Annotated in this window: 43 protein-coding genes (1 of these 43 running past the window's edge); 31 read left to right on the top strand and 12 right to left on the bottom strand. The window is 72.8% G+C overall.

Going from position 1 to position 47,503, the window contains the following annotated elements; translation table 11 throughout:
- Nucleotides 1-218 precede the first annotated feature (218 nt).
- The 3 genes from PD653B2_RS17995 (at nucleotide 219) to PD653B2_RS17990 (ending at nucleotide 4,062) form a co-directional block, all read left to right on the top strand.
- The gene (locus tag PD653B2_RS17995) at nucleotides 219-1,850 is read left to right on the top strand and encodes an MDR family MFS transporter (protein ID WP_085873772.1); all 1,632 of its coding nucleotides are present in this window, start codon (nucleotides 219-221) and stop codon (nucleotides 1,848-1,850) included.
- 28 nt (nucleotides 1,851-1,878) lie between these two features.
- Nucleotides 1,879-2,037 carry a hypothetical protein gene (locus PD653B2_RS25125; protein WP_165763530.1) on the top strand — a complete coding sequence of 53 codons (159 nt, stop codon included), beginning with the start codon at nucleotides 1,879-1,881 and terminating at the stop codon, nucleotides 2,035-2,037.
- A 78-nt stretch (nucleotides 2,038-2,115) separates the two neighbouring features.
- Nucleotides 2,116-4,062, top strand: coding sequence for a TIGR03960 family B12-binding radical SAM protein (locus PD653B2_RS17990; protein ID WP_085873771.1), 1,947 nt, complete (start codon nucleotides 2,116-2,118; stop codon nucleotides 4,060-4,062).
- Between the two features lie 22 nt (nucleotides 4,063-4,084).
- Here PD653B2_RS17990 and PD653B2_RS17985 read toward each other — a convergent pair whose 3' ends face one another.
- Both PD653B2_RS17985 and PD653B2_RS17980 read right to left on the bottom strand, forming a co-directional pair.
- Entirely contained in the window at nucleotides 4,085-6,508 is a 2,424-nt protein-coding gene (locus PD653B2_RS17985; RefSeq protein ID WP_085873770.1) for an SCO7613 C-terminal domain-containing membrane protein, read from the bottom strand.
- Nucleotides 6,509-6,626: 118 nt separating this feature from the next.
- Nucleotides 6,627-7,853 (bottom strand): MFS transporter, encoded by a 1,227-nt coding sequence (locus PD653B2_RS17980; protein ID WP_242665336.1) that lies wholly within the window; start codon nucleotides 7,851-7,853, stop codon nucleotides 6,627-6,629.
- A gap of 69 nt (nucleotides 7,854-7,922) precedes the next feature.
- On the opposite strand from PD653B2_RS17980, the gene PD653B2_RS17975 reads away from it, so the two are divergent.
- From PD653B2_RS17975 to yidC, 11 genes are all read left to right on the top strand, one after another.
- Complete coding sequence (locus PD653B2_RS17975) at nucleotides 7,923-9,113, top strand: winged helix DNA-binding domain-containing protein (RefSeq protein WP_089504015.1); 1,191 nt, start codon at nucleotides 7,923-7,925, stop codon at nucleotides 9,111-9,113.
- Between the two features lie 9 nt (nucleotides 9,114-9,122).
- Nucleotides 9,123-9,851 (top strand): TIGR03936 family radical SAM-associated protein, encoded by a 729-nt coding sequence (locus PD653B2_RS17970; RefSeq protein ID WP_085873767.1) that lies wholly within the window; start codon nucleotides 9,123-9,125, stop codon nucleotides 9,849-9,851.
- A gap of 341 nt (nucleotides 9,852-10,192) precedes the next feature.
- Entirely contained in the window at nucleotides 10,193-13,237 is a 3,045-nt protein-coding gene (locus PD653B2_RS17965) for an Rne/Rng family ribonuclease (protein WP_085873766.1), read from the top strand.
- A 177-nt stretch (nucleotides 13,238-13,414) separates the two neighbouring features.
- Nucleotides 13,415-13,723, top strand: a complete 309-nt coding sequence (gene rplU, locus PD653B2_RS17960; RefSeq protein WP_085873778.1) for a 50S ribosomal protein L21 — start codon at nucleotides 13,415-13,417, stop codon at nucleotides 13,721-13,723.
- Nucleotides 13,724-13,766: 43 nt separating this feature from the next.
- On the top strand, nucleotides 13,767-14,021 hold the full coding sequence (gene rpmA / locus PD653B2_RS17955) for a 50S ribosomal protein L27 (protein ID WP_085873765.1): 255 nt from the start codon (nucleotides 13,767-13,769) through the stop codon (nucleotides 14,019-14,021).
- Nucleotides 14,022-14,103: 82 nt separating this feature from the next.
- Entirely contained in the window at nucleotides 14,104-15,639 is a 1,536-nt protein-coding gene (gene obgE / locus PD653B2_RS17950; protein ID WP_085873764.1) for a GTPase ObgE, read from the top strand.
- The gene (proB, locus tag PD653B2_RS17945) at nucleotides 15,636-16,751 is read left to right on the top strand and encodes a glutamate 5-kinase (RefSeq protein ID WP_085873763.1); all 1,116 of its coding nucleotides are present in this window, start codon (nucleotides 15,636-15,638) and stop codon (nucleotides 16,749-16,751) included. Before obgE ends, proB begins: the two co-directional genes overlap by 4 nt.
- An 87-nt stretch (nucleotides 16,752-16,838) precedes the next feature.
- A complete protein-coding gene (locus PD653B2_RS17940) occupies nucleotides 16,839-17,810 on the top strand; it encodes an endonuclease/exonuclease/phosphatase family protein (RefSeq protein ID WP_085873762.1) in 972 nt (323 codons plus the stop codon).
- A gap of 52 nt (nucleotides 17,811-17,862) precedes the next feature.
- Complete coding sequence (locus PD653B2_RS17935; RefSeq protein ID WP_085873761.1) at nucleotides 17,863-18,327, top strand: SRPBCC family protein; 465 nt, start codon at nucleotides 17,863-17,865, stop codon at nucleotides 18,325-18,327.
- A 47-nt stretch (nucleotides 18,328-18,374) separates the two neighbouring features.
- Nucleotides 18,375-18,677 (top strand): hypothetical protein, encoded by a 303-nt coding sequence (locus tag PD653B2_RS17930; protein ID WP_085873760.1) that lies wholly within the window; start codon nucleotides 18,375-18,377, stop codon nucleotides 18,675-18,677.
- A gap of 58 nt (nucleotides 18,678-18,735) precedes the next feature.
- A complete protein-coding gene (gene yidC / locus PD653B2_RS17925) occupies nucleotides 18,736-19,530 on the top strand; it encodes a membrane protein insertase YidC (protein ID WP_085873759.1) in 795 nt (264 codons plus the stop codon).
- Between the two features lie 369 nt (nucleotides 19,531-19,899).
- Here yidC and PD653B2_RS17920 read toward each other — a convergent pair whose 3' ends face one another.
- Nucleotides 19,900-21,207 carry an HNH endonuclease gene (locus PD653B2_RS17920; protein WP_089504011.1) on the bottom strand — a complete coding sequence of 436 codons (1,308 nt, stop codon included), beginning with the start codon at nucleotides 21,205-21,207 and terminating at the stop codon, nucleotides 19,900-19,902.
- Nucleotides 21,208-21,659: 452 nt separating this feature from the next.
- Between PD653B2_RS17920 and PD653B2_RS17915 the strand changes: the two genes are divergently transcribed.
- The 4 genes from PD653B2_RS17915 to PD653B2_RS17900 are packed head-to-tail and all read left to right on the top strand — an operon-like array spanning nucleotide 21,660 to nucleotide 25,517.
- On the top strand, nucleotides 21,660-22,847 hold the full coding sequence (locus PD653B2_RS17915; RefSeq protein ID WP_085873758.1) for a cysteine desulfurase family protein: 1,188 nt from the start codon (nucleotides 21,660-21,662) through the stop codon (nucleotides 22,845-22,847).
- Nucleotides 22,844-23,941 carry a tRNA 2-thiouridine(34) synthase MnmA gene (gene mnmA / locus PD653B2_RS17910; RefSeq protein WP_085873757.1) on the top strand — a complete coding sequence of 366 codons (1,098 nt, stop codon included), beginning with the start codon at nucleotides 22,844-22,846 and terminating at the stop codon, nucleotides 23,939-23,941. Before PD653B2_RS17915 ends, mnmA begins: the two co-directional genes overlap by 4 nt.
- A complete protein-coding gene (locus PD653B2_RS17905; RefSeq protein ID WP_085873756.1) occupies nucleotides 23,938-24,942 on the top strand; it encodes a methionine synthase in 1,005 nt (334 codons plus the stop codon). Before mnmA ends, PD653B2_RS17905 begins: the two co-directional genes overlap by 4 nt.
- 38 nt (nucleotides 24,943-24,980) lie before the next feature.
- Nucleotides 24,981-25,517, top strand: coding sequence for a type 1 glutamine amidotransferase domain-containing protein (locus PD653B2_RS17900; RefSeq protein WP_085873755.1), 537 nt, complete (start codon nucleotides 24,981-24,983; stop codon nucleotides 25,515-25,517).
- A 69-nt stretch (nucleotides 25,518-25,586) separates the two neighbouring features.
- Here PD653B2_RS17900 and PD653B2_RS17895 read toward each other — a convergent pair whose 3' ends face one another.
- Nucleotides 25,587-27,197 carry an MFS transporter gene (locus PD653B2_RS17895; RefSeq protein WP_085873754.1) on the bottom strand — a complete coding sequence of 537 codons (1,611 nt, stop codon included), beginning with the start codon at nucleotides 27,195-27,197 and terminating at the stop codon, nucleotides 25,587-25,589.
- Nucleotides 27,197-27,823: a TetR/AcrR family transcriptional regulator gene (locus PD653B2_RS17890; RefSeq protein ID WP_085873753.1), complete on the bottom strand. Its 627-nt coding sequence runs from the start codon at nucleotides 27,821-27,823 to the stop codon at nucleotides 27,197-27,199. Before PD653B2_RS17890 ends, PD653B2_RS17895 begins: the two co-directional genes overlap by 1 nt.
- Nucleotides 27,824-28,021: 198 nt before the next feature.
- On the opposite strand from PD653B2_RS17890, the gene ligA reads away from it, so the two are divergent.
- Both ligA and PD653B2_RS17880 read left to right on the top strand, forming a co-directional pair.
- Nucleotides 28,022-30,154: an NAD-dependent DNA ligase LigA gene (ligA, locus tag PD653B2_RS17885; protein ID WP_085873752.1), complete on the top strand. Its 2,133-nt coding sequence runs from the start codon at nucleotides 28,022-28,024 to the stop codon at nucleotides 30,152-30,154.
- Between the two features lie 110 nt (nucleotides 30,155-30,264).
- Nucleotides 30,265-30,564 (top strand): hypothetical protein, encoded by a 300-nt coding sequence (locus PD653B2_RS17880; RefSeq protein ID WP_085873751.1) that lies wholly within the window; start codon nucleotides 30,265-30,267, stop codon nucleotides 30,562-30,564.
- Nucleotides 30,565-30,667: 103 nt separating this feature from the next.
- Here the strand turns inward: PD653B2_RS17880 and PD653B2_RS17875 are convergent, their stop codons facing one another.
- Nucleotides 30,668-31,783 carry a hypothetical protein gene (locus PD653B2_RS17875; RefSeq protein WP_085873750.1) on the bottom strand — a complete coding sequence of 372 codons (1,116 nt, stop codon included), beginning with the start codon at nucleotides 31,781-31,783 and terminating at the stop codon, nucleotides 30,668-30,670.
- Nucleotides 31,776-32,294, bottom strand: a complete 519-nt coding sequence (locus PD653B2_RS17870) for a SigE family RNA polymerase sigma factor (protein ID WP_085873749.1) — start codon at nucleotides 32,292-32,294, stop codon at nucleotides 31,776-31,778. The genes PD653B2_RS17875 and PD653B2_RS17870 overlap by 8 nt, the downstream gene beginning before the upstream one ends.
- 80 nt (nucleotides 32,295-32,374) lie before the next feature.
- On the opposite strand from PD653B2_RS17870, the gene gatC reads away from it, so the two are divergent.
- The 8 genes from gatC (at nucleotide 32,375) to PD653B2_RS17830 (ending at nucleotide 42,017) form a co-directional block, all read left to right on the top strand.
- Nucleotides 32,375-32,674, top strand: coding sequence for an Asp-tRNA(Asn)/Glu-tRNA(Gln) amidotransferase subunit GatC (gene gatC, locus PD653B2_RS17865; RefSeq protein ID WP_085873748.1), 300 nt, complete (start codon nucleotides 32,375-32,377; stop codon nucleotides 32,672-32,674).
- A complete protein-coding gene (gene gatA, locus PD653B2_RS17860) occupies nucleotides 32,671-34,206 on the top strand; it encodes an Asp-tRNA(Asn)/Glu-tRNA(Gln) amidotransferase subunit GatA (RefSeq protein WP_085873747.1) in 1,536 nt (511 codons plus the stop codon). Before gatC ends, gatA begins: the two co-directional genes overlap by 4 nt.
- Nucleotides 34,203-35,696, top strand: coding sequence for an Asp-tRNA(Asn)/Glu-tRNA(Gln) amidotransferase subunit GatB (gene gatB, locus PD653B2_RS17855; RefSeq protein WP_085873746.1), 1,494 nt, complete (start codon nucleotides 34,203-34,205; stop codon nucleotides 35,694-35,696). Before gatA ends, gatB begins: the two co-directional genes overlap by 4 nt.
- A gap of 251 nt (nucleotides 35,697-35,947) precedes the next feature.
- A complete protein-coding gene (locus tag PD653B2_RS17850) occupies nucleotides 35,948-37,588 on the top strand; it encodes a prenyltransferase/squalene oxidase repeat-containing protein (RefSeq protein WP_085873745.1) in 1,641 nt (546 codons plus the stop codon).
- 1 nt (nucleotide 37,589) lies between these two features.
- Nucleotides 37,590-38,471: a hypothetical protein gene (locus PD653B2_RS17845; RefSeq protein ID WP_085873744.1), complete on the top strand. Its 882-nt coding sequence runs from the start codon at nucleotides 37,590-37,592 to the stop codon at nucleotides 38,469-38,471.
- Nucleotides 38,468-39,592: an energy-coupling factor transporter transmembrane component T gene (locus PD653B2_RS17840; protein ID WP_089504010.1), complete on the top strand. Its 1,125-nt coding sequence runs from the start codon at nucleotides 38,468-38,470 to the stop codon at nucleotides 39,590-39,592. The genes PD653B2_RS17845 and PD653B2_RS17840 overlap by 4 nt, the downstream gene beginning before the upstream one ends.
- Nucleotides 39,589-41,169: an ABC transporter ATP-binding protein gene (locus tag PD653B2_RS17835; protein WP_085873742.1), complete on the top strand. Its 1,581-nt coding sequence runs from the start codon at nucleotides 39,589-39,591 to the stop codon at nucleotides 41,167-41,169. The genes PD653B2_RS17840 and PD653B2_RS17835 overlap by 4 nt, the downstream gene beginning before the upstream one ends.
- The gene (locus PD653B2_RS17830; protein WP_085873741.1) at nucleotides 41,166-42,017 is read left to right on the top strand and encodes an ECF transporter S component; all 852 of its coding nucleotides are present in this window, start codon (nucleotides 41,166-41,168) and stop codon (nucleotides 42,015-42,017) included. The genes PD653B2_RS17835 and PD653B2_RS17830 overlap by 4 nt, the downstream gene beginning before the upstream one ends.
- On the opposite strand, the gene PD653B2_RS17825 is transcribed toward PD653B2_RS17830, so the two are convergent.
- The 5 genes from PD653B2_RS17825 to PD653B2_RS17805 all read right to left on the bottom strand — a co-directional run bounded on the left by PD653B2_RS17825 (nucleotide 41,941) and on the right by PD653B2_RS17805 (nucleotide 45,736).
- The gene (locus PD653B2_RS17825) at nucleotides 41,941-42,321 is read right to left on the bottom strand and encodes a hypothetical protein (protein WP_133058861.1); all 381 of its coding nucleotides are present in this window, start codon (nucleotides 42,319-42,321) and stop codon (nucleotides 41,941-41,943) included. The genes PD653B2_RS17830 and PD653B2_RS17825 overlap by 77 nt on opposite strands.
- A gap of 37 nt (nucleotides 42,322-42,358) precedes the next feature.
- Nucleotides 42,359-43,537 carry a PQQ-dependent sugar dehydrogenase gene (locus tag PD653B2_RS17820; RefSeq protein ID WP_085873739.1) on the bottom strand — a complete coding sequence of 393 codons (1,179 nt, stop codon included), beginning with the start codon at nucleotides 43,535-43,537 and terminating at the stop codon, nucleotides 42,359-42,361.
- 1 nt (nucleotide 43,538) lies between these two features.
- Complete coding sequence (locus PD653B2_RS17815) at nucleotides 43,539-44,453, bottom strand: alpha/beta fold hydrolase (RefSeq protein WP_085873738.1); 915 nt, start codon at nucleotides 44,451-44,453, stop codon at nucleotides 43,539-43,541.
- A 93-nt stretch (nucleotides 44,454-44,546) separates the two neighbouring features.
- Complete coding sequence (locus PD653B2_RS17810; RefSeq protein ID WP_133058860.1) at nucleotides 44,547-44,798, bottom strand: hypothetical protein; 252 nt, start codon at nucleotides 44,796-44,798, stop codon at nucleotides 44,547-44,549.
- A gap of 62 nt (nucleotides 44,799-44,860) precedes the next feature.
- Nucleotides 44,861-45,736 (bottom strand): EamA family transporter, encoded by an 876-nt coding sequence (locus PD653B2_RS17805; RefSeq protein ID WP_085873736.1) that lies wholly within the window; start codon nucleotides 45,734-45,736, stop codon nucleotides 44,861-44,863.
- A gap of 68 nt (nucleotides 45,737-45,804) precedes the next feature.
- On the opposite strand from PD653B2_RS17805, the gene PD653B2_RS17800 reads away from it, so the two are divergent.
- The 3 genes in view from PD653B2_RS17800 to ilvD are tightly spaced (at most 60 nt apart) and all read left to right on the top strand, a layout consistent with a single transcriptional unit that may run on beyond the window.
- Nucleotides 45,805-46,908, top strand: a complete 1,104-nt coding sequence (locus PD653B2_RS17800; protein ID WP_085873777.1) for a WD40/YVTN/BNR-like repeat-containing protein — start codon at nucleotides 45,805-45,807, stop codon at nucleotides 46,906-46,908.
- Nucleotides 46,905-47,372 carry an SRPBCC family protein gene (locus tag PD653B2_RS17795; protein WP_085873735.1) on the top strand — a complete coding sequence of 156 codons (468 nt, stop codon included), beginning with the start codon at nucleotides 46,905-46,907 and terminating at the stop codon, nucleotides 47,370-47,372. Before PD653B2_RS17800 ends, PD653B2_RS17795 begins: the two co-directional genes overlap by 4 nt.
- A 60-nt stretch (nucleotides 47,373-47,432) precedes the next feature.
- Nucleotides 47,433-47,503: the start of a dihydroxy-acid dehydratase gene (ilvD, locus tag PD653B2_RS17790; protein ID WP_085873734.1), read on the top strand. The gene runs 1,612 nt beyond the window's last position; only the first 71 of its 1,683 coding nucleotides appear in the window; it begins with the start codon at nucleotides 47,433-47,435; its stop codon lies beyond the right edge, outside the window.

Genomic DNA, 47,503 nt, shown 5'->3' with positions numbered 1-47,503 from the left:
TTCCTCAACCACCGGTGGGCCAGGGCGCCTTCCTCAACCACCGGTGGGCGGGGGTTTCGAGACAGGCGCCAGGGCGCCTTCCTCAACCATCGGTGGGCCGGTGGTTTCGAGACCGGACTTCGTCCTTCCTCAACCACCGGTGGGCCGCGGGTTCGGACAGGCGCTGCGTGCCGTCCTCCACCGCCGGACCCAACCGGAGAGGTCCTACGCTTTCCCCGATGACTGACGACACGGTGGCCACGCCGACGACGGGCCCGGACCACTCCGGTGCGTACTCACACCGGCAGGTCCTGACGATCCTCTCCGGGCTGATGCTCGGCATGTTCCTCGGTGCCCTCGACCAGACGATCGTGAGCACGTCGATCCGGACCATCGCCGACGACCTCAATGGGTTGTCGGTGCAGGCATGGGTCACCACGGCCTACCTCATCACCGCGACGATCACCACGCCGATCTACGGCAAGCTCGGCGACCTGTACGGGCGCAAGAAGCTCTTCATGTTCGCGATCACGGTGTTCGTCCTCGGCTCGGTGCTGTGCACGTTCGCGACGTCGATGTACCAGCTCGCGGCGTTCCGCGCCTTCCAGGGGCTCGGTGCCGGCGGCCTCTTCACGTTGGTGCTCGCGATCATCGGCGACATCGTGTCCCCGCGCGAGCGGGCCCGCTACACCGGCTACTTCATGGCCATGTTCGGCACCTCGAGCGTGCTCGGCCCGCTGATCGGCGGCTTCTTCGCCGGGCAGGCGACGATCCTCGGCATCGCCGGCTGGCGCTGGGTCTTCCTGGTCAACGTGCCGATCGGCATCGCTGCGCTGGTCGTGGTCATCCGCACCCTCCACATCCACCACGTACGACGTCAGGTGCGGATCGACTGGTGGGGTGCCGTAGCCCTGGTCGTCGCGCTGGTGCCGCTGCTGACCGTCGCCGAGCAGGGCCGCGAGTGGGGCTGGGACTCGCCGCGCTCGGTCACGGCGTACGTCGTCGGTGGTCTCGGCCTGGTCGCCTTCTACCTCGCCGAGCAGATGATGGGCGACGCGGCGCTGATCCCGCTGCGGCTCTTCCGGATCCGCGCGGCCGCGGTGACGATCTCGGCGAGCGTCATCGTCGGCATGGCGATGTTCGGCGGCATCATGCTGCTGCCGCTCTACATGCAGATCGTGCACGGCGCGTCCCCGACCGAGGCCGGCCTGCTGATGCTGCCGATGGTCGCCGGGATGATGGTCGGCTCGATCGGGTCCGGCCAGGTGATCTCGAGGACCGGCCACATCCGGATGTTCCCGATCGCCGGCTCCGCGCTGATCGTCGTCGGCCTCCTGCTGCTCTCCCTCTGCGGCGCCGACACCCGGATGACCTGGGTCAGCCTGTCGATGCTCGTGCTGGGCCTCGGGCTCGGCAACTGCATGCAGCCGCTGCTGCTGATCGTGCAGAGCGCGGTGCCGCCCACCGAGATCGGGGTCGCGACCAGCTCGGCCACGTTCTTCCGCCAGATCGGCGGCACGCTCGGGGTCGCGATCTTCCTGTCGGTGCTCTTCAGCACCGTCGGCGGCAACATCCAGGACGAGATCCAGGCCGAGGCGCAGACGCCGCAGTGGCAGCAGGCGGTCGCCGCCGGGGGAGGCCTGGACCCGTCCGTGGTCGCGAAGGTCCAGGACGACTCGTCGTTCATCGACACCCTCGACCCGGTGTTCGCGCACCCGTTCAAGGTCGGGTTCGCGGAGTCGATGGACCTCGTCTTCGTGCTCGCCGCCGGCGTCGGCGTGCTCGCGTTCCTGATCCTCCTGCTGCTCCCGCCGGTCGAGCTGCGCGCCACCTCGGCGAGTGTCGCGGCGCGCGCGGAGGCTGGCTCGTAGACCCAGCCGGATCTGTTTGGATGGACCGATGAGCGACCACACCATCGAGCCGGACATCGCCGAGGCCGTCCACGCCGTCGCCAACCGCTACGGCGTGGCGGGCCTGGAGGACCTCATCGACCTCGCGCAGCAGGAGCTGGTCGTGGCCCGCAAGGCACTCGAGGAGCTCGCTCCCGGACCCGACTGACGGTTCGCACCGAGAGGCGGGCACGACGTACGCTGGGGGCTTCCCCGATCGTCAACGCATTCTTTGCGAGGTTGTTCCATGTCCGCGCCCGCGAGCGTCTTCCCGCGTCTCGAGCCCCGGCTCCCGTCGGTGTCGAAGCCGATCCAGTACGTCGGCGGTGAGCTCAACTCCACCGTCAAGGACTGGGACTGCGCCCCCGACGGCGAGACCGTCCGCTGGGCGCTGATGTACCCCGACGCCTACGAGGTCGGCCTGCCCAACCAGGGCGTCCAGATCCTCTACGAGGTGCTCAACGAGCGCGACTGGATCGTCGCCGAGCGCACGTACGCCGTGTGGCCCGACATGGAGCAGGTGATGCGGGAGGACTCGATCCCGCAGTTCACCGTCGACGCCCACCGCCCGGTCCGCGCCTTCGACGTCTTCGGGCTCAGCTTCTCCACCGAGCTCGGCTACACCAACATGCTCAACGCCCTCGACCTCGCCGGCATCCCGCTGCACAGCAAGGACCGCACCGACGACGACCCGATCGTGCTCGCCGGCGGGCACGCGGCGTTCAACCCGGAGCCGGTCGCCGACTTCCTCGACGCGGCCGTGCTGGGCGACGGCGAGGAGGTCGTGCTCGCGATCTCCGAGGTGATCCGCGACTGGAAGTCCGAGGGCCGCCCGGGCGGGCGCGACGAGGTCCTCCGGCGGCTGGCCGTCAGCGGCAACATCTACGTGCCGCGCTTCTACGACGTCGTGTACGCCGCCGACGCGACCATCGAGGCCGTCGTCCCCAACCGCCCCGGCATCCCGTTCCGGGTCCGCAAGCACACGCTGATGGACCTCGACGCCTGGCCGTACCCCGCCAAGCCGCTGGTGCCGCTGGCCGAGACCGTGCACGAGCGGTTCTCCGTCGAGATCTTCCGCGGCTGCACGCGCGGCTGCCGCTTCTGCCAGGCCGGCATGATCACCCGCCCGGTGCGCGAGCGCTCCATCGAGACCATCGGCGACATGGTCGAGAACGGCATCCGCAAGTCGGGCTTCGAGGAGGTCGGCCTGCTGTCGCTCTCGAGCGCCGACCACACCGAGATCGGCGACCTCGCCAAGGGCCTCGCCGACCGCTACGAGGGCACGAACGTGTCCCTGAGCCTGCCGAGCACCCGCGTCGACGCGTTCAACATCTCGCTCGCCAACGAGTTCTCCCGCAACGGCCGGCGCTCCGGCCTGACCTTCGCGCCCGAGGGCGGCTCCGAGCGGATGCGCAAGGTGATCAACAAGATGGTCACCGAGGAGGACCTGATCCGCACGGTCGCGGCGGCGTACTCCCACGGTTGGCGCCAGGTGAAGCTCTACTTCATGGTCGGCCTCCCCACCGAGACCGACGAGGACGTCCTCCAGATCGCCGACCTGGCGCGCAAGGTGATCGCCAAGGGGCGCGAGGTCTCCGGGCGCAACGACATCCGCTGCACCGTCTCGATCGGCGGCTTCGTGCCCAAGCCGCACACGCCGTTCCAGTGGGCCTCGCAGCTCGACGTCGAGACGACCGACAGCCGGCTCAAGCAGCTGCGCGACACGGTCCGCGAGGACAAGAAGTTCGGCCGCGCGATCGGCTTCCGCTACCACGACGGCAAGCCCGGCATCATCGAGGGACTGCTCTCCCGCGGCGACCGTCGCGTCGGCGCGGTCATCGAGCAGGTGTGGCGCGACGGCGGCCGCTTCGACGGCTGGAGCGAGCACTTCTCCTACGACCGGTGGATCGAGGCGGCCGAGGCCGCCTTCGCCGACACCGACGTCGACCTCGACTGGTTCACGACGCGCGAGCGGGAGTACGACGAGGTCCTGCCCTGGGACCACCTCGACTCCGGTCTCGACAAGGACTGGCTCTGGGCCGACTGGGAGGACGCGATCAACCCCGACACCGACGTCGAGGTCGAGGACTGCCGCTGGACGCCCTGCTACGACTGCGGCGTGTGCCCGGAGATGAACACCGAGATCCAGATCGGCCCCACCGGTCGGCAGCTGCTCCCGCTCGCCGTCGTCTGACGACCCACCCGGTCAGGGACGCCTAGCGGAGGCGGCCGACGTACGCCGACGCTGCGCGTAGGTCGCGCAGCCGGCGCTCCCAGGTGATGCCGACGACGGTGAGCAGCGTGCCGGCGACGCCGATCAGCACCCACTGCGGGGTCTGGGCGGCGTACGGCGCCAGCTCGCGGAGCACCACCGCGGCGCCGACCGCGGCACCGACCAGGAGCGGGGCGTTCCAGCGCAGCGTCGTGCCGGCGAGGATCAGCAGCAGGCAGCCCGCCCCGAGCAGCGCGGCCCGCACCGTGAGCGGGTCGGCGAGCACCCACAGCAGGGACGGCACCGTCGCCAGCAGCAGACCCGGCAGGAGCGCCGCCACGCTCGACGCGTCCGGGTCGCGACGCAGTCGGTCGAGCCCGACGAGGAGCAGCGCGACCGCGCTCGGCATCGTGTAGGGCTCCGGGGCGGTGACCCCGATGTCCGCGAGCCGCACCCAGGTCGCGGCCGCGAGCAGCAGCCCGCCGGCCCACCCGAGCATCCGCCGGTCGGGGTGGACCAACGCGCTCGCGCACACCAGGACACCGGCGACGGTCAGGTGGACGGCGAGCGCGACCGACGGGTCGTCGGCCGCGCCGACCGCACCCACGGAGGCGACGAGGGCGGCGAGGGCGGCCGCCAGCTCGATCTCGATCCGCGGCAGCGCGATCGCCAGCAGCCCGACAACCAACAGCACGGGGACGCCGCGCTGGACCTGGTCGACGTCGGCCACCGACGCCATCGACCAGAGCAGTCCGGCGAGCGCCGGTGGGAGCACCACAGCGCCGGCGACCCGCAGCTCGTCGGTGCTGCCACGCAGGGCCAGGACGGCTGCCATCGCCGCCAGCCCCGCGGCCACCGCGGCCGTCAGCACGTCGCTCGGCAGCGCCACGGGCACGGCGAGCCCGGCGACGCCGAGGCCCACCAGAGCCTGGCCGTGGCCGAAGGTGTCGTCCTGCCGCCACGCGTCGGCGAGCAGACCGGCCCCGAGCAGCAGCAGGGCCGCGACGACGGTCCACGCCGGGACGGGGAACAGGGCGAGGGTGCCGGTCGCGGCCATCAGCAGCACCCCGACGGGCACCTGCGGCCGCACCCCGGCCGGCCGCGGGACCAGCGAGACGGCCGCCAGGAGCAGACCGGCGGTGCCGAGCGCCAGGAGCGCCGGCGAGGCGAGGGTGTCGAGGTCGTGCAGGCGTACCCCGGCGGCCTGGGTGAAGGGGGCCTGGTCGCCGATGGCGTTGACGGCGGCCTGGGCCGCCAGCCCTGCGCTGACGACGCCGACGGGCAGCGCGGCGAGCAGCATGGGGAGCCGCGGCACCGGGCGCCAGCTCCCCGGGGTCACCACGGAGACCAGCGTCCAGGCGACCAGGGCGACCAGGGCGACGGTGCCCAGCACGGTCGCGCTCTCGTCCACGGCCGGCAGGCCGGCGGTCACCGTCAGCATCGCGGCGGACGCCGCCGCGAGCACCCGGGTCGGGACCTGCTGGGTGCGCAGGAAGGGCACCGGGAGGAGCAGGAGCAGCGACGCGACCAGCAGGCCCACGCCGTCGCCGTCGCCCCAGAGACCGTGCAGGGTCGGGTTGCTCGTCGCGTCGCCCAGCGCGATGACCACGAGCGCCAGCCACCACCAACCCGTGCCGACTGCGGCGAGGACCGGCAGGAGGACGAGCGCGCGGCGCCGACCGGCCTCGACCAGCGCGGCGTGCCCGAGCACCACGATCACGACCGTCGTCGTCACCCGTCCGGTGGCGTCCGCCGCGCCGAAGCCGACCACGCTGAGCGCGAGCACGGCCAGCACCTGCGGTGCGCCGAGCCGGGTGGTCATCGCCAGGGCGAGCGCCGCGACGAGGACGGTCGCACCGACCGCGCAGGTGACGCCGGCGCTGTCGAGGTCGCCGAGCCAGCCGGCGTTGTCGGCCCCGAGCACGTCGAGCGCCAGCAGGCCGAGCCCGACCGTGGTCAGTGCCTCTGCCGCGACCGTCAGCTCGCGCCGGCCGAGCCAGACACCCAGGCCGCCGCTGACCAGGGTGAGCGCCACGAGGACCGCCGTACGCCCACCGACGCCGAGCCACGACCACGCGACGGCCAGGAAGATCACCGCGGCGACGAGCAGGCACAGTGCGCCGAGGCCGAGGAGGATCTTCGGCACCGACGGCGCGGACAGTCCGCGGGGGCCGACCTGCCGGGGGAGCGGTCGGGAGACGGGGTACGCCGGCATCGCGGCGACGGTCGGGGGTCCGGCCGACTCCGCCCGCAGCCGGACGAGGAGGTCGTCCGCGGTGCGCAGCGTCTGCAGGAGCTGGCTCGCCAGCGGCCCGCGCAGCACCAGGCCGCAGCTCGGGCAGGTCACCACCTGGAGAGGCAGCCGGGCGGAGCAGTCCGGGCAGACGAAGGGGTCCGAGAAGCGGGTGGTGTGGGAGGCCGACGTCATGCCGCTCACGATGGCGGCAGCCCGCGCCGGAGCGGATGAGCACGGGTACTCAGCTGGTCGTCACGCTCACCCGATCGGGGGGACGACACCGCGGCGGACCGCCCGGACGCCGGCAGCCTCACGTCCGCGTGGAACGCGGTGCAGGCTCAGGGGTAGCCGACTCGCCCATCTGGTCCTCGACGTAGCGCACCCGGGAGACGTAGGCCGCGAGCGGGTAGAGCGGCAGCGCGAACGCGAGGAGCAGGATCAGCGGCACCGTCCAGCCACCGGTCGCGGAGTGCAGCACGCCGACCGCGAAGGGGCCGGCCGCGGCGATCAGGTAGCCGGTCGACTGGGTGAACGCCGACAGCGCCGCGGTCCCCTCGGGTGTGCGGGCGCGCAGACCGATCAGCGTGAGGATCAGCGGGAAGGTGACGGTCGCGACGCCGACGACGAGCGCCCACACCGGGGCGAGGGCGTGCGGCGCGATCATCAGCCCGACGTAGCCGACCGGGTAGCAGGAGATGACCCCGAAGAGCACCCAGCGCGGGTCGGCGCTGCGGGCCAGCACGTTCGGCAGCCACAGGGACAGGGGGATCGCCGTCCCGGCGAGCAGGCCGGCCAGCACCCCGGCGACCGTCGCCGAGTAGCCGCTGTCGCGCCACAGCTGGGCGAACCAGCCGAAGACGGCGTACGCCTGGAGCGACTGGAGACCGAAGAAGAGCGCCATCACCACGCCCACCCGGGTCCGGGCCACGTCGCGGAAGGTGATCGACCGCGGCGTGCGCTCGAGGTGCCGGTCCTTGGTCGACAGCGGGACCCAGGGGATCGCGGCCAGGACCGCCAGCCCGGCCCACGCGCCCAGGCCGTAGCGCCAGCCGCCGAGCGCGTCGGAGATCGGGACCGTGAAGACGAGCGCCGCGGTCAGCCCGATCGAGAGCGCGGTCGTGTAGATCGCGGTGACCCGCCCGATCCGGTCGGGGAAGTGAAGCTTCACCAGCGACGGCAGCAGCACGTTGGCCATCGCCGTGCCGACCAGCGCCAGCAGCGAGAGCAGGAGGAAGAGCGCCTCGCTGTGGGTGAACGCCCGGCCGAGGAGCCCGACGAACGCCGCCAGGCTCGCCAGCGCGGTCACCCGGTGGATGCCGATCCGGCCGGCGGCGGCCGGTGCGAGGGCGCCGAAGACCGCGAACGCGATGACCGGCAGCGACGTGAGCAGGCCGACCGTCGCGGCCGACATGCCGAGGGACTCGCGGACCTCCGCGAGGACCGGCCCGATGCTGACCGCGGCCGGTCGGAGGTTGAACGAAAGCAGAACCAGCCCGACCAGGACGAGGACCGACGCACGACGGGCAGGTGTACTCACTCGTCCGATGCTCTCAGGACCTCCGGCGGCGGTCTCCGGCAGGCTCCGTCATCCGACAGAATGGACGACGTGCGGCAGATCACCGTCGTCGAGAGGCGTCACCGGTTGGGCCGGCGGCACGCCCTGGCGCCGGCCCACCGCGTCGCCGATGCGGTCGAGGCCACCCGGGCGATGACCGTGCTGCACGCCACCGAGGCCCCGTCGGTCTACCTCTCGGTGTTCGCCCGCGTCGACGCCGTGACGGTCGCCGACGTCGACCGGGCGCTCTACGACGAGCGCAGCCTGGTCAAGCAGCTCGCGATGCGGCGCACCCTGTTCGTCTTCCCGCGCGACCTGCTGCCGGCCGCCTGGGGGAGCGCCTCGGCCCGCGTGGCCGCCGCCCACCGGGTCCGGCTGGCCAAGGACGTCGAGCTCGGCGGGCTCAGCGACGACGGCGCCGCGTGGGTCGACGCCGCGGAGCGGGCCACCCTCGCCCACCTGGCCGGTGGGGTCGAACGATCCGCCCAGCAGCTCCGGGAGGAGGTGCCCGCGCTCGCCGGCCGGATCGAGACGTCGCCCGGCAAGTCCTACGGCGCCAACGTGCCGATCGCACCGCGGGTGCTCACCCAGCTCGGGGTGGAGGCCAAGATCGTCCGCGGCCGCAACGCCGGCCACTGGCGGACCTCGCGGCCGCAGTGGACCCTCATGTCGTCCTGGCTGGGCGAGGCGCCCGAGCCCACCAAGGAGCGCGAGGGGTACGCCGAGCTGGCCCGGCGCTGGCTGGCGACGTTCGGTCCCGGCACCGAGGGCGACCTGGCGTGGTGGCTCGGCTCGACCAAGACCGCCGTCCGGGCGGCGCTCGCCGACGTCGGGGCCGTGGAGGTCGGGCTCGGGGGAGGAGCGACCGGCTGGCTGCTGCCCGACGACCCGCTGGTCGAGGAGTCCGAGCCGGAGGTCGCGCCGTGGGCGGCGCTGCTGCCCGTCCTCGACCCGACGGTGATGGGTTGGAAGGAGCGCGACTTCTACCTCGGCCCGCACGGCCCGATGCTGTTCGACACCAACGGCAACGCCGGCACCACCGCCTGGTGGGACGGCCGGGCCGTCGGCTGCTGGGTGCAGGACCCGGACGGGGTCGTGGTGCTGCACGTGCTCGAGGACGTCGGATCCGAGGCGCGCGCGGCGCTGGCCGCCGAGGCCGCGCGGTTGACCGGCTGGCTCGACGGTCACCGGGTGAGCACGGTCTACCCGTCGATTGCGATGAAGTCCGCACTGTCCCCGTAACCTTGACCGGTGCGAGACCAGCCCGAGCAGCAAGCCCCACCCGTCCAGCGGCTGCGGATCCGCTACGCCAAGCGCGGTCGGCTCCGGTTCACGAGCCACCGTGACTTCAGCCGGGCGCTCGAGCGGGCGATCTTCCGGGCCCGGGTCCCCATGGCCTACTCGTCCGGCTTCAACCCGCACCCGCGGATCTCGTACGCCGGGGCCGCACCGACCGGGTCAGCGAGCGAGGCGGAGTACTTCGAGATCGGGCTGGCCGAGGTCGTCGACCCGGCCGCGGTCCACCAGGCCCTCGACGAGGCGCTCCCCGAGGGTCTCGACGTGGTCGAGGTCGTCGAGTCGCAGGGTGGGTCGCTGGCCGACCAGCTCGAGGCCAGCCACTGGGTCGTCGACATCACCGCCCAGCCCATCGAGGCCGCGGCCGCCGTGGCGACGTTCCTGGGCACCGACGCCGTGCCGGTGCAGCGGATGACCAAGAAGGGGCTGCGCGACTTCGACTGCCGCGCGGCTGTCATCGCACTGGCAGCCACCCCCCACGCGACGGTCCAGGGTGACGGCACCCGACTCGACCTGGTGCTGCGCCACGGCGTACCTGCCGTCCGTCCCGACGACGTGCTGGCCGGTCTCGGGGCCGTCGCGGGCCTCGACACGGGGACCGCGCCGCTGCTCACCCGCCTCGCCCAGGGGCCCCTCGACGTCGCGACCGGAGAGATCGGCGACCCGCTTCGTGTCTCGCGGTGACCGATCGGAGCCAGTGGTGTGCGATACTCGCCGTGGTTGGTCCGGACCCCAGTCCGGGACGACCCGACGACGTTCTCGCCGGTCCCATCCGGGCCCGGCACGCTGTTGGCACGTTCGTCGCCAGACCGCGACGCGGCCCGGCAGGTCGGTGACAGCGACCCGCTCATGAGTCCCACAGGACTCGGCCCTGCGACCGCGGTAGGTGACACGAACGCGCACGCAGTGACGCTCCGCGGAGGGTGTCGCCGCCACTGAAGGCTTTGCGCTGTCGATCCTGAGTTTGCGGGTGGACAGCGTCCAACCAGTCCGGCGCGAAGCGTCCGGGCCGAGGAGCACACACCATGTCCGACGACATCCAGGTCGGGTCAGATTCCGCCGCAGCAGCCTCGGAAGCGGCTCCCGCCGCCAAGAAGGCTGCCGCCAAGAAGGCGACGGCGAAGAAGACCACCACCAAGAAGACCGCCGCCAAGAAGGCGCCGGCCAAGAAGGCCGCCGCGCCGAGCGAGGGCGAGGCGCCTCCGGCCGCTCCCCAGGCGGAGGTCGACGCGGCTCCCGCGAAGAAGACCACCGCCAAGAAGGCGCCGGCCAAGAAGGCCGCCGCGAAGACGGCCACGGCGAAGAAGACCACCAGCAAGAAGGCCGCCGCGGCGTCGGCCGAGCCCGCCGCCGAGGCCCGGGAGAGCGACTCCGGCACCGGCACGCTCCCGCTGTTCCAGGCACCCGAGGCCACCAAGACCCCGGCCCGCCGGACGCGCAAGACGGCAGCGAGCGCCGACGCTGCTCCGAGCGCCGACGCTGCTCCGAGCGCCGAGGGCGGCGAGACGCCCGCCGAGCGCCCCGCGCGGGCCCCGCGGAAGTCCACCGCCAAGAAGACCGCGTCTGCGAAGTCCTCCGCGGACGACGACCGCCACCGCGACCAGGCCGCCGACACGTCGGAGGTCTCCGACGGCTCGGACGGCGCTGACGGCGCCGACGACTCCGCCGACGGCGGCGAGTCCGACGGCGAGGGCGGCGCCCGGCGCCGCCGCCGCCGCGGTGGTCGACGTCGTCGCAAGCCCGGCGAGGGTGGCGGCGACGGCCAGTCCGAGGACCGCACCGACAGCGACAGCAGCGACGAGTCCGCGGGCGACGACTCCGGCAAGAACGACGACACCTCCTCCGACGACGGCGGCGGCGAGGGCACCTCGCGGCGTCGCCGTCGGCGCCGTCGGACCGGTGACGACGGGGGCGAGGGCGACGACGACAACGCCACGACCACGACCACGACCCGGGTCCGCCGGCCCCGCAACGCCGAGGACGAGATCACCGCGATCTCCGGCTCCACCCGCCTCGAGGCGAAGAAGCAGCGCCGCCGCGAGGGTCGCGAGGCAGGTCGCCGCCGCGCCCCCATCGTCAGCGAGGCGGAGTTCCTGGCCCGCCGCGAGTCCGTCGACCGGGTGATGGTCGTCCGCCAGCGCGACGAGCTCACCCAGATCGGCGTCATCGAGGACAAGGTCCTGGTCGAGCACTACGTCGCCCGCGCCTCGCAGACGTCGCTGATCGGCAACGTCTACCTCGGCCGGGTCCAGAACGTGCTGCCCTCCATGGAGGCGGCGTTCATCGACATCGGCAAGGGCCGCAACGCGGTCCTCTACGCCGGCGAGGTCAACTGGTCGGCCCTGGGCCACCGCGACGGCCAGCCCCGCAAGATCGAGTCCGTGCTGTCCTCCGGCCAGTCGGTGCTCGTCCAGGTCAGCAAGGACCCGATCGGTCACAAGGGCGCCCGGCTCACCAGCCAGGTCAGCCTGGCCGGCCGGTTCCTCGTCTACGTGCCCGACGGCACCACGAGCGGCATCTCCCGCAAGCTGCCCGACACGGAGCGGACCCGCCTCAAGACCCTGCTCAAGGAGATCGTCCCGGACACCGCCGGCGTCATCGTCCGGACCGCGGCCGAAGGCGCGAGCGAGGACGAGCTGACCCGCGACGTGGAGCGGCTCAAGGCCCGCTGGGAGGACATCGAGTCCAAGGCCAAGGGCAGCGCGCCGCAGCTCCTGTACGGCGAGCCCGACCTGACCCTCAAGGTCGTCCGCGACCTCTTCACCGAGGACATCTCCAAGCTGGTGATCCAGGGCGACGACGCCTGGGACACCGTCCAGAACTACGTCTCCCACGTGGCACCGGATCTCGCGGAGCGCCTCGAGCGCTACGAGCCGCGCGACCACAACGGCAAGGACATCTTCGCGACGTACCGCGTCGAGGAGCAGATCGCCAAGGGCCTGGACCGCAAGGTCTGGCTGCCCTCCGGTGGGTCGCTGATCATCGACCGCACCGAGGCGATGACCGTCGTCGACGTCAACACCGGCAAGTTCACCGGCTCCGGCGGCAACCTCGAGGAGACCGTCACCAAGAACAACCTCGAGGCGGCCGAGGAGATGGTGCGCCAGCTGCGGCTGCGCGACATCGGCGGCATCATCGTCATCGACTTCATCGACATGGTCCTCGAGTCCAACCGTGACCTGGTGCTCCGCCGCCTCGTCGAGTGCCTGGGTCGCGACCGGACCCGCCACCAGGTGGCCGAGGTGACCTCCCTCGGCCTGGTCCAGATGACGCGCAAGCGGATCGGGACCGGCCTGGTCGAGGCCTTCAGCGAGAACTGTGCGACCTGCCAGGGTCGCGGCGTCGTGATCCACGACCACCCGGTCGAGGCGAAGGGCGGCGACGACGAGTCGCGGCGCGGCGGCGGACGTCGCGGTCGCGGCGGCAAGGGCCGCGGTCAGGACCAGGACGACCACGACAGCCACGACAGCCACGACTCGCGCGGTGGCAACGGCGGCAACGGCGGCCAGAAGCCCGCTGCGCCGACCCCCAAGGACGTCGCGGCCATGGCCCGGCAGGAGAAGGCCGACCGCCAGGCGGCCGAAGCCGCGGAACGGGAGCAGTCGCACGAGCCCGAGCCCGAGCTCGCTGCGGTCGTCGAGGTGGCCGAGGCGCCGGTGGAGACAGCGGTCGACGAGGCCCCCGCGGTGGTGGTCGAGGTGGCCGTGCCCGAGCTCCTCGAGCCGGCTGCGCCCGTCGAGCCCGCGGCCCCCAAGGTCGTGACCCGGACCCGTCGTCGCAGCGCCAGCCGCCCCGCGGGCCAGCCCGAGACAGTCGTCGCGCCGGTCGTCGAGGTGGCCGAGCCGGCAACTGCTCCGGAGCCGGCGCCCGCCCCGGAGCCGGCCTCCGCCCCGGAGCCCCCCAAGGTCGTCACCCGCACCCGCGGTCGCAGCGCGAGCCGCCCGGCAGGCCCGCCCGCGAGCGGTCCCGCCGAGAGCGCCGGCGGCGCCGGGACCGACGTCGACGGGCACGAGGACGACCACCCGGTCGAGCACGTGCCGATCAAGAAGAAGGGCGCCCGCAAGCGCTGAACCCGGGGGAGCGGCGCCGTTTTTGCCGTACGGGCAACGGATCCGTAGTATTGACCCTCGGTGCGCTCACGCGTGCCCTTCCTGTGCGGTGCCCCAGCTGGTGTCTCAGCGTGTGTGCCCCCAGACCCCAGACACACAGTCAAGACGCAACAGCCAGAGATCATGAAGGAGACCGCGGTGTACGCGATCGTGCGCGCAGGCGCCAAGCAGCAGAAGGTTGCCGTGGGCGACGTCATCGAGATCGACAAGGTCGCCACGGCGGCCGGCGAGTCGGTGAGCCTCCCCGTGGTCCTCGTGGTCGACGGCGACAAGATCACCTCCGACGCCAAGACGCTCGACAAGGCCTCGGTGACCGTCGAGATCCTCGGCGCCACCAAGGGCCCCAAGATCGTCATCCAGAAGTACAAGAACAAGACCGGCTACAAGAAGCGCCAGGGTCACCGTCAGAAGTACACCCAGGTCAAGGTCACCGACATCTCCCTCTGAGCCCTGGCTCGAGGAAACCCCGGCACTCACGAAGGATCACCACATGGCTCACAAGAAGGGCGCCGCGTCCACCAAGAACGGTCGCGACTCCAACTCCCAGCGCCTCGGCGTCAAGCGGTACGGCGGCCAGGTCGTCAACGCGGGCGAGATCATCGTGCGCCAGCGTGGCACCCACTTCCACCCGGGCAGCGGCGTCGGCCGCGGCGGCGACGACACCCTGTTCGCGCTGATCCCCGGTGCGGTCGAGTTCGGCACGCGCCGCGGTCGCCGCGTCGTGAACATCGTCCCGGGCGAGTGACCTGACGCTCACCCCCACCCGCTTCACCGTCGAAGGGCGTCCCTGATCTCGGGGCGTCCTTCGATCTTTTCTAGGAGAGACCATGGCTGTACCCACCTTCGTCGACCGGGTGGCGCTGCACATCAGCGCCGGCCGCGGCGGGCACGGTGTGGCCTCGGTCCACCGCGAGAAGTTCAAGCCGCTCGGCGGCCCCGACGGCGGCAACGGCGGCCCCGGCGGCTCGGTGATCCTGCGGGTCGACCCCGACGTCACCACGCTGATCGACTACCACCACAGCCCGAAGCGCAGCGCCGAGTCCGGCGGCCACGGTGCCGGGGACCACAGGAACGGCGGCCACGGCGCCGACCTCGTCCTCCCGGTGCCTGACGGCACGCTCGTCACCGACCCGCAGGGCAACGTCCTCGCCGACATGGTCGGCGCCGGCACCGAGCTCGTGGTGGCCCAGGGCGGCCGCGGCGGCCTCGGCAACGCCGCGCTGGCGTCGTCCAAGCGCAAGGCCCCCGGTTTCGCGCTGCTCGGAGAGCCCGGCGACGAGCTCGAGATCGTGCTCGAGCTCAAGGTGGTCGCCGACGTCGGCCTCGTGGGCTTCCCCAGCGCCGGCAAGTCCAGCGTGATCGCCGCCATCTCCCGGGCCCGCCCCAAGATCGCCGACTACCCGTTCACGACCCTGGTGCCGAACCTCGGCGTGGTGACCGCCGGCGACACGACGTTCACCGTCGCCGACGTGCCCGGCCTGATCGAGGGTGCCAGTGACGGTCGCGGCCTCGGCCACGACTTCCTGCGCCACATCGAGCGCTGCGCGGCCCTCGTCCACGTCATCGACGCCGCGAGCATCGAGCCCGGGCGCAACCCGGTCGACGACCTCGACGTGATCGAGAACGAGCTGGCCCGGTACGGCGGGCTCGAGGACCGGCCGCGCCTGGTCGCCCTCAACAAGATCGACGTGCCCGACGGGCGCGACATCTCGGGCTTCGTCGTCGAGGAGCTGCGCGAGCGAGGCCTGGACGTCTTCGAGGTCTCCGCGGCCTCGGGCGAGGGCATGCGCGAGCTCACCTTCGCGATGGCCGCGATCGTCGAGGGGGCGCGCGCGGCGAAGCCCGCCGCCGAGGCCACCCGGATCGTGCTGCGCCCGCCGTCGGTCGACGGCTCCGACGAGTTCACGATCACCCACACCGCCGACGGCTGGCGGGTGCGCGGCGTCAAGCCGGAGCGCTGGATCCGCCAGACCGACTTCAGCAACGACGAGGCCGTCGGCTTCCTCGCCGACCGGCTCAACCGGCTCGGCGTCGAGACCAAGCTGGTCCAGCTCGGTGCCGAGGAGGGCGATGCCGTGCTCATCGGGCACCCCGACAACGCCGTCGTCTTCGACTTCAAGCCGGGGATCGACGCCGGCGCGGAGATCCTCAGCCGCCGTGGCGAGGACCAACGCTTCGACGAGCAGCGTCCGGCCCGCGAGCGCCGTCGGGCGATCGACGAGGCGCTGCCGGAGCGCGGCGAGAACGAGACTCGGGCCGACGTGGCCCGCCGGATCGACAAGCCCGAGACGTACGGCCCCTCGTCGTACGAGATCGGCGGCGCCGAGGATCCGGACTGGTCAGAGGACGATCCCGGGGAATGACCGTCCGCACCGAGGTGACCGAGGCGAAGCGCGTCGTCGTCAAGGTCGGCTCCTCCTCCCTGACGTCCGCCGCGGGCGGGATCGACCCGGCGCGCGTGCGCGACCTGGTCGACGTGCTCGCGCAGCTGCGTGAGCGCGGGGTCGAGGTCGTGCTGGTCTCCTCGGGCGCGATCGCGGCCGGTCTGGCCCCCCTGGGCCTCAAGCGGCGCCCGAAGAACCTGCCCGCGCAGCAGGCGGCCGCGTCGGTGGGGCAGGGGCTGCTGGTGCACCGCTACACCGAGGAGCTCGCACGGCACGGCGTGATCGCCGGTCAGGTGCTGCTGACCGTCGACGACGTCACCCGGCGCTCGCACTACCGCAACGCCTACCAGACCTTCGCGAAGCTGCTCGAGCTCGGCGTGCTGCCGATCGTCAACGAGAACGACACCGTCGCGACCAGCGAGATCCGGTTCGGCGACAACGACCGGTTGGCCGCGCTGGTAGCCCACATCGTGCACGCCGACCTGCTCGTGCTGCTCTCCGACGTCGACGGCCTGTACGACGCCAACCCGGCCGACCCCGGCAGCTCGCTGCTGCCCGACGTCGTCTCGGTCGACGACCTGACCGACGTCCGCATCGGCAAGGTCGGCGCGGCCGGCCTCGGCACCGGCGGCATGCAGACCAAGGTGGACGCGGCCCGGATCGCCACCGGCGCGGGTATCCCCGTCGTGCTGACCTCCGCGCCCCAGGCGGCCGCGGCGCTGTCCGGCGAACGGGTGGGGACCCTCTTCCACTCCACCGGGCGACGACGGCCGACGCGGCTGCTGTGGCTGGCCCACGCGACCGAGCCCAAGGGCACCCTCGTCCTCGACCCGGGCGCCGTCCGCGCGGTCGTCGAGCGTCGGGCGTCGCTGCTGGCCGCCGGCATCGTCGGCGTGACCGGCACGTTCGTCGCCGGTGACCCGGTCGACCTCGCCGGCCCCGACGGCACGCCCGTGGCCCGGGGACTGGTCAACTTCGACGCGGAGGAGATCCCGAACCTCTTCGGCCGGTCCTCCCAGGACCTCAAGCGCGAGCTCGGCGCGGCCTACGAGCGCGAGGTCGTGCACCGCGACGACCTCGTCCTCCTCTGAGCCGTCCGAGACGTCACCGGGAGGACGCCGCGGTGCGCGCGAGCGCCTGCGTGCCCCCGTCGCTCCGCTGAGCGGTAGTTTCGGGCCGTGCGTGGGCGGGCGGTCATCTTCTGGCTCGCTGTCCCCGTGCTGCTGGTGCCGGCCGCCGCGCTGACCGTCGACCGGGTGGTCGAGCCGGACCGTGGCTTCTGGATCCAGCTCGAGGCGTTCACGCCGCTGGGGATCGGGTTGTACGGCGCGGCGCTGCTCGTCGCGACCGTCCGGCTGCTGGTGCAGCGCCGGAGGCGGTCGACGACCACCGTCGTGGCCGGGCTCGCCGCGGTCGGGTTGGCGGTGCACTGCTGGTGGTTCTCTCCGCAGCTGATCGGCTCGAACCCGCCCCCGGCCGCCGACGCTCCGACGCTGACGGTGATGAGCGCGAACCTGTCCGAGGGTGGCGCCGACGGGGTCGAGGTCGTGCAGCGCGCCAGCGACGAGGAGGTGGACCTGCTCGTGCTCGAGGAGGTCACCGCCGCGGTGCTCGCGGACATGGACCGGGCCGGGCTGGGCGACCTCTTCCCCTATCGGGCCGGCGAGCCGAACGACGCGGCCGACGGGACCATGGTCTTCGCGCGAGAGGAGCTCGGAGGGGCGGAGCGGATCCCGACGCTCCACGACGGCTGGGTGGTGACGATGGGGGAGCTCACCGTGATGGCCGTGCACCCCTACGCACCGACCGTCCCGGGCGCCTGGCGCGACGACCTCGCCACCGTCGTCGCGACCGCTGAGCGGGTGCACCCCGACCTGGTCGTCGGTGACTTCAACGCGACCGTCGACCACCCCCCGATCCGGGCACTGGCGGACCTCGGCTACCGCGACGTGGGCGAGCTCGCCAACCAGGGCTGGCAGCCGAGCTGGCCGTCGAGCACCGCGCGGACCGTGCTCGGCGTACCGGTGCCGAGCCTGGTCCAGATCGACCACGTCCTGGTCGGACCGCGGCTGGCGGCGATCTCGATGCGCACCGCGCTCATCCCCGACAGCGACCACCGGGCCGTGCTGGCCGAGGTGGCTCCCAGGTAGCCCCCGCCGGCACGGATCTGTTTGAGGTCCCGCCTCACGGGCACGGGTGGGTATGAGCACCGACACCAGCATCACCGTCCAGCGCACCATCGACGCCTCGTCCCAGGACCTCTTCGACGTCCTGTCCAACCCGCAGCGGCACCCCGAGCTCGACGGCTCGGGCTTCGTGGTGAGCGACGAGAAGACCGACCGGATCACCGGCACCGGGCAGGTGTTCCGGATGAACATGACCGGTGACCACATGGGTGGCGACTACCAGACCGACAACACCGTCACCGGCTACGACAAGAACCACCTGCTCGCCTGGCAGACCGCGCCGGCCGACACCGACCCGCCCGGATGGGAGTGGGTCTGGCAGCTCGAGGCCCAGGGCTCCGACAGCACCGCCGTCACGCTGACCTACGACTGGAGCAAGGTCACCGACCAGGACCTGCTCGCGAAGATCCACTTCCCGCTCGTCTCCGAGTCCGCCCTCCAGGACTCGCTCGGCAACCTCGCGTCGGCCGTCTCGGGCTGAGTTCGACCCCTCCCGCCCCTGGCCGCCCGGGCGTAGGATCCGGGGCCATGGGCCGGGCGCGGTACGACGCGACATCGCGAGGTGCGGCCGCGCTCGCAGGCCTCGCGGCCGCGGCCCTCGCCGTGCTGACGCCCACGCTCGGCACCGCCGGCCCGGCGACGCTGAGCCTGGCCGTCGTCACCCTTCTCGTCGCCGCCCTGGTCGGCCTCGGCGACCGCGGCGCCGTGCTCGCCGCCTGTTTCGTCGGCTCCGCGCCTCGCATCGACGACGCTGAGCCGCGCACCGTCTCGGGACGGCCGACAGACCCCACGCACCACCCGCTCCGCCCCCGGGCTCCTGGATCGGCCTGACGCTCGCCTCGTGCGAGCCTCCGGCCCGTTTCTCCCTTCTCTCCTCCAGGAGCTCTCCATGTCTGTGCTCGCCCCCCTGTCGCATGCCCTCGCCGTGGTGGTCGCCACGGCCCACTCCGGCCTCACCTCGCTGGGCGCCGACCCGGCCTCCGGCACCACGTGGCTGCTCTGCATCGCAGCCGTCGTCGCCGTGGTCCGGATCGCGCTGCTCCCGCTCGCGGTGCACGGCGTCCGGACCGCCCACGCCGCGGCGCGGGCCCGCCCCCAGCTCCAGGCGCTCGCCCAGCGGCACCGCGACCGCAGGGACCCCGACGCCATGCGGGCGTTCCTCGACGAACGACGGCGGATCGCCGCCGAGCACGGCATGTCGCGACTGGGCGTCCTCCCGCTGCTGGTGCAGGTGCCGATCTGGCTGGCGCTCTACCACCTGCTCGCCGGCGTCGCCGGCGGTGCTCCTGTCGGCGCGATGGACGCCGGGCTGGTCGCATCGCTCGGCGCGGCCACCCTGCTCGGCGTCCCGCTGGCCGGGCGCGGCTACCTCGGCGCCGGGTGGACGCACCTCGCCGTGGTGGCCGGGCTGGCGTGCACGGCGGCCGTGCTGGCCTACGTCACGCAGCGCTACCTGGTCGCCCCGAACACCGTCCTCGCCGACCTGCCCGACGCCGTCGTCAGGGTGCACCAGCTCATGCCGGTGATCTCCGCGCTCGGTGTCGCCGTGGCGGGCGGGTTCGTCCCGGTCGCTCTCCTCGTCTACTGGGTCTGCAACGCGGTCTGGACGCTCGGCCAGTCCGCGGTCGTGTGGCGCTGGTTCCCCACGCCGGGGTCGCCGGCGGCCGCTCGGCGCGGGGCCTGAGCCCGGCGGCGCTTCACGGTCGGCGCGCAGTTCGGCCTCGTTCGGCGATGAGGATCTCCGTGTCGCCTGGCCAGTCCCAGAACCGACCGGATGGCGATCGATGCTCGAGAAGCGCCCGGAGCTCTGCCGTGAAGTTGTCGAGTCTGGCCCCGAACAGGTGCGGCGCGGCGAAGGACATCGAGAGGTAGCCGGCCACCACGCCGTCGACATCGCGGACAACGTCCGGACGACCGGTGCGTGAACCACACGCGGTCGTCCGAAGCGGGTGCGAGCGAGCGTGTCCTCGAACCGGCGGGGTCGGTTCGGGTGGCCGCGCGAGCACAGCCGGCCAGAGTTGTCTCACTCGTTCACCACACCTTGCCGCCGACGTCAGGCGGCGATGAGCACGCGGGTGAAGTAGTACTCGCCGCGGCTGTGCTGGCGTAGTCGACGTGGCGTTGGTTGTGGTGGGGCGGTGGATCGGATGGTGTGTCCGGTGGGGGTGATGGTTTCGATGGTGTGGGGGGTGCCGGGTGGGCCGGTGATGGGTCGGGTGCGCCAGTCGGGTGCTTCTTTGGCGTAGTTGCATTGTTCGCAGAGCCCTTGGCCGTTGGCGTGGTTGGTGGGGCCTCCGGCGGCGCGGCGGACGGCGTGGTCGTGGTGGCGGATGGGGGCGTCGCAGTAGGGGGTGCGGCAGTCTCGGTCGCGCAGGTCGATGAAGTCGCGCAGGCCTTGGGGGAAGGTCCGGGCGGTGGAGTCGAGGGCGACGAGGGTGCCGGTGGCGGGGGCGGCGTAGAGCCGGCGGAGTGCGGCCAGGGAGTCGTCGGCGGCTTGTCGGGTGAGGTCGCGGGTGTGGTCGGGCGGGAGGGGTCCGTAGCCGTGGAGCCAGGCGGGTTCGTGGCCGCCGTTGAGGAGGGTCTGGTCGGAGACGACGAGGTTGATGGTGATGGGGACGGCGTCGGCGCGGGTCTGGCCGGTGAGGCGTTCGACGAGGGTGTCGGCCATGATCTGTCCGCGGGTGCGGGGGTCGCCGGCGGCGACCCGGGTGTCGGCGATGGCGGTGAGGGTGGCCCAGAGGGCGACGCCCTGGGTGGCGGGGAGCAGGGCGGTGAGCTGGGCCATGGTGTCGGGGGCGGGGCGTAGGGAGACGCGGCGGTCGGCTTCGGCCTTGGCGCGCCGGTTGACCACGGCGTGGGGGTCGAGGGCGTAGGCGAGCCGCTGGGTCTCGGCGACCAGGCGTCGGTCGCCCCAGGTGTCGTAGCGGTGGGTGCCGTCGGGCAGTGGGGCGCAGAGCTGTTCGTCGACGATGGCCCGGTCGGCGGCCGACAGGCAGGCGGTCTCGCGGGCGATGAGGGTGGCCCGCCACTCGGAGAGCCCGGTGGTCATGGCGGCCCGGGTGTGCGGCAGCTCGACCAGGGCGTGGGCGAGGCCGAGGAACCGGGTGCCGCGGGCGGGTGACTCGCGCCGGGCCAGGGCGATCTGGGCGGCGACCCCGCGGCCGTGCTCGCGGGCGGGCAGGCGGAGGCCGCGGTGGTGGGCGCGCACGGAGCGGTCGAGGTCGACGGCGAGCTGGGCCTGGACCGCGGTGGCGTGGGCCTTGAGGTCCTCGAGGAGGCGGATGGTCTCGAGGCGTTCGGCGTCCGACAGGCCCGGATCGGCCAGGGCGGCGATCTGGGGGTGGAGGTCGGGTGCGGCCATGCCGCAGTCTATCGAACACGCGTTCGAATAGCAAGAGTGTGGTGAGATTCTTTGCGAAGATTCTCGGCGGCCGGTGAGCCGGCAGGCGACCGTCAGCACCGCGCACCTTGTGAGCCTTGCCGGTCGCAGCCCGACGCGACCCGCCAGCCCCGCAACAGGGCGGGTGGTCGGGTTGCGGGGGTTTCGAGACAGGCGCTGCGCGCCTTCCTCAACCACCGGGGGAGCTGCCGACCGCAAGCACGGCGTACCTGTCCTCGTTGTCAGCCTTGCCGGTCGCAACCCGAAGCGGCCCGCCAGCCCCGCAACAGGGAGGGCGGTCGGGTTGCGGGGGTTTCGTGACAGGCGCTGCGCGCTTTCTCAACCGCCGGGGGTGCGCGCCTTCCTCGACCGCCGGGGCGGAAGCCGCCTCGGTTGGGACACGTATCGCGCCGCGCCGTACGCTGGGGGACGCGATGACCAGCCCGACCGTCTACCTCGACCACGCTGCGACCACCCCGATGGTCCCGGCGGCCGTCGAGTCGATGACGGCTCACCTGCTGGATGTCGGCAACCCGAGCTCGCTGCACGCCTCCGGCCGGCACGCGCGCCGCATCGTGGAGGAGTCGCGGGAGACCATCGCGCAGGCGCTGAACTGCCGTCCCGGCGAGGTGGTCTTCACCTCCGGCGGCACCGAGGCCGACAACCTCGCGCTCAAGGGCATCTACTGGTCGCGCCGGTCCGGGGATCCCCGCCGCACCCGCATCCTCTCGACCTCGATCGAGCACCACGCCGTGCTCGACCCGCTCCACTGGCTCGCCGACGAGGAGGGTGCGGAGGTCGAGCTCCTGCCGGTCGACGCCCGGGCCCGGCTCGACGTCGACGCGCTCCGTGCGGCCGTCGAGCGTGACCCGGGGTCGGTGGCGCTGATCTCGGTGATGTGGGCCAACAACGAGGTCGGGACCATCGAGCCCATCGACGAGGTGGTCGCGATCGCGGCGGCGCACGGCATCCCGGTCCACACCGACGCTGTGCAGGCCGTCGGCGCGGTGCCGGTCGACTTCGCGAAGTCCGGCGTCGACGCGCTCACCCTGACCGGCCACAAGGTCGGCGGGCCGTACGGCGTGGGCGCGCTGATCGTCCGCCGCGAGGTGGAGGTGACCGCCCTCGTGCACGGCGGCGGCCAGGAGCGCGACATCCGCAGCGGCACCATCGACACCCCGGCGATCGCCGGGTTCGCGGCCGCCGTCGAGCTCGCGGTCAAGCACCAGCCCGAGCACGCGACGCGGGTCAGCGCGCTGCGCGACGACCTCGTCCGGCGCGTCATCGAGCAGGTGCCCGACGCGCACCTCCACGGCGCTCAGCCGGGCTCCGGGGCTGACCACCGGCTGCCCGGCAACGCCCACCTGGGCTTCCCGGGCTGCGAGGGCGACTCGCTGCTGATGCTCCTCGACGCCCGCGGCATCGAGTGCTCGACGGGATCAGCCTGTTCGGCCGGAGTGCCCCAGCCCTCGCACGTGCTGCTCGCGATGGGCTGCACCGACGAGTCGGCCCGCCACTCGCTGCGGTTCTCGCTGGGCCACACGTCCACCCAGGCCGACGTCGACGCCCTCGTCGAGGCGATCGGTCCCTGCGTCGAACGAGCCCGAGCAGCGAGAGCATGAAGATCCTCGCTGCCATGTCCGGCGGCGTCGACTCCGCCGTCGCCGCGGCCCGCGCGGCCGAGGCCGGCCACGACGTCACCGGCATCCACCTCGCGCTCTCGCGCAACCCGCAGTCGTACCGCTCCGGCGCCCGCGGCTGCTGCACGATCGAGGACAGCAACGACGCCCGCCGTGCGGCCGACGTCATCGGCATCCCGTTCTACGTCTGGGACCTGAGTGACCGCTTCCACGAGGACGTGGTCGAGGACTTCATGGACGAGTACGCCGCGGGCCGCACGCCCAACCCGTGCCTGCGCTGCAACGAGAAGATCAAGTTCGCCGCCGTGCTCGACCGGGCGCTGGCGCTCGGCTTCGACGCGGTCGCGACCGGCCACTACGCCCAGCTGCGCACCGGTCCCGACGGGCTGATCGAGATGCACCGTGCGGTCGACCACGGCAAGGACCAGTCCTACGTGCTCGGGGTGCTCGACCAGCAGCAGCTCGCCCACTCGGTGTTCCCGCTCGGCGACTCGACCAAGGACGACGTACGCCGTGAGGCGGCGGCCCGCGGCCTGCTGGTCGCCGACAAGCCCGACAGCCACGACATCTGCTTCGTCGCCGACGGCGACAACGCGGGCTGGCTGCGCGAGAAGCTCGGCGACCGCGCACCCAACCACGGGGGCGACATCGTCGACGAGACCACCGGTGCGGTGCTCGGGCAGCACGAGGGCACGGTCGGCTTCACGATCGGGCAGCGCAAGGGCCTGCGCATCGGCACGCCCGCGCCGGACGGCAAGCCGCGCTTCGTGCTCGACATCGAGCCGGTGTCCGGCACCGTCACCGTCGGCCCGCGCGAGCGGCTCGCGGTCGAGCGGCTCCGCGGCATCCGCCCGCGCTGGTGCGGGACCGTCCCCGAGCGGCTCGAGGGCACCGTCCAGCTGCGCGCCCACGGCACCGAGCACCGCGCGGTCGCGACGGTGGTCGACGACGGCGTCGAGATCGAGCTGCTCGACCCGGCGTACGGCATCGCGCCCGGCCAGGCCGCGGTGCTCTACGACGGCAGCCGCGTGGTCGGCTCGGCGACGATCGCGGTCGCCGAGCGGGTGCCCGCATGACCCTCGCCTCCGCTGTCGGGTCGATGCCCGGCGACGACCAGGCGGCGTACGACGACGCCGTGCGCGTGGTCCTCGACCAGCTGGGCGAGGGCGGTGGCCTGCCGCACCTGCCCGAGGTCCCCGGCCGAGGGGCGACGGCGACCATGACCGGCCGTGCGCTCGCCGTGATGGCCGAGCTCGGCGCCGACCTCCAGCCGGCCGGCTGGCGGCTCACCGACGCGCCCGGGGTCGACCACCGGCGCGCGCGCAGCCTGCTGAGCCAGGACCTCGACACCCTCGAGGAGCTGACCGACGGTTACACGGGCGTGTTCAAGGTGCAGGTCGCCGGTCCGTGGACGCTGGCCGCGACGGTCGAGAAGCCGCGCGGCGACAAGGTCCTCAGCGACTACGGCGCCCGGCGCGAGCTCGCCCAGGCGCTCGCCGAGGGGGTCCGCACCCACGTGCGCGACCTGCGTCGGCGGCTGCCCGGCGTCGACCGGCTGGTCGTGCAGGTCGACGAGCCGGTGCTCCCGGCCGTCCTCGGTGGCCGGGTGCCGACGGCATCCGGCTTCGGGCGGCACCGCACCGTGCACCCGCCCGAGGCCTCCGAGACGCTCGGCTGGGTGCTCGCCGCGATTGCCGACGAGGGCGCCGAGCCGTGGGTGCACACGTGCGCCGCCGACGCGCCGCTCGCCCTGCTGCGCACGTCGGGCGCCCGCGGGCTGTCGGTCGACCTGGCCATGACCTCCGCGGCCGACCACGACGTGCTCGCCGAGGCACTGGAGGCCGGGGAGACGGTCGCCCTGGGCGTCGTACCCTCGCTCGACCCGGCGACCGAGCCCACCGACACCGGCGTCACCGAGAGCGTGCTGCGCTGGCTCGACATGGTGGGCCTCGACCTCGCCGAGGTCGGCGACCGGCTGGTCCTCACGCCGTCCTGCGGGCTGGCCGGCGCATCGCCCGCGTGGGTACGGCGCGCCCTCACGCTGGTGCGCACCGGCGCCGCCAACCTCTCCGGCTGACCGCGCATCCCGGCGGCGGTCGCGGGTACAGGACGGGCATGAGTGACCTGACCGGCAAGACCGTGGCCATCATCGCGACCGACTTCTTCGAGGAGGCCGAGCTCGTGAAGCCTCGCGACGCCCTGCGTGAGGCGGGCGCCGAGGTGAAGATCTACTCGACCGGCACCGACCCGATCCAGGCCGTCGAGGGCGACACGACGCCGACCCAGAAGGTCGACGTCGACGGGACCCTGGACGACCTCGACGTCGGCTCGGTCGACGCGGTGGTGGTGCCGGGCGGCACCGTCAACGCGGACCGGATCCGGGTCGAGGAGCGCGCCCAGGACATCGTGCGACAGGCGATGGCCGACGATCTGCCGCTGGCCGTGATCTGTCACGGACCGTGGCTGCTGGTGTCGGCCGGCGTCGCGAAGGGCCGGCGGCTGACCAGCTACGCCAGCCTCGCGGACGACGTGCGCAACGCCGGCGGCACCTGGGTCGACGAGGAGGTCGTCATCGACGGCAACCTCATCACCAGCCGCGACCCCGACGACCTCCCGGCGTTCATCACGGCGCTGGAGGATGCGCTGTCCTGATCCGGACCACAGCGCAGCGAAGGCCACCCCCGCCAGTGCGGGGGTGGCCTTCGTCGTTGTCGTGTCGGATCAGCCCACGTGGACCGGGGCGGCCTCGGGGCCGTCGGTGGCGAGCTCCTGGTGCTTCACGTTGAGGAAGAGCCAGGTGGCCAGCGAGCCGAGCGTGATCAGCCCGGCGCCGACCAGGAAGGCCGCCGTCGCGCCGTTGGTGAACGAGCCCAGGTAGGCCAGCTGGCCGACCTGCTCCGGCGGCAGACCCTGCTGGGCGAACGCGCCGGCCAGCTCGGACTTCTTGTCGGAAGCCGCACTCAGGGCGACCGTGCTCAGGATCGCCAGGCCGAGCGCGCCGCCGACCTGCTGCATCGTGTTGAGCACGCCGGAGCCGATGCCGGAGTCCTCGGCGCGGAGGTGGTGCACCGCGGTCAGGGTCAGCGGCACGAACACCGCGCCCATGCCGACCGACATCAAGACGATGAACGGGAATATCGCCGACCAGTAGTTCACGCTGTCGCCCAGGGCGCCGCTCTTGATCGCCGCGGCGACGGCGTTGGGCGAGTCGGGCACCGAGATCCGCGAGAAGCCCACCAGGGCGACCGCAGCCATCAGCGTGCCGATGCCGGCGATGAACCGGGCGTCGATCCGGTTGACGAGGTTGGAGGACACGCCCGCGCCGATCACGATGCCGACCGAGAACGGCAGGAACGCGAAGCCGGCGTGCAACGGGCTGTAGCCCATCACCAGCTGGATGAAGAGGCTCAGGAAGTAGAACATCGCGAACATCGCCGCCGGCACGACCATCATCACCAGGAAGCTGGTCGCCCGGGTGCGGTTGGCGAAGACCCGGACGGGCAGCAGCGGGTGCTTCACGCGGGACTCGATGAAGGCGAACGCCGCGAGCAGGACGACACCGGCCGCGAGGGACGCGATCGTCCACGGGTCGTCCCAGCCGTGGGCGGCCTCGCCGGCGCGGCTGAAGCCGTAGACCAGGCCGAGCAGCCCGAAGGTGCCGGTGATCGCTCCGGGAATGTCGAGCTCGCCGGGGTGCGACTCCGACTCGTTGAGGAAGCGCGGAGCCATCAAGGCGGCGAACAGGCCGATCGGCACGTTGATGAGGAACGTCATCCGCCAGCCGTCGAGGTCGACGAGACCGAGGAAGCTGTTCGTGCCGGTCAGCCAGCCGCCGAGGATGAGGCCCACGGCCGCGCCCGCGCCGGACATCGCGGCGTACACCGCGAACGCCCGGTTGCGGGCTGGCCCGGCCGGGAACGTCGTCGTGATGAGCGCCAGGGCAGCCGGCGACGCGAGGGCAGCGCCGAGCCCCTGGAGGCCCCGGGAGGCGAGCAGCATCGCCTCGTTCTGGGCGAGACCGCCGAACAGCGAGGCGATCGCGAACACCGACAGGCCGATCATGAAGACCTTGCGGCGGCCGTAGAGGTCACCGAGGCGGCCGCCGAGCAGCAGCAGGCCACCGAAGGCGAGCGCGTACCCGGTGACGATCCACGTCAGGTTGGCGCTGCTGATGTTCAGGTCGTCGCCGATGTAGGGCAACGCGATGTTGGCGATGGAGGCATCGAGCACCACCATCAGCTGGGCGATCGAGATGAGCACGAGCGCCCACCCCAGGTGCAGCTTCTTGCCGGAGGCCGTGTGGATGGCGTCGGCGCTGGTGACGTCGGTCATCAGTCTTCCTTCGGGGTCGTCTGGATGGTGGCCGGGCCGCGGGTGGCGGCCGGCAGGATGATCTGGTCGATCACACGGGTGACCAGCTCGGCGTCTGGCTGCTCGCCCATGATGAAGACCCGGTGGAGGACGATGCCGGCGAGCGCCGGCTCGAAGAGGGCGACGTCGATGTCGTCGCGCACCTCGCCTCGGTCGACGGCGCGTTGCCAGATCTGCCGGGAGAGCTCGATCTTGGGGCCCATCACCTCACGGCGGAACGCGTCCGCGAAGTCGGCGTCCCGCGAGATCGCGGTGAGCACGCTGGCGAAGGTCGAGACGGTGGTGGGGTCGACGAGGCCGCCCATGCCGCAGAAGACGCCCATCAGGTCGCCCCGCAGCGAGCCGGTGTCGGGGAGCTCGGGGGTGTCCTTGCTGGCGTGCAGCGCCTCGATGACGAGGCTGACCTTGTTGTTCCAGCGCCGGTAGAGGGTGGCCTTCGACGCCTTCGCCTGGGTGGCGACGGCGTCCATGGTCAGGCGGTCGTAGCCCACCTCGCCCAGGACGACGAGGGTGGCGTCGAGGATCTCCTGCTCGCGGTCGCCCTCGACGCGGGGGCGCTGGGTGGCGCTCTCGGCAGCGGGAGTCATGGCGATCGTCCTCGGGTTCTCGGGGGAGTGGCTGTTAACACTGATGAAACGAAACGGTTTCGTTTCATCACTGCGCAACGACCGATCGGGACGAGGCATTCCGGGTCGGGCGAGATTTCTCAGATTTCTTCCGGACGCTTCCCCGGGCACCCGGAAGGCCCCGGTCGTGCTGTCGGTACCGGGCGGCAGAATGCCTCCATGAGCAGTGAGCCCTCGGCACCCACCCCGGCGCCCCCGGCGGCGCGGGACGAGCACCGCCAGCTGTCCGAGGAGATCGAGGACGCTCGCTGGCGCTACTTCGTGCTGGACAGCCCGACCCTCGACGACGCCGACTACGACCGCCGGATGCGGCGGCTCCAGGACCTGGAGGAGGAGTTCCCCGACCTCCGCACGCCGGACTCGCCGACCCAGAAGGTCGGGGGAGCGGTGTCGACCGAGTTCACGGAGGTCGCCCACCTCCAGCGCATGGAGAGCCTCGACAACGCCTTCTCCTTCGAGGAGCTGGAGGCGTGGTACGCCCGGCTCGGCCGCGACGGCATCGAGTCGCCCGACCTGCTGTGCGAGCTCAAGGTCGACGGCCTCGCGATCAACCTGCTCTACGAGGGCGGCCGACTGGTCCGGGCCCTCACCCGCGGTGACGGCTCGACCGGTGAGGACGTCACGCCCAACGTCAAGACGATCGCCGCGGTCCCACACCGCCTCACCGGCACCGACGAGTTCCCGGTGCCGGAGCTGCTCGAGGTCCGCGGCGAGGTCTTCCTGCCCAAGGACGCCTTCGAGCGGCTCAACGAGTCGATGACCGAGGCCGGCAAGCAGGTCTTCGCCAACCCGCGCAACGCCGCGGCCGGTTCGCTGCGCCAGAAGGACCCGCGGGTCACTGCCAGCCGCGCGCTCGGCATGGTCTGCCACGGCATCGGCGCCCGCCGGGGGTTCGAGCCGAAGGCCCAGTCCCACGCCTACGAGGCCCTCGCCGCCTGGGGCCTGTCGATCTCCGAGCAGGTCAGGGTGCTGCCCACGCTCGCGGACGTCGAGGGCTACGTCGAGAACGCCGGCGAGCACCGCCACACGATCGTCCCCTACGAGATCGACGGGGTGGTGGTCAAGGTCGACGACGTCGCGCTGCAGCGGAGGCTCGGTTCCACCAGCCGCGCGCCGCGGTGGGCGATCGCCTTCAAGTACCCGCCCGAGGAGGTCAACGCCAAGCTCCTCGACATCCGGGTCAACGTCGGCCGCACCGGCCGCGCCACGCCGTACGGCGTGATGGAGCCGACCCTGGTCGCCGGCTCCACGGTCGAGAACGCCACGCTCCACAACGCCCACGAGGTCAAGCGCAAGGACGTGCGGCCCGGCGACACGGTGATCCTGCGCAAGGCCGGCGACGTGATCCCGGAGATCCTCGGGCCGGTGCTGGCGCTGCGGCCGAAGGGCCTGCGGCCGTGGAAGATGCCGACGAAGTGCCCCGCGTGCGCCACGCCCCTGACTCAGCAGAAGGAGGGCGACAAGGACCTGCGCTGCCCCAACCACCAGTTCTGCCCGGCCCAGGTGCGCGAGCGGGTCTTCCACGTCGCCGGGCGCGGGGCGTTCGACATCGAGGGACTGGGCTACGAGGCCGCGGCCGCGCTGCTCGACGCGAAGGCCATCGACAACGAGGGCGACCTGTTCGACCTCGACGAGGCCAAGCTGCTCACCGCGTCCCTCTTCACCCGCGCCCCCAAGAAGGGCGCCCTTCGAGACGGCGCCGGCGCGCCTCCTCAGGAACCGGGAGCCAAGGAGCTCTCCGCGAACGGCGAGCGGCTGCTCGCCAACCTCGACAAGGCCAAAGCCGTCCCGCTGTGGCGGGTGCTGGTGGCGCTGTCGATCCGCCACGTCGGCCCGACCGCCGCTCAGGCGCTGGCCCAGGAGTTCGGCTCGATGGACGCGATCCGCGCGGCCTCCGAGGAGAGCCTCGCCGCAGCCGAGGGCGTGGGCCCGACGATCGCCGAGGCGGTCATCGAGTGGTTCAAGGAGCCCTGGCGCGTCGAGATCGTCGACAAGTGGGCCGCCGCCGGCGTGGCGATGGCCGACGAGCGCGACGAGTCGATCGACCGCACGCTCGAGGGGCTGACCGTCGTGGTCACCGGCTCGCTGGTCGACTTCAGCCGCGACTCGGCCAAGGAGGCGATCTTGTCCCGCGGCGGCAAGGCCGCCGGCTCGGTGTCGAAGAAGACCGACTACGTCGTGGTCGGCGACAACGCCGGGTCGAAGGCCGACAAGGCCGAGCAGCTCGGCGTACCCGTCCTCGACGAGGCCGGCTTCAAGGCCTTGCTGGAGGGCGGCCCGTCGGGCCTCTGACGCCGACCCGGGACATTGGTCCACGCAGACGGGACGTCCGCCTCTCGTGGTCGCCGCCGCGGCGGCGCATCGTCGATGGATCAGGGAGGCCTCGCCGACTGGAGGACGTCATGGTCGTGTTCGCGTTGATGGTCATCGGAGGGATCGTGCTGGCGACCGTGGCCGTCGTCGCCCTCCTCCGCGGGTGGGGGCGGGGGGTGAGCCGCACGGAGGCCGAGCTCCACGATCCCGCCGTCCGGACGCTGGCCTACGCCGTACCGCCCGGCCGCGACCCGGCCGAGCTGCTGGCTGCGCTGGCCGTCGCGGGCTACCGCGCGATCGAGGAGCGCCCCGACCGGCTGCTCATCGCCTGCCCGCAGCCGGACGACCCCGAGAAGGTCCGGCTCCTGCTCGACCCGGCCTCCCGCTAGGGAGGATCGCAGCGGACCGTCAGCGAGCACCTGCTCGCGCCCGGCGCCGGTCAGTGGTCTCGCTGCGGTGGTCGTCGGTCACGACCGTGCAGCCGGCACCGCGTCAGGACTCGTAGGTGTGGTTGCCGTAGCGCAGGTCGTCGGGAGCGACCCCGCCGCCCTTCTCCGGGATCGTCACGTCGCTGGTCGTGCACTCGCCGGACGAGGTCGAGCAGGTGATGAGCTGACGGCCCTTGACCTGGAAGAGGTCCCCGTCGGGCGACCAACCGTAGTCCCCCGACTGGCCGTCGAGGGTGACCTTGGTGCCGGCGTCCACGTCGTAGACGTCGACGCTCTTGTTGTCGACGTCGTAGCTGGCGAACCGGCCGTCGGGGGAGAGCTGGAGGTAGCCCGTCCGGCCCGCGTCCACGGTCAGCAGGACCTCGCCGGTCGCGACGTCGACCACGGTCATCTGGTCCCCGGTCTGCTGGACGGCGCGGCCGCCCGAGACGTCCGGGTAGCCGGGCCCGATCGCGTCCGTGGTGCCGATCTCGCCGGTGCGCCAGTCGACCGTGCGCTCCACGTCGTCGGTGCCGACGTAGACGGTGTCGCCGCTGAGCGCGACCGGAGGAGCGGACCAACCGCCCCATTTCTTCGCGTCGGGGACCGGCACGCGGGCGACCTCCTGGTCCGTGGAGACGTCGTGCACGACGACCTGGACCTCGCCGTCGACCACCTCGGCGTACGCCAGGTACGGCTGGGCGGGATCGATCCCGGGCACGACGTCCTCGGTCACCACCGACACGGGGTGGACGGTGCCGTCCTCGGTCACCAGCGAGAACCGCTGGGGTCCGCTGCCGTCGCTGTAGTTGTTGTCGCCGTGCCGCACCAGGAGGCCGGCGGACGTGTAGTACGTCGACTTGATGGCCTGGTCGTCGATCGTGGCGGTCTTGGTGCCGCCGTCGTAGAAGACGGTCGTGCCCAGGGTGAAGACCGCCCCGTGGCCGGTGCTCGGCCCGGCCGGGTCGACGGCGTCGGAGCCGTCGTCACCCATGCCGCCGAGCCCGATCGCGAGCCCGGTCCCGACGATCGTGACGAGCGCCAGCCCGGCCGCGGCGCTGCCGATCCGGTGCCGGCGGCGCAGGCCGCGGCCCCGGGCGACCACGGCGCCTGCGGGCGGCGGCGGGACGTCGAGCGCGGAGGCCTCCTCGCGCAGGAGGGTGCTGAGTCGTTCAGTCATGAGTGGCTCCCAGGGTCTGCGGGGCGACGGCATCGCCGAGCTGCGTGCGCAGCCGCGCGAGGGCGTCGGAGGTCTGGCTCTTGACGGTGCCTTCGCTGATGCCGAGGGCGGTGGCCACCTCGCGCACGCTCAGGTCGTCGTAGTAGCGGAGGACGATGACGGCGCGCTGCCGGGGGGCGAGCGTGCGCAGCGCATCGACCACGGCCGGCCGGGTGCTCGGGTCGCCGTGGACGGCGCCCTCGGGCAGCTGCTCGGTCGGGTGCTCGTTGCGCCAGGACCGGCGCCGGAACCACGAGGCCGCGGTGTTGGCCAGCACGACCCGGGCGTACGACGGGGCCGCGGCGGGCTCCTTCACCTTGCGCCAGGACGCGTAGGTCTTGGCCAGGGCGGTCTGCACCAGGTCCTCGGCGAGCTGGTGGTCGCCGAGCATCAGGTAGGCGGTGCGGTAGAGCCCGGGCCAGGTCGCGTGCACGAACTCGGTGAACTCGTCGTCGGTCAGCGGTGATGCCATCGATCCTCCTCGAGCGGTCACCACGGTAGATGCGGTGACCGGCGGATCGGTTGGGCCGCCGCTCTCCTAGGATTGACCCCATGCCTGACATCACGCGCGACGAGGTCGCGCACCTGGCGGACCTCGCCCGGATCGATCTCGACGACGCCGAGCTCGACCACCTGGCCCCCCAGCTCTCGGTGATCCTCGAGTCCGTCGCCTCCATCAGCGCGGTCGCGAGCGACGACATCCCGCCGACCTCGCACGCCCTGCCGCTCACCAACGTCTTCCGCGACGATGTCGTGGTGCCGTGCCTGACCCCGGAGCAGGCCCTGTCCGGCGCCCCCGCGGTCGAGCAGCAGCGCTTCGCGGTCCCGCGGATCCTGGGGGACGAGCAGTGAGCTGGATCAGGAAGACCGCAGCCGAGCTGGCCGACGCCCTCGCCGCGGGCGAGGTGACGTCGGTCGAGCTGACCCAGGCGCACCTCGACCGGATCGCCGCGGTCGACGGCGCCGTGCACGCCTTCCTCCACGTCGACGCCGAGGGCGCGCTCGCCCAGGCCGCCGCCTCCGACGCCCGCCGCGCTGCCGGGGCGCCTGCCTCCGCGCTCGACGGCGTGCCGATCGCGGTCAAGGACGTGATGGTGACCGAGGGGCTGCCGACGACCTGCGGCTCCAAGATCCTCGAGGGCTGGATCCCCCCGTACGACGCCACCGTCGTCACCCGGCTGCGCGAGGCCGGCCTGCCGATCCTCGGCAAGACCAACATGGACGAGTTCGCGATGGGCTCCTCGACGGAGCACTCGGCGTACGGCGCCACCCACAACCCCTGGGACCTCGACCGGATCCCCGGCGGCTCCGGCGGAGGCTCGGCCGCCGCGGTCGCCGCCTTCGAGGCGCCGCTCGCGATCGGCACCGACACCGGCGGCTCGATCCGCCAGCCCGGCGCCGTGACCGGCACGGTCGGCGTGAAGCCGACGTACGGCGGCGTCTCGCGCTACGGCCTCGTCGCGCTGGCCAGCTCGCTCGACCAGGCCGGCCCGGTGACCCGCACGGTCCTCGACTCGGCGCTGCTGCACGAGATCATCGGCGGCCACGACCCCAAGGACTCCACGAGCGTCGACCAGCCGCTGCCCGCCCTGGTCGAGGCGGCCCGGCTGGGCGCCGGCGGCGACCTGTCCGGCCTGCGGGTCGGCGTCATCACCGAGCTGAGTCGCCACGAAGGGGGGCAGGGCGGCTGGCAGCCGGGCGTGATGACCCGTTTCCAGGAGTCGGTCGACCTGCTGGTCAAGGCCGGCGCCGAGGTCGTCGAGGTGTCCTGCCCGCACTTCGTGCACGCCCTCGCGGCGTACTACCTGATCCTCCCGGCGGAGGCGTCGAGCAACCTCGCGAAGTTCGACGCCATGCGCTACGGCCTGCGCGTCGTGCCCGAGGGCATCGACAACCCCAGCGCCGAGGACGTGATGCGCGCGACCCGCGACGCCGGCTTCGGCGACGAGGTCAAGCGCCGGATCATCCTCGGCACCTACGCGCTGTCGAGCGGCTACTACGACGCCTACTACGGCCAGGCCCAGAAGGTCCGCACGCTGATCTCGCGGGACTTCGAGGCAGCGTTCGAGAAGGCCGACGTGCTGGTCTCCCCGACGGCGCCGACCACGGCGTTCAAGCTCGGCGAGAAGCTCGACGACCCGATCGCGATGTACCTCAACGACCTCGCGACCATCCCGGCCAACCTCGCCGGCGTCCCCGGCATCTCGGTGCCGAGCGGCCTCGCCGACGAGGACGGCCTGCCCGCCGGCATCCAGATCCTGGCGCCGGCGCTCGCCGACGACCGCCTCTACCGGGTCGGTGCGGCCCTCGAGGCCGCGCTGCTCGAGCAGTGGGGCGGCCCGCTGCTGGACAAGGCCCCGACCCTCGAAGGAGGAGCTCGATGACCGACACGCTGGTGGCCTTCGACGACGTGCTCGCGTCGTACGACCCGGCGCTGGGCCTCGAGGTCCACGTCGAGCTCAACACCAACACCAAGATGTTCTGCGGCTGTCCGGCCGTCTTCGGTGGCGAGCCCAACACCCAGGTCTGCCCGACCTGCCTGGGTCTGCCCGGCGCGATGCCGGTCGTCAACGCCAAGGCGATCGAGTCGGCCATCCGCATCGGCCTGGCGCTCAACTGCGAGATCGCCGAGTGGTGCCGCTTCGCCCGGAAGAACTACTTCTACCCGGACATGCCGAAGAACTTCCAGACGTCGCAGTACGACGAGCCGATCTGCTTCGAGGGCTTCATGGACGTCGACGTCGACGGCGAGGTGTTCCGCGTCGAGATCGAGCGCGCCCACATGGAGGAGGACACCGGCAAGTCGCTGCACGTCGGCGGTGCGACCGGCCGCATCCACGGCGCCGACTACTCCCTGGTCGACTACAACCGCGCCGGCATCCCGCTGATCGAGATCGTCACCAAGCCGATCCTGGGCGCGGGGGAGAAGGCGCCGGCCGTGGCCCGGGCCTACGTCTCCCAGCTGCGGGACCTGATCGTCGCCCTGGGCGTCTCGGAGGCCCGGATGGACCAGGGCAACCTGCGCGCCGACGTCAACCTCTCGCTGGCGCCGAAGGGCTCCGGGAAGCTCGGGACCCGCACCGAGACCAAGAACGTCAACTCGTTCCGGTCGGTCGAGCGCGCGGTGCGCTACGAGATGCAGCGGCACGCCGCCATCCTCGACGCGGGCGGCTCGATCCTGCAGGAGACGCGCCACTGGCACGAGGACACCGGCGTCACCACGAGCGGGCGCGAGAAGTCCGACGCCGACGACTACCGCTACTTCCCGGAGCCCGACCTGGTGCCGGTGGCCCCGAGCCGGGAGTGGGTCGACGAGCTGCGCGGGACGCTGCCGGAGAACCCGCTGCTCAAGCGGGCCCGGCTCCAGGCCGACTGGGGCTACACCGACCTCGAGATGCGCGACGTCGTCGCCTCGGGGGTGGTCGGGCTGATCGAGGAGACCGTCGCGGCCGGGGCGTCGCCGCAGTCGGCCCGCAAGTGGTGGCTCTCCGAGCTCGGCCGTCGGGCGAACGACGCCGGGCTGGACATCACCGACCTCCAGGTCACCCCCGTCGAGGTCGCGACCGTGCAGGCGCTGGTCGACAACGGGTCGCTCAACGACAAGCTGGCCCGCCAGGTCTTCGACGGCCTGCTCGCCGGTGAGGGCACCCCTGCTGAGATCGTGGCCGCCCGGGGGCTCGCGGTCGTGTCCGACGAGGGCGCGCTGAGCGCCGCCGTCGACGCGGCCATCGCGGCCAACCCGGACGTCGCGGACAAGATCCGCGACGGCAAGGTCGCCGCCGCCGGCGCCCTGATCGGCGCGGTCATGAAGGAGATGCGCGGCCAGGCCGACGCCGGCCGGGTGCGGGAGCTGGTGCTGGAGAAGTTGAGCTAGTCCGAGAAGGACCCCGAGCCCGCCGGGGGATATGCTGCGCGGGCACAAGTCACCACGCCCGCAGCGGGGGAAGCCGGTCAGATCCCGGCGCTGACCCGCAACCGTAGGCCGTCCGACCCTCCCAGGGTCGGGGGCGAGCCGGAGCACCCGATGCGACGCGTCCTGATCACACGCTGTCGAGGAAAGCAGCGGGTGGCGAACCCGGGGATCCGCCCCAGGCGCTCCCGCTGAGCAGCGGGAAGGAACCACCCATGCGCAGCACCGCGCGCCGCGTCGCCGCCGTTCTGGCCGCTCCGGCTCTCACTCTCTCCGTCCTGGCGGCCACGTCGTCCCCGGCATCCGCCGCGGTCGACCCCGGGCCGGCGACCGCCGCCGGGACCTGGCTCGTCGGCCAGCTCGACGACGGCCTCCTGCTGAGCCCCTACGTCGACTCCGAGGGCAACCCCTACCCCGACTTCGGCGCCTCGATCGACGCGGCTCTGTCGCTGCACGAGGTCGGTGCTCCGGCGCCGGTGGTCGGCGGCATCAGTGACGCGGTCGCCGCCCGCGTCGACGAGTACGTCACCGGCGACGCCGCCGGTGACCCGGACAGCACGTACGCCGGCGCCACTGCGAAGGCCGCCGTGCTCGCCCAGACCGCGGGCGACGACCCGACCAGCTTCGGCGGCGTCGACCTGATCCAGTCGCTCGAGGGAGTCGTCGACACCGAGGGTGCGACCAACGGCCGGATCGTGGACGTCTCGACGTTCGGCGACTACGCCAACACGCTGGGCCAGTCCTTCGCCGCGCAGGCGCTCGACACCGCGGGCAGCGACCTCGCAGACCCGGTCACCGACTTCCTCCTCGACCAGCAGTGCGCGGCCGGCTTCTTCCGCCAGTCCTTCGCCGCGATCGACGCCGCCGACCAGACCTGCGACGGCAGCGGCGGCCAGCCCGACGTCGACGCGACGTCGCTGGCGGTCCAGTCGCTCCGGTCGCAGCTCGACGACACCGACGTCGCCGGCCACGTGGCCGACGCCGTCGCCTGGCTGAAGACGGCCCAGAACGCCAACGGCTCCTTCGGTGCCGACGCCTCCCTGCCGAACGCGAACGCCAACAGCACCGGCCTCGCGGGCTACGCGCTCTTCCTGTCCGGCGAGACCGAGGCCGCGCAGCGCGCCGCCGCGTGGCTGCGGGCCCACCAGGCCACCAACGTCGCCCACTGCGTCTACTACGACGCGGCCGACACCGGCTCGCTCGCTTACGACAACGCGTCCTTGAAGGCGGCCCAGGCCGGTCCGATGGACGACCAGCTCCGCTACACCGCACAGCGGGCCACGGCCCAGGCCCTGCCGGCGCTCCGCGCCGCGCAGACCGGACCGGGCGACCCGCAGGCCCTGTTCGCCGCGGAGTACGTGAAGGCCGGTGGCAAGAAGCCGGTCGGCGTGGTCCAGGCGGCCCCGGGCGAGGCGCTCTGCGCGATGCTCGGCGAGCAGTCGGTCCTCGGCTACGCCAACGCCGCGGGCGAGGGCCACCTGCCCGTCCTGATCCCGACCAAGACCGGCACCAGCAGGGTCGAGGTCGCCAACGCCGACCGCACGTTCGGCACCGCCGAGATCCACGCCCTCGGCGCGAAGAAGGTGCGGTTCGCGCTCGAGAAGACGGTCGCCGCGGGCAAGAAGCAGCTCGTCGCCGTCCGCGGTCTCGCCCCGGGCGAGTCGCTGAGCATCGTGGTCCACTGGCCGAAGTCCGGGTCGAAGCAGACCTCCTTCGTCACCGCTGTCCAGGCCAACGACCAGGGCAGGTTCACGCACTCCTTCAAGGTCCCCCGCCAGCCGGGCAAGGGTCGGGTCGTGGTGACGGGCCAGTTCGGCAACCGCAAGAACAGCAAGTCCTTCACCGTCACCCGCTGACGTGCAACTGATCTCTCGGACCCTCGCGCGTCTCGTCGCCGCGGCCGCCCTGGCCGCGGCGGCGAGCGCCGTCGTCCCCTCAGCACCCGCGTCGGCGGCCACCTGCTCGTCGGCCGACGGCGTGAGCGTCGTCGTCGACTTCCACGAGCTCGGCGGCGGCGTGCGGACGGCGTGCGTGCCGGACGGCGGTGAGCAGCGGGCGAGCAGCCTCTTCCCGGCCGCCGGCTTCCCGCTGACCTACGTGCAGCGCCAGCCGGGGTTCGTCTGCACGGTGTCGGGCGCCCCCGCCGACGACCCGTGCGTCAACACCCCGCCCGCCGACGCCTACTGGGGCCTGTGGTGGTCGGACGGCAGGTCCGGCTCGTGGACCTATGCATCCACCAGCGCAGCCGGACTGACCGTCCCCGACGGCGGGTACGTCGCGTTCTCGTGGAACGGCAGCAGCACCCGGTCGACACCCGGCGCCGCCCCGGCCACGCACCCCACGCAGCCGACCCCGACGACGAGCCCCACCCACGCGACCCCGACCCCGACCGCGCACCCGAGCCACACCGGCGGGGCCGGCCAGCCGCCGACGTCACCGCGGGCGAGCGACGCGACCGACCCCACGGCCTCGGCGACCCTGGACCCGACCGGACCCGGCTCGGCCGAGCCCGGCGGCACGAAGAAGACCCGGTCGGCGTCCCCGCCCCCCGCTGACCCGCCCTCGGCGAGCGAGTCGACCCAGGGCCCCGACGACACCGTGCCCGTCTCGGCCGACCCGGCGGACCCCGGCGGCGGCGGGCTCCCCGCCTGGGTCGCGCCCGTGGTGATCGCCGCGCTCTTCGCGGGCGCCGGCGGCGCTGCCGTCGTACGACGCCGACGCGGGACGCCCGGCCCGTGAGCACGACCGCGCGGCTGCCGCGCGACCTGCATCCCGTGGCCTGGTGGCTGTGGGCGATCGGGCTCGCCGCCGCGGCCTCCTTCACGACGAACCCGCTGGTGCTGCTCCTGCTGATCGGGGTGGCCTGGCTGGTCGTCGTGCTGCGCCGCTCCGACCAGCCGTGGGGCCAGTCGTTCCGGATCTACGTCTGGCTCGGTGTCGCGATCGTGCTGGTCCGGGTCGTCTTCCGGCTCGTGTTCGGCGGCTGGACCGGCGGGCGGGTGCTGCTCGACCTGCCCGCGATCCCGCTCCCGGAGTGGGTCGCCGGCTTCACGCTGCTCGGGCCGGTGTACGCCGAGGCCCTGCTCTTCGCGCTGTACGACGGCCTCCGCCTGGCGACCATCGTGATCTGCATCGGCGCCGCCAACTCGCTGGCCAACCCCAAGCGGCTGCTGCGGTCGGTGCCGCCCGCGCTCTACGAGATCGGCACCGCGCTGGTCGTCGCGGTGACCGTGCTGCCGCAGTTCGCCGACAGCGCCCGCCGCGTCCGCGCCGCCCAGAGCCTGCGGGCGGGGGAGACCGGCCGGGTCGGCAGGCTGCGCCGCTTCCTGGTGCCGGTGCTGGAGGACGCGCTCGAGCGCTCCCTCGCGCTGGCCGCCGGCATGGACACCCGCGGCTACGGCCGTGCCGCCGGGCTCACACGCACCCAGCGGCGCACGACCGGCGCGCTCATGCTGGTCGGGCTCTGCGGGATCTGCGTCGGCACCTACGCCGTCCTCGACACCACCGTCCCGCGCCTGCTGGCGCTGCCGATGCTGGTCGTCGGGGTCGTGGCCGCGGGCGCCGGCCTGCTCAGCGCCGGCCGCCGGGTCGAGCGCACCCGCTACCGTCCGGACCCGTGGCGCTGGCCCGAGCTGGCGGTCGCCGCGTCGGGCGTCGCCGTCGGTGCCGTCGGCTGGTGGATGAACCGGCACCAGATCGACGTCGCCTACCCCGCGCTCACGGCGTTCCCGCCCGTGAGCGCCGCGGCGCTGCTCGGCGCCGCGGTGGGCCTGCTCGGCGCGCTCTGCTCCCCGCCGCCGGCTCGGCCCTTCGCCGTGCCGGTCGCCCCGGCGCGCGCCGTCGAGGAGCTGGTCGCATGATCGAGCTGCGCGGGCTCCGCTTCTCCTACGACGCCGGCCCCCCGGTGCTGGACGGCGTCGACCTCACCGTCGAGGAGGGCGAGCTGGTGCTCGTCTCCGGGCCCACCGGCGTCGGCAAGTCGACGCTGCTCGGGGTCGTCACCGGGCTGGTGCCGCGCTTCAGCGGCGGCACCCTCGACGGCGACGTGCTGCTCGACGGCGTCAGCATCGTGCACGCACCGCCGCGCGAGCGCGCGCACGCGATCGGGTACGTCGGTCAGAACCCGGCAGCGGGCTTCGTCACCGACACGGTCGAGGAGGAGCTCGCCTACGGCATGGAGCAGCTCGGCCTGCCCGGCGACACCATGCGCCGCCGGGTCGAGGAGACCCTCGACCTGCTCGGCATAGCCGACCTCCGCCACCGCGACCTGCGCACCCTGTCCGGCGGTCAGCAGCAGCGGGTCGCGATCGGATCGGTGCTCACCATGCACCCCCGGCTGCTCGTGCTCGACGAGCCCACCTCGGCGCTGGACCCGACGGCCGCCGAGGAGGTGCTCGCCACCCTCACCCGCCTCGTGCACGACCTCGGCGTCTCGGTGCTGCTGGCCGAGCACCGGCTCGAGCGGGTGGTGCCGTTCGCCGACCGGATGTGCCTGCTGACGGGCGCCGGGCGCATGCACGTCGGCGTGCCCGGCGAGCTGCTCGTCGACTCGCCGGTCGCGCCGCCCATCGTCGAGCTCGGCCGCGCGGCCGGCTGGACCCCGCTGCCGCTGAGCGTGCGGGACGCCCGCCGCCGGGCGCGGGAGCTCCTCGACCGGATCGGCACCCCTCCGGTCACGACGGAGTCGGCCGCCGCGGCTGCCGTCGCCGTACGACGCCTCACCGTCGTGCACGGCCAGACCGTCGCGGTGCGCGACGTCGACGTCGAGCTCGGCGCCGGCCGGGTCACCGCGCTGATGGGCCGCAACGGCTCCGGCAAGTCCTCGCTCATCTGGGCGCTCCAGGGGAGCGGTCGCCGACACGGCGGCCAGGTCTCCGTCGGCGGCACCGACCCGGCCGGCCTCGGCGCGGCCGACCGCCGCGCGCTGGTCGGCCTGGTGCCCCAGAACGCCGCCGACCTGCTCTACCTCGAGACCGTCGACGACGAGTGCGTCGCGGCCGACGGCGGCACCGGGGCGTGCCGCGAGATCCTCGACGGCCTGGTGCCCGGCATCGCGGGCGACCAGCACCCCCGCGACCTCTCCGAGGGCCAGCGGCTGGCGCTCGCGCTGTCCCTGGTGCTCGCGTCGCGGCCCGAGGTGCTGCTGCTCGACGAGCCGACCCGCGGGCTCGACTACGCGGCCAAGCACGTGCTCGCCGGGATCCTGCGCGGCCTCGCGGCCGAGGGACATGCGGTCCTGGTCGCCACCCACGACGTGGAGTTCGTCGCCCAGGCGGCCGACGACGTGGTCGTGCTCGCCGAGGGCGAGGTCGTCTCGTCCGGGCCCGTGCGCCGGGTGGTCGCCGAGTCGCCGTCCTTCGCGCCGCAGGTCACCAAGGTCCTCGGGGCGCCGTGGCTGCGCGTCGACGAGGTCGTCGCGGCGTTGAGCGCGTCATGAGGGCAGCGGTCCGGATCGCCCCGCGCTCCGTCGTGGTGCTCGCGGTCGCCTCGTTCGCCGGGCTGATGATGCTCTGCTGGCCGCTCCTCCTCCGGGTGCCCGAGGGCACCCGCGTCGACCCGCCGTTCCTCTTCCTGATGCTGCTGCCGGTCGTGATCGCGGTCGTGCTCGCCGAGCTCAACGAGGGTGGGCTCGACCCGCGGGTGCTGGCGATCCTCGGCGTGCTCAGCGCGGTCAACGCGGTCCTGCGCGGCATCTCCCCGGGCACGGCGGGCGTGGAGCTGACGTTCTTCCTGCTCGTGCTCGCCGGCCGCGTGTTCGGGCCCGGCTTCGGCTTCGTGCTCGGCTGCACCTCGCTGTTCGCCTCGGCGCTGATGACCGCCGGCGTGGGGCCGTGGATGCCCTACCAGATGCTGTGCTTCGCCTGGGTCGGCATGGGCGCCGGGCTGCTGCCGCGCCGGGTGACCGGCAGGCGCGAGATCGCGATGCTCGCGGCGTACGGCGTGGTCGCGGCCTACGCGTTCGGGATCTTGATGAACCTGTCCGGCTGGCCGTTCATCCTCGGCATCCAGGTGCCCGGTCACGAGGGCCCCCTGTCGTACGTCGCGGGCGCGCCGGTCGTCGAGAACCTGAAGACGTTCGCGGTCTACACGCTGCTGACGTCGACCGGCAGCTGGGACACCGTCCGGGCGATCACGAACGCGGTCGCGGTCGTCGTGCTCGGCCCGGCGATCCTCACCACGCTGCGGCGCGCGTCGCGGCGCGCCACCGTCACGGGGGTGGTGGTCCCCACGCGGTCGTCCGCACCGGCGAGCCCCGACGCCGGAGCTCCTCGACCGCGGCGCTGAGCCCGTCGGCGGCACGCGTGCGGCCACCGCGCTCGCCGGCACCCTTCGCGACGCGCACGAGCACGTCGGCTCCGGTCGCGCGCACCTCCAGGTCGGTGGTGCCGCCCTCGAGCATGATCCGGTCGAGCCAGGCGACCCGGCGCGCGCGGAAGCCGTGCTCGTCGCGCTCCGTGACCCGGTAGCCGGCCGCGTCGAGGCACTCCAGGAGGACCTGGAGGGTCGTCCCCGGGGGTGCGCCGACGCGCATCGTCAGCTGCGGGCGCCAGATGTCGGTCGGCCACCCGGACACCTCCCCACGGCTCACGCGAGATCGCCCCCTCGGGGCGTCGCGAAGCGGACCATCAGGGATTGACGAGCAGGATGCGGTCGTCGCCGTCGCGCGGCTGACCGCGTCCGTCGCGGTTGCTGGTCGCCACCCAGAGCTTGCCCTCGGGGGTCGCCACGACCGTGCGCAGCCGGCCGTAGGCGCCGACGAAGAAGTCGGTCGGCTTGCTGGCCCGGCCGTCCGCCACGGAGACCCGCCAGAGCCGCTCGCCGCGCAGCGAGGCGAGCCAGAGGTGCCCGTCGAGCCAGGCGAGGCCCGACGGCGAGTTCTGGTCCGTCGACCACACGACCTGCGGGTCGGCGTAGCCCTTCTGGCCGCCCCGGCCCTCGATCATCGGCCAGCCGTAGTTCTTGCCGGGCTCGATCAGGTTGAGCTCGTCGTAGGTCTGGTCGCCGAACTCGGAGGCCCAGAGCCGGTCCTGGTCGTCGAAGGCCAGGCCCTGGACGTTGCGGTGGCCGAAGGACCAGATCTCCGAGCCCCGGAACGGGTTGCCGGGCGCCGGGTCGCCGTCGGTGGTGATCCGCAGGATCTTGCCGGCGAGCGTGCTCCTGTCCTGGGCCAGCTCGCCGTCACCGGTCTCGCCGGTCGAGGCGTAGAGGTAGCCGTCAGGCCCGAACGCGAGCCTGCCGCCGTCGTGGATCACCCCGTTCGGGATCCCGTCGAGGATGACCTGCGGCGTGCCCAGCCTGCCCTTCTCGAGCGTCGCCTTCACGATCCGGTTGTCGGCTGCGGTGCTGAGGTAGAAGTACAGCATCCGGTCGGTGGCGAAGTCGGGCGAGACCGCGACGCCGAGCAGTCCCGCCTCGCCCCCCGACTCCACCGCGGAGACGGCCGCACTGATCAGCCCGACCTGCTTCACGTCGTACGACGGAGCCTGCAGCAGCAGCACCCGGCGGGTGTCGCGCTCGGTGACGATCGCGTCGCCGTTCGGCAGGAAGCCGATGCCCCACGGCGCGGCCAGCCCGGTGGCGACGGTCGCGAGGACCTTCACCGGACCCGGGTCGGCGGACGGGGTCGAGGTGTCGGCGGGGGACGACCCCGATCCGGTCGGCTCGGTCGCCTCCGTCGTCGGTGCGGAGCCGCCCGGGGTGGCGGTGATCGTGGTGTTGGGCGTGTCCTCGGCGTCGTCGCTGCAGGCGGTCAGGAGCACCGCGGCCAGCGCGGTGAGGCTGGCGAGGGCGGTGGTCCGGCGCATGTCACCCGACCCTACGCAAGAACTCCAACAAGAGGTCGTGCACCCGGCCGGGCTGCTCCATCTGGAGGAAGTGCGTGCCGCGGAGCTCGGTGTACGTCGCGCCCTCGATCCGCTCGGCCGCGCTGGCCATCGCCCGGGCTCCGGCCAGCAGGTCGAAGGTGCCGGCGACGAACGCGGCCGGGACCGTGATCCGGCTCAGCGAGACGCGCGGGTGCTGCGACGTGTGCAGCGCGAGGTGGCCGTACCACTCCACCGGGATCGCGAGCAGCGCCGCCACCGCACGCGCGGTCAGCTCGGGGTCGGCGACCGGGAGCATGAAGCCGCTGTGGCTGAGCACGCCGATGGTGCGCCTGCCGACCGGGAGCCGGCTGGCGATCGGGGTCAGCGCGCGGCCGCCGTACTTGAGGAGCCGGGAGCTGTTGACGGCGATGGCCTTGACGGCGAGCTGGGGGAGCCGCAGCGGGCCGAGCATGGTGGCGAACGTGTCGCCCGGGACGCCGGCGACCGCGAAGAGGCCGGTGACCCGCTCGGGGTGGAGCACGGCCAGCTCGTACATCGTGTTCACACCCATCGACCAGCCGACCAGGACCGCCCGGTCGACGCCGAAGTGGTCCATGACCGAGAGGGCGTCCTCGGCGAACTCCTCGATGCCCACCCGGTCGCGGTCGGCGGGCCGGTCGGAGCCTCCGGTGCCGCGGTGGTTCCAGGAGACGACCCGGACGCCGCAGTCGGGATCGAGGAACGCCGGCCAGGTCCACGGGCTGGTGCCGAGCCCGTTGCAGAGCACGACGGTGGGGCCGTCGACGAGCCCGTCCGGGTCGTTGGTCCAGGCGCGCAGGCGGGTGCCGTCGTCGGAGAGCACCTCGTCGTACGCCAGCGTGGCGACCGGTCGGATCTGCGCGGGGGAGGCGGACATGCGCTCGATTGTGCCCCGAACCCCGACCTGGATGGTGGAGGTGTGGCTGAGTCCACCGGACGGCCAGGGAGAGGCAAGGCCGGTCCGGTGAACTCAGCCGTGCGCAGCGTGAGCTGCCACCTCCGGCACCGGAGCTCCGCCCAGGGCGGCGAGGAACTCCTCGACGTCGTCGAGCTCAGCACGCCGTTGTGCCAGAGCGGTGGAGGCGATCATGGCGTTGCGGCGAGCTCGCTGCTGCGACTCGACCGGCCAACGTTTCACCGCGCCGACCGTCCGGTCGACCAGGTGCGGGGTGTGGAACATGTGGCTCCCCATGAGCTCTCCCGAGAAGTAGGTGTCACCCAACCTAGGAGTGTGCCGATTCGGTCGGGTCAACGCCGTGTGACGGTTGCGTGAACTCCGGGGACTCAGTCCGGCGCGGGCTCGGCGAAGGTCCGGCTGGAGCGGGTCGCGCCGACGGAGGCGATGACGACGCAGACCATCGCGAGCCACTGCTCCCAGGTGAGGAACTCCTGGAGCACGACGATGCCGGCCAGCGCTGCCGCCGCCGGCTCCAGGCTCATCAGGATCGAGAACACCGACGCCTTGATGGAGCGCAGCGCGACCAGCTCGCTGCTGTAGGGGACCACGGAGCTGAGCAGCCCGACGAGGGCGCCGAGGAGCAGGATCCGCGGGTCGAGCAGGTCGCCGCCGCCCTCGCCGATCGCGAACGGCGTGAGCAGCACGGTCGCGACCACGCTCGCGAGGGCGAGCCCGTCGAAGCCGGGCCAGCGCCGGCCGGTCTGCCCGGCCAGGAGGATGTACGACGCCCACATGGCGCCGGCGAGCAGTGCGAAGAGCACGCCCGCCAGGTTGACGTCGCCGCCCCCCTCGAGCCCGAGCACCGCGACGCCGAGCCCGGCGAGCAGCCCCCAGAGGAGGTCGCGCACCCGCCGCGATCCCAGGACCGCCAGGGTCAGCGGCCCGACGAACTCCAGCGTCACCGCGACGCCGAGCGGGATCCGCGCGAAGGCCTGGTAGATCGCCCAGTTCATGGTCCCGAGACAGAGGCCGAAGGCGAGCACGACCAGCCAGTCCGACCGCGAGCGCCCACGCAGCACCGGCCTGGCGACGGCCATGAGCACGACCGCACTGGTCACGAGGCGCAGCCACACGATCGTGGTGGGCGCGATCTCGTCGAAGAGCCCCTTGGCCACGCCGGCGCCGAACTGCACCGACAAGATGCCGACCAGCACCAGCCAGACGGGGGAGACCAGCCGGTGCGATGAGTTCCGGGGGGTCACCTGGTCAATCTAGAAGAACGGCGCGCGGTGGGTGCACAGTGGGCGAGAGCGACGAGCGGAGCACGGAGATGGCTGACAGGACCCTGGTGATGGTCGGGACCCGCAAGGGTCTCTGGATCGGCACGTCGGACGAGGCGCGGGTGGACTGGGAGTTCACCGGACCGCACTTCGACATGGAGGAGGTCTACTCGTGCCTCATCGACACCCGCGGTGACGCACCCCGGCTGCTCGCCGGCGCGTCCTCGAGCTGGCTCGGCCCGCAGGTACGCCGTTCCGACGACCTCGGCGGCACGTGGCAGGAGACCCCGAACGGCGCGATCCGCTTCCCCGACGGCACCGACGCCACGGTCGAGCGGGTGTGGCAGCTGACCCCCGGCAGCGAGCCCGGTGTCGTGTACGCCGGCACCGAGCCCGGTGCGGTCTGGCGCTCCGACGACCGCGGCGAGACCTTCGCGCTCGAGCGGGCGCTGTGGGACCACCCGCACCGGCCGCAGTGGAACGCCGGCTTCGGCGGCCAGGCCTTCCACACCGTGCTGCCGCACCCCACGGACCCGCGCTCGGTCACGGCGGCGCTGAGCACCGGCGGGGTCTACCAGACCAGCGACGGCGGCGCCTCGTGGGCGCCCCGCAACCAGGGCATCCGGGCCGAGTTCCTCCCGGAGGGCCAGCAGTACCCCGAGTTCGGGCAGTGCGTCCACAAGATCACCCGGCACCCGGCCCGCCCGGAGCGGCTCTTCCTGCAGAACCACGGCGGCGTCTACCGCTCCGACGACCACGGCGGCACCTGGACGTCGATCGCCGCCGGACTGCCGGCCGACTTCGGCTTCCCGATCGTCGTCCACCCCCACGACCCCGACACCGTCTACGTCTTCCCGATCAACGGCGGCGACCGGCGCTACCCGCCCGACGCCAAGGCCCGGGTGTGGCGCTCGCGCGACGCCGGCGAGACCTGGACCGAGCTCGGCGACGGACTGCCGGATGGCTTCTACGTCGCCGTCATGCGCGACGCGATGTGCGCCGACGACCACGAGACCGCGGGCCTGTACGTCGGAGCGCGCAACGGCGCGGTCTGGGGCTCGGCCGACGAGGGCGGGACCTGGCGCCAGATCGTCGCCGACCTCCCCGACGTGATGGTGGTGCGTGCGGCGGCACTCCCGGTGGCGACGTCGTGAGCGGCTTCGTGGTCGTCCGCTCGACGACGGTCGCCGCCGACCCCGCGCGCGTGCACGCGCTGGTCGACGACTTCCACCAGTGGCAGGCCTGGTCGCCGTGGGAGGGGCTCGACCCCGACCTGCGGCGCACCTACTCGGGGCCCGCGTCTGGCGTGGGCGCCCGCTACTCCTGGGAGGGCAACCGCAAGGCCGGTGCGGGCAGCATGGAGATCACCGGGTCGACGCCCGGCACGGTCGACATCCGGCTGGCCTTCCTCAAGCCCTTCGAGAACACCAACCGGGTGACCTTCACCCTGACGCCGACCCCGGTCGACGGTGCGCCGGGCACGACGGTCGAGTGGCGGATGAGCGGTGAGCGGACGGGCTTCTGGGGCCTGGTCGGCCGGGTGCTCCCGATGGACCGCCTGATCGGCAAGGACTTCGAGAAGGGCCTCGCCCGCCTGAAGGCCGCCGCCGAGGCCTGAGGCTTCTCGGTGGTCGAGCCTGGTCGAGACCAGGGGCCGCAATCCGAATACCCTGATCGCATGACCGAGCCTGACATCAAGCCCCGCTCCCGCGACGTGACCGACGGTCTGGAGAAGGCCGCGGCCCGCGG

Source organism: Nocardioides sp. PD653-B2, assembly GCF_002117935.1.
Lineage (GTDB): Bacteria > Actinomycetota > Actinomycetes > Propionibacteriales > Nocardioidaceae > Nocardioides.
This window is presented reverse-complemented; position numbering and strand designations above follow the sequence as displayed.

Excerpts from the sequence above, each read along its gene's own strand:
- PD653B2_RS17995 (WP_085873772.1), top strand. The coding sequence starts at position 219 with ATGACTGACGACACGGTGGCCACGCCGACGACGGGCCCGGACCACTCC.
- PD653B2_RS25125 (WP_165763530.1), top strand. The coding sequence starts at position 1,879 with ATGAGCGACCACACCATCGAGCCGGACATCGCCGAGGCCGTCCACGCC.
- PD653B2_RS17990 (WP_085873771.1), top strand. The coding sequence starts at position 2,116 with ATGTCCGCGCCCGCGAGCGTCTTCCCGCGTCTCGAGCCCCGGCTCCCG.
- PD653B2_RS17985 (WP_085873770.1), bottom strand. The coding sequence starts at position 6,508 with ATGACGTCGGCCTCCCACACCACCCGCTTCTCGGACCCCTTCGTCTGC.
- PD653B2_RS17965 (WP_085873766.1), top strand. The coding sequence starts at position 10,193 with ATGTCCGACGACATCCAGGTCGGGTCAGATTCCGCCGCAGCAGCCTCG.
- rpmA (WP_085873765.1), top strand. The coding sequence starts at position 13,767 with ATGGCTCACAAGAAGGGCGCCGCGTCCACCAAGAACGGTCGCGACTCC.
- obgE (WP_085873764.1), top strand. The coding sequence starts at position 14,104 with ATGGCTGTACCCACCTTCGTCGACCGGGTGGCGCTGCACATCAGCGCC.
- proB (WP_085873763.1), top strand. The coding sequence starts at position 15,636 with ATGACCGTCCGCACCGAGGTGACCGAGGCGAAGCGCGTCGTCGTCAAG.
- PD653B2_RS17935 (WP_085873761.1), top strand. The coding sequence starts at position 17,863 with ATGAGCACCGACACCAGCATCACCGTCCAGCGCACCATCGACGCCTCG.
- PD653B2_RS17930 (WP_085873760.1), top strand. The coding sequence starts at position 18,375 with ATGGGCCGGGCGCGGTACGACGCGACATCGCGAGGTGCGGCCGCGCTC.
- yidC (WP_085873759.1), top strand. The coding sequence starts at position 18,736 with ATGTCTGTGCTCGCCCCCCTGTCGCATGCCCTCGCCGTGGTGGTCGCC.
- PD653B2_RS17920 (WP_089504011.1), bottom strand. The coding sequence starts at position 21,207 with ATGGCCGCACCCGACCTCCACCCCCAGATCGCCGCCCTGGCCGATCCG.
- PD653B2_RS17915 (WP_085873758.1), top strand. The coding sequence starts at position 21,660 with ATGACCAGCCCGACCGTCTACCTCGACCACGCTGCGACCACCCCGATG.
- mnmA (WP_085873757.1), top strand. The coding sequence starts at position 22,844 with ATGAAGATCCTCGCTGCCATGTCCGGCGGCGTCGACTCCGCCGTCGCC.
- PD653B2_RS17905 (WP_085873756.1), top strand. The coding sequence starts at position 23,938 with ATGACCCTCGCCTCCGCTGTCGGGTCGATGCCCGGCGACGACCAGGCG.
- PD653B2_RS17900 (WP_085873755.1), top strand. The coding sequence starts at position 24,981 with ATGAGTGACCTGACCGGCAAGACCGTGGCCATCATCGCGACCGACTTC.
- PD653B2_RS17895 (WP_085873754.1), bottom strand. The coding sequence starts at position 27,197 with ATGACCGACGTCACCAGCGCCGACGCCATCCACACGGCCTCCGGCAAG.
- PD653B2_RS17890 (WP_085873753.1), bottom strand. The coding sequence starts at position 27,823 with ATGACTCCCGCTGCCGAGAGCGCCACCCAGCGCCCCCGCGTCGAGGGC.
- ligA (WP_085873752.1), top strand. The coding sequence starts at position 28,022 with ATGAGCAGTGAGCCCTCGGCACCCACCCCGGCGCCCCCGGCGGCGCGG.
- PD653B2_RS17880 (WP_085873751.1), top strand. The coding sequence starts at position 30,265 with ATGGTCGTGTTCGCGTTGATGGTCATCGGAGGGATCGTGCTGGCGACC.
- PD653B2_RS17875 (WP_085873750.1), bottom strand. The coding sequence starts at position 31,783 with ATGACTGAACGACTCAGCACCCTCCTGCGCGAGGAGGCCTCCGCGCTC.
- PD653B2_RS17870 (WP_085873749.1), bottom strand. The coding sequence starts at position 32,294 with ATGGCATCACCGCTGACCGACGACGAGTTCACCGAGTTCGTGCACGCG.
- gatC (WP_085873748.1), top strand. The coding sequence starts at position 32,375 with ATGCCTGACATCACGCGCGACGAGGTCGCGCACCTGGCGGACCTCGCC.
- gatB (WP_085873746.1), top strand. The coding sequence starts at position 34,203 with ATGACCGACACGCTGGTGGCCTTCGACGACGTGCTCGCGTCGTACGAC.
- PD653B2_RS17850 (WP_085873745.1), top strand. The coding sequence starts at position 35,948 with ATGCGCAGCACCGCGCGCCGCGTCGCCGCCGTTCTGGCCGCTCCGGCT.
- PD653B2_RS17835 (WP_085873742.1), top strand. The coding sequence starts at position 39,589 with ATGATCGAGCTGCGCGGGCTCCGCTTCTCCTACGACGCCGGCCCCCCG.
- PD653B2_RS17830 (WP_085873741.1), top strand. The coding sequence starts at position 41,166 with ATGAGGGCAGCGGTCCGGATCGCCCCGCGCTCCGTCGTGGTGCTCGCG.
- PD653B2_RS17820 (WP_085873739.1), bottom strand. The coding sequence starts at position 43,537 with ATGCGCCGGACCACCGCCCTCGCCAGCCTCACCGCGCTGGCCGCGGTG.
- PD653B2_RS17815 (WP_085873738.1), bottom strand. The coding sequence starts at position 44,453 with ATGTCCGCCTCCCCCGCGCAGATCCGACCGGTCGCCACGCTGGCGTAC.
- PD653B2_RS17800 (WP_085873777.1), top strand. The coding sequence starts at position 45,805 with ATGGCTGACAGGACCCTGGTGATGGTCGGGACCCGCAAGGGTCTCTGG.